The sequence below is a fragment of the Dongia mobilis genome (assembly GCF_004363235.1).
Classification (GTDB): Bacteria; Pseudomonadota; Alphaproteobacteria; order Dongiales; family Dongiaceae; genus Dongia; species Dongia mobilis.
The window spans coordinates 57,672-115,342 of the sequence record NZ_SNYW01000007.1 but is presented as its reverse complement, the minus strand read 5'-3'; the positions used below and the strand labels follow the sequence as shown (position 1 = coordinate 115,342).

At 63.4% G+C, this 57,671-nt stretch carries 50 protein-coding genes (2 of these 50 cut by a window edge); 17 read left to right on the top strand and 33 right to left on the bottom strand.

The window, feature by feature from the left end; translation table 11 throughout:
• The 5 genes from A8950_RS06260 to A8950_RS06240 form a co-directional block, all read right to left on the bottom strand.
• A protein-coding gene (locus tag A8950_RS06260; protein ID WP_133612785.1) for a hypothetical protein crosses the window boundary here: on the bottom strand, positions 1–103 show its 5' portion. 332 nt of this gene lie to the left of the window's left edge; 103 of the gene's 435 nt are visible here — the first part of the coding sequence; its start codon is at positions 101–103; its stop codon lies off the left edge, out of view.
• 15 nt (positions 104–118) lie between these two features.
• The gene (locus tag A8950_RS06255) at positions 119–553 is read right to left on the bottom strand and encodes a glycine zipper family protein (protein ID WP_243735550.1); all 435 of its coding nucleotides are present in this window, start codon (positions 551–553) and stop codon (positions 119–121) included.
• Between the two features lie 75 nt (positions 554–628).
• Entirely contained in the window at positions 629–1,144 is a 516-nt protein-coding gene (locus A8950_RS06250; protein ID WP_133612783.1) for a hypothetical protein, read from the bottom strand.
• Between the two features lie 60 nt (positions 1,145–1,204).
• Entirely contained in the window at positions 1,205–1,714 is a 510-nt protein-coding gene (locus tag A8950_RS06245; protein WP_133612782.1) for a hypothetical protein, read from the bottom strand.
• Positions 1,715–1,716: 2 nt separating this feature from the next.
• The gene (locus A8950_RS06240) at positions 1,717–2,001 is read right to left on the bottom strand and encodes a hypothetical protein (RefSeq protein ID WP_133612781.1); all 285 of its coding nucleotides are present in this window, start codon (positions 1,999–2,001) and stop codon (positions 1,717–1,719) included.
• 239 nt (positions 2,002–2,240) lie between these two features.
• Between A8950_RS06240 and A8950_RS06235 the strand changes: the two genes are divergently transcribed.
• Both A8950_RS06235 and A8950_RS06230 read left to right on the top strand, forming a co-directional pair.
• Positions 2,241–3,359, top strand: a complete 1,119-nt coding sequence (locus A8950_RS06235; RefSeq protein WP_166645027.1) for a porin — start codon at positions 2,241–2,243, stop codon at positions 3,357–3,359.
• Between the two features lie 244 nt (positions 3,360–3,603).
• On the top strand, positions 3,604–5,361 hold the full coding sequence (locus A8950_RS06230; RefSeq protein ID WP_133612779.1) for a hypothetical protein: 1,758 nt from the start codon (positions 3,604–3,606) through the stop codon (positions 5,359–5,361).
• A 42-nt stretch (positions 5,362–5,403) separates the two neighbouring features.
• Here A8950_RS06230 and A8950_RS06225 read toward each other — a convergent pair whose 3' ends face one another.
• The 7 genes from A8950_RS06225 to A8950_RS06195 all read right to left on the bottom strand — a co-directional run bounded on the left by A8950_RS06225 (position 5,404) and on the right by A8950_RS06195 (position 14,255).
• The gene (locus A8950_RS06225) at positions 5,404–6,885 is read right to left on the bottom strand and encodes a Na+/H+ antiporter NhaC family protein (protein ID WP_133612778.1); all 1,482 of its coding nucleotides are present in this window, start codon (positions 6,883–6,885) and stop codon (positions 5,404–5,406) included.
• A gap of 2 nt (positions 6,886–6,887) precedes the next feature.
• Entirely contained in the window at positions 6,888–7,826 is a 939-nt protein-coding gene (gene arcC, locus A8950_RS06220; protein WP_133612777.1) for a carbamate kinase, read from the bottom strand.
• A gap of 4 nt (positions 7,827–7,830) precedes the next feature.
• Positions 7,831–8,835: an ornithine carbamoyltransferase gene (locus A8950_RS06215; RefSeq protein WP_133612776.1), complete on the bottom strand. Its 1,005-nt coding sequence runs from the start codon at positions 8,833–8,835 to the stop codon at positions 7,831–7,833.
• A 31-nt stretch (positions 8,836–8,866) separates the two neighbouring features.
• Positions 8,867–10,096 carry an arginine deiminase gene (gene arcA, locus A8950_RS06210; protein WP_133612775.1) on the bottom strand — a complete coding sequence of 410 codons (1,230 nt, stop codon included), beginning with the start codon at positions 10,094–10,096 and terminating at the stop codon, positions 8,867–8,869.
• Between the two features lie 33 nt (positions 10,097–10,129).
• Positions 10,130–11,605, bottom strand: a complete 1,476-nt coding sequence (gene arcD / locus A8950_RS06205; RefSeq protein ID WP_133612774.1) for an arginine-ornithine antiporter — start codon at positions 11,603–11,605, stop codon at positions 10,130–10,132.
• Positions 11,606–11,810: 205 nt separating this feature from the next.
• Positions 11,811–12,674: a polyphosphate kinase 2 gene (ppk2, locus tag A8950_RS06200; RefSeq protein ID WP_133612773.1), complete on the bottom strand. Its 864-nt coding sequence runs from the start codon at positions 12,672–12,674 to the stop codon at positions 11,811–11,813.
• Between the two features lie 18 nt (positions 12,675–12,692).
• Complete coding sequence (locus A8950_RS06195; RefSeq protein WP_166645026.1) at positions 12,693–14,255, bottom strand: CYTH and CHAD domain-containing protein; 1,563 nt, start codon at positions 14,253–14,255, stop codon at positions 12,693–12,695.
• A 344-nt stretch (positions 14,256–14,599) separates the two neighbouring features.
• Here A8950_RS06195 and A8950_RS06190 point away from each other — a divergent pair, with 344 nt between their 5' ends.
• Together A8950_RS06190 and A8950_RS06185 are read left to right on the top strand one after the other, a co-directional pair.
• Positions 14,600–16,330 carry a SulP family inorganic anion transporter gene (locus A8950_RS06190; protein ID WP_133612771.1) on the top strand — a complete coding sequence of 577 codons (1,731 nt, stop codon included), beginning with the start codon at positions 14,600–14,602 and terminating at the stop codon, positions 16,328–16,330.
• 67 nt (positions 16,331–16,397) lie between these two features.
• Positions 16,398–17,789 (top strand): DUF2252 domain-containing protein, encoded by a 1,392-nt coding sequence (locus A8950_RS06185; protein ID WP_208109765.1) that lies wholly within the window; start codon positions 16,398–16,400, stop codon positions 17,787–17,789.
• A gap of 14 nt (positions 17,790–17,803) precedes the next feature.
• Here the strand turns inward: A8950_RS06185 and A8950_RS06180 are convergent, their stop codons facing one another.
• A complete protein-coding gene (locus A8950_RS06180) occupies positions 17,804–18,808 on the bottom strand; it encodes an Lnb N-terminal periplasmic domain-containing protein (protein ID WP_133612770.1) in 1,005 nt (334 codons plus the stop codon).
• Between the two features lie 118 nt (positions 18,809–18,926).
• Between A8950_RS06180 and A8950_RS06175 the strand changes: the two genes are divergently transcribed.
• The 5 genes from A8950_RS06175 to A8950_RS06155 all read left to right on the top strand — a co-directional run bounded on the left by A8950_RS06175 (position 18,927) and on the right by A8950_RS06155 (position 25,523).
• Complete coding sequence (locus A8950_RS06175; RefSeq protein ID WP_133612769.1) at positions 18,927–20,183, top strand: hypothetical protein; 1,257 nt, start codon at positions 18,927–18,929, stop codon at positions 20,181–20,183.
• A gap of 125 nt (positions 20,184–20,308) precedes the next feature.
• Entirely contained in the window at positions 20,309–22,498 is a 2,190-nt protein-coding gene (locus tag A8950_RS06170) for a DUF3141 domain-containing protein (protein WP_133612768.1), read from the top strand.
• Positions 22,499–22,538: 40 nt separating this feature from the next.
• Positions 22,539–23,495, top strand: coding sequence for a phosphate acetyltransferase (locus A8950_RS06165; protein ID WP_208109764.1), 957 nt, complete (start codon positions 22,539–22,541; stop codon positions 23,493–23,495).
• A gap of 34 nt (positions 23,496–23,529) precedes the next feature.
• Positions 23,530–24,309, top strand: a complete 780-nt coding sequence (fabI, locus tag A8950_RS06160; protein WP_133612767.1) for an enoyl-ACP reductase FabI — start codon at positions 23,530–23,532, stop codon at positions 24,307–24,309.
• Positions 24,310–24,317: 8 nt separating this feature from the next.
• Positions 24,318–25,523, top strand: coding sequence for an acetate/propionate family kinase (locus tag A8950_RS06155; protein ID WP_133612766.1), 1,206 nt, complete (start codon positions 24,318–24,320; stop codon positions 25,521–25,523).
• Here the strand turns inward: A8950_RS06155 and ydiK are convergent.
• Positions 25,520–26,584 carry an AI-2E family transporter YdiK gene (gene ydiK / locus A8950_RS06150; protein ID WP_133612765.1) on the bottom strand — a complete coding sequence of 355 codons (1,065 nt, stop codon included), beginning with the start codon at positions 26,582–26,584 and terminating at the stop codon, positions 25,520–25,522. The two genes, A8950_RS06155 and ydiK, sit on opposite strands and share 4 nt — an antisense overlap.
• Before the next feature lie 214 nt (positions 26,585–26,798).
• On the opposite strand from ydiK, the gene A8950_RS06145 reads away from it, so the two are divergent.
• Entirely contained in the window at positions 26,799–28,979 is a 2,181-nt protein-coding gene (locus A8950_RS06145; protein WP_133612764.1) for a mechanosensitive ion channel family protein, read from the top strand.
• 62 nt (positions 28,980–29,041) lie between these two features.
• Here A8950_RS06145 and A8950_RS06140 read toward each other — a convergent pair whose 3' ends face one another.
• From A8950_RS06140 to bchF, 16 genes are all read right to left on the bottom strand, one after another.
• Positions 29,042–31,213, bottom strand: coding sequence for a GAF domain-containing protein (locus tag A8950_RS06140; RefSeq protein ID WP_133612763.1), 2,172 nt, complete (start codon positions 31,211–31,213; stop codon positions 29,042–29,044).
• 18 nt (positions 31,214–31,231) lie between these two features.
• A complete protein-coding gene (ppsR, locus tag A8950_RS06135) occupies positions 31,232–32,593 on the bottom strand; it encodes a transcriptional regulator PpsR (protein ID WP_133612762.1) in 1,362 nt (453 codons plus the stop codon).
• A gap of 284 nt (positions 32,594–32,877) precedes the next feature.
• Positions 32,878–34,089 (bottom strand): 5-aminolevulinate synthase, encoded by a 1,212-nt coding sequence (gene hemA, locus A8950_RS06130; protein WP_133613224.1) that lies wholly within the window; start codon positions 34,087–34,089, stop codon positions 32,878–32,880.
• A complete protein-coding gene (gene puhE, locus A8950_RS06125; protein WP_133612761.1) occupies positions 34,089–35,030 on the bottom strand; it encodes a putative photosynthetic complex assembly protein PuhE in 942 nt (313 codons plus the stop codon). The genes hemA and puhE overlap by 1 nt, the downstream gene beginning before the upstream one ends.
• A gap of 6 nt (positions 35,031–35,036) precedes the next feature.
• Positions 35,037–36,110: a magnesium-protoporphyrin IX monomethyl ester (oxidative) cyclase gene (gene acsF / locus A8950_RS06120; protein WP_133612760.1), complete on the bottom strand. Its 1,074-nt coding sequence runs from the start codon at positions 36,108–36,110 to the stop codon at positions 35,037–35,039.
• A 2-nt stretch (positions 36,111–36,112) separates the two neighbouring features.
• Positions 36,113–36,397 carry a hypothetical protein gene (locus A8950_RS06115; protein ID WP_133612759.1) on the bottom strand — a complete coding sequence of 95 codons (285 nt, stop codon included), beginning with the start codon at positions 36,395–36,397 and terminating at the stop codon, positions 36,113–36,115.
• Positions 36,394–36,852: a photosynthetic complex assembly protein PuhC gene (gene puhC, locus A8950_RS06110; protein WP_133612758.1), complete on the bottom strand. Its 459-nt coding sequence runs from the start codon at positions 36,850–36,852 to the stop codon at positions 36,394–36,396. Before puhC ends, A8950_RS06115 begins: the two co-directional genes overlap by 4 nt.
• A gap of 10 nt (positions 36,853–36,862) precedes the next feature.
• Positions 36,863–37,522: a photosynthetic complex putative assembly protein PuhB gene (gene puhB, locus A8950_RS06105; protein ID WP_133612757.1), complete on the bottom strand. Its 660-nt coding sequence runs from the start codon at positions 37,520–37,522 to the stop codon at positions 36,863–36,865.
• The gene (gene puhA, locus A8950_RS06100; RefSeq protein ID WP_133612756.1) at positions 37,519–38,292 is read right to left on the bottom strand and encodes a photosynthetic reaction center subunit H; all 774 of its coding nucleotides are present in this window, start codon (positions 38,290–38,292) and stop codon (positions 37,519–37,521) included. Before puhA ends, puhB begins: the two co-directional genes overlap by 4 nt.
• 30 nt (positions 38,293–38,322) lie before the next feature.
• The gene (locus A8950_RS06095; protein WP_279513026.1) at positions 38,323–39,615 is read right to left on the bottom strand and encodes an MFS transporter; all 1,293 of its coding nucleotides are present in this window, start codon (positions 39,613–39,615) and stop codon (positions 38,323–38,325) included.
• A 134-nt stretch (positions 39,616–39,749) separates the two neighbouring features.
• Positions 39,750–40,448, bottom strand: coding sequence for a magnesium protoporphyrin IX methyltransferase (gene bchM, locus A8950_RS06090; RefSeq protein WP_133612754.1), 699 nt, complete (start codon positions 40,446–40,448; stop codon positions 39,750–39,752).
• Positions 40,448–41,359: a ferredoxin:protochlorophyllide reductase (ATP-dependent) iron-sulfur ATP-binding protein gene (gene bchL / locus A8950_RS06085; protein ID WP_133612753.1), complete on the bottom strand. Its 912-nt coding sequence runs from the start codon at positions 41,357–41,359 to the stop codon at positions 40,448–40,450. Before bchL ends, bchM begins: the two co-directional genes overlap by 1 nt.
• The gene (locus A8950_RS06080; RefSeq protein ID WP_133612752.1) at positions 41,356–45,048 is read right to left on the bottom strand and encodes a magnesium chelatase subunit H; all 3,693 of its coding nucleotides are present in this window, start codon (positions 45,046–45,048) and stop codon (positions 41,356–41,358) included. The genes bchL and A8950_RS06080 overlap by 4 nt, the downstream gene beginning before the upstream one ends.
• Positions 45,020–46,600, bottom strand: coding sequence for a ferredoxin:protochlorophyllide reductase (ATP-dependent) subunit B (gene bchB, locus A8950_RS06075; protein WP_133612751.1), 1,581 nt, complete (start codon positions 46,598–46,600; stop codon positions 45,020–45,022). Before bchB ends, A8950_RS06080 begins: the two co-directional genes overlap by 29 nt.
• 3 nt (positions 46,601–46,603) lie before the next feature.
• Entirely contained in the window at positions 46,604–47,890 is a 1,287-nt protein-coding gene (locus tag A8950_RS06070) for a ferredoxin:protochlorophyllide reductase (ATP-dependent) subunit N (protein ID WP_208109763.1), read from the bottom strand.
• Positions 47,887–48,516, bottom strand: a complete 630-nt coding sequence (gene bchF, locus A8950_RS06065; RefSeq protein ID WP_133612750.1) for a 2-vinyl bacteriochlorophyllide hydratase — start codon at positions 48,514–48,516, stop codon at positions 47,887–47,889. The genes A8950_RS06070 and bchF overlap by 4 nt, the downstream gene beginning before the upstream one ends.
• A gap of 357 nt (positions 48,517–48,873) precedes the next feature.
• Here bchF and A8950_RS06060 point away from each other — a divergent pair, with 357 nt between their 5' ends.
• The 7 genes from A8950_RS06060 to A8950_RS06030 all read left to right on the top strand — a co-directional run bounded on the left by A8950_RS06060 (position 48,874) and on the right by A8950_RS06030 (position 55,513).
• Positions 48,874–49,770: a cobalamin B12-binding domain-containing protein gene (locus A8950_RS06060; RefSeq protein WP_166645025.1), complete on the top strand. Its 897-nt coding sequence runs from the start codon at positions 48,874–48,876 to the stop codon at positions 49,768–49,770.
• A 68-nt stretch (positions 49,771–49,838) separates the two neighbouring features.
• The gene (gene ppsR / locus A8950_RS06055) at positions 49,839–51,272 is read left to right on the top strand and encodes a transcriptional regulator PpsR (RefSeq protein WP_133612748.1); all 1,434 of its coding nucleotides are present in this window, start codon (positions 49,839–49,841) and stop codon (positions 51,270–51,272) included.
• A 9-nt stretch (positions 51,273–51,281) separates the two neighbouring features.
• Complete coding sequence (chlG, locus tag A8950_RS06050) at positions 51,282–52,184, top strand: chlorophyll synthase ChlG (RefSeq protein ID WP_133612747.1); 903 nt, start codon at positions 51,282–51,284, stop codon at positions 52,182–52,184.
• Positions 52,181–53,527: a BCD family MFS transporter gene (locus tag A8950_RS06045; protein ID WP_243735549.1), complete on the top strand. Its 1,347-nt coding sequence runs from the start codon at positions 52,181–52,183 to the stop codon at positions 53,525–53,527. Before chlG ends, A8950_RS06045 begins: the two co-directional genes overlap by 4 nt.
• Before the next feature lie 2 nt (positions 53,528–53,529).
• A complete protein-coding gene (locus A8950_RS06040; RefSeq protein ID WP_133612746.1) occupies positions 53,530–54,726 on the top strand; it encodes a geranylgeranyl diphosphate reductase in 1,197 nt (398 codons plus the stop codon).
• Positions 54,723–55,217 (top strand): TspO/MBR family protein, encoded by a 495-nt coding sequence (locus A8950_RS06035; protein WP_208109762.1) that lies wholly within the window; start codon positions 54,723–54,725, stop codon positions 55,215–55,217. The genes A8950_RS06040 and A8950_RS06035 overlap by 4 nt, the downstream gene beginning before the upstream one ends.
• Before the next feature lie 29 nt (positions 55,218–55,246).
• Complete coding sequence (locus A8950_RS06030; RefSeq protein WP_133612745.1) at positions 55,247–55,513, top strand: hypothetical protein; 267 nt, start codon at positions 55,247–55,249, stop codon at positions 55,511–55,513.
• A 93-nt stretch (positions 55,514–55,606) separates the two neighbouring features.
• Here A8950_RS06030 and A8950_RS06025 read toward each other — a convergent pair whose 3' ends face one another.
• The 3 genes from A8950_RS06025 to pufC form a co-directional block, all read right to left on the bottom strand.
• Complete coding sequence (locus A8950_RS06025) at positions 55,607–55,999, bottom strand: c-type cytochrome (protein ID WP_243735548.1); 393 nt, start codon at positions 55,997–55,999, stop codon at positions 55,607–55,609.
• 150 nt (positions 56,000–56,149) lie between these two features.
• The gene (locus A8950_RS06020) at positions 56,150–56,854 is read right to left on the bottom strand and encodes a biliverdin-producing heme oxygenase (protein WP_166645024.1); all 705 of its coding nucleotides are present in this window, start codon (positions 56,852–56,854) and stop codon (positions 56,150–56,152) included.
• 108 nt (positions 56,855–56,962) lie between these two features.
• Positions 56,963–57,671, bottom strand: partial view of a photosynthetic reaction center cytochrome PufC gene (gene pufC / locus A8950_RS06015; protein ID WP_133612742.1) — the 3' portion only. It continues 311 nt past the right edge of the window; the window shows 709 of its 1,020 coding nt (coding positions 312–1,020); its start codon lies off the right edge, out of view; its stop codon occupies positions 56,963–56,965.

Sequence of the window (57,671 nt, the reverse complement as noted above, 5' to 3'; positions counted from 1 at the left end):
CGCGCTCCTTGGCCTGCATCTTTTCGAAGGCCTTCTTCGCCATTTCCGTGTCGATATCATCGGTGATCTTTTTCAGATCCTGCGGGCGCAGCAGTTCAACCATGCCAGTACTCCTCCTTCATCGCACCACATATCCCCTGCCCTGCATGCAGGCCGCGAAGGCCTGATTGTAGCGGCCCATATCCGACTGATACTGCATCATCGCCTGCTCGTTGGCATTGGCCTGCTGTCGGCGATCGCGGTTTTTCCGAATCAAACCGGCTGTGGCGCCGACACCGGCGCCGATGGCAGCGCCCTTGCCGGCGTCACCGGCGATGGCGCCGCCCACAGCGCCGAGTGCCGCCCCCCGCGCTGCGCCGCCGAGGATCGGGGCGCCACTGCTGGTGTCGCCATAATAAGTGGGCGCCGATTGGTAAGGATAGATGCCCGTCTGCTGGGTCGCCCAATTGCGACAGGCCCCCTCGTCCTGTGCCTGCTGGTCCATCGTTTGCCCGGCGCTGGGATAGACAATCGGCGCCGCCTGGGCCAAGGCGGGTTCGGCAGGAACGGCCATAAGTACTGCCAGGATCGCGGCACAGCCGGCGACTTGGAATCGGTGGCGCTTGCTCTGCAACATAACTGCCCCCGCCTATTGCTGCGCCGATTCGGCCAGCCTGTAGGTCAGTGCCGGCCAGACAATGATCCCGCCGGCTGACTCCTGCACCACATTCCCGGCGCCGGCCGGAATTTCATGCAGTGAGGACCGGATGGTTACCGGACCACCGCCGGTAATGCCTGCAAAACGTTCGGTGCCACCGGTGAAAGTGAATTCGCCGTCGCAGCCGACCAGATGCACGCCTGTGCAGTTGATGTCGGCATAGGCCCGGGACGCATCCTTTGCGACGATCGTGCAGCGTCCCTTGGCCTGCTGCGTGCCGTCGCGCAGGTCGATGTCGACGATGGCCGGGCAGATCATGAATCCGGCATCAAGCGGCCCCTTCTCGGACTCCACATAGACAACGCCGCTGAACGAGCCGACGAAAGTGGCCCGGTTTTCGGCCGTTTCGAAGACCTGCCCCCGCCCCTGCCACGCGGAAAATGCCTTGATCGTCTGTTCCGTCACATCTTCGGCAAGGACCGGGAACGCCGCGCAGATCGGCGCCATGAGGCTGAGAGCGATGACGAATCGTGTGGAGAAGCGCATTCTCCCCCTCCTTTATCCTGTTCAGTCGAGATTGATGTAGACCGCATCGCCACCGAGTGACAGGGCAAGACCGGTGCGCTCTGCCTTCAGTGCGAGGCCGACGCCGCTCGTGTTCTGCAGCCACAACTGACCGGTGCTTATATCGGCAACCGCCAGACCGTAACGTGCCTGGATATAGGCCCCGGCGAAATCCTCGACCCGATTGAGGTTGTAGACCGTCCCGGTTGCCTCGATCTTTGACACCCCGATACCGCCGACCCCCAGGCCGCCTATGGTAAAGCCATACGATTGGCCGCCAAATTGCAGTGTGCCGCCACCCAGATTGCCGCTGCCGATGAAGGCGATTTGCACCTGCTCGATCCGAACCGTACCGGATGCCGCCAGGTCAGCACGTGCCAAGCCGGCAGCACCGACCACACCCAGTGCTGCAAGGCCGGTACAGAATTGGCGCCGTGCCAGATGACCACCGCTGGGCGGGGCCAGATTGGTCAGAATTCTCGGTGGGTTTTCCATATCGCGATGGTTTTTCATGCCTACCTCGCCCGCCCTCCCGACGATTGCTGATCGGCTGACTTCGATGCCTGCAGTTGACGCAACAGGTCGACCTTCAGTTCTTCGATCAGAGCGCGATACTCTGCCACACGGATCAAGTCGGCCGCCATCCGGTTCTCTCGCCCTTCCAATTGATGCAATGCATCAACGGCAAGATCATATTCCTCGCACAGAGACCGGAATTCCTCGCTGCTCCGCGCAAGGCGCATGACGAGGTAGGTTTCATCCGGAAACAACTGGCAAACCTTCTCGATCCGCGGCGACATTCATGGCGCCTTCCAGGCTGGGGATGCGACAACTCGCGGGCATCCGGGAACTGCCGGCCAGCCAGCTGCTATTCCCAAGCTGATCGTTCCGGTGCGCAGAACGAAGCACGTTACGGTAAAGCCGGGTTCCGTAACCTGCATCCTGGCAGCTACGCAGTATGATTAAACAAATGGGCAACCGTGTCACGGAACAGAGCCGCCGAGAAGCGGTGACACGGCGAGGTGGAGGGGAAAAAACCATGATGCGCCAGTTATTGATCGGGAGTTCCGCACTGATCGGCGTCAACTTGCTGACCGGACAGGCATTGGCCAGCGATGGCGTCAAGCTTAGCCTCGGCGGGTTCATCTATAGCGCCTTTGGCGTCGCCTTTGACGACGACGGCGCCGGCGAAGCCGGCGACAATATCAACCTGTCCGGCGTCGGCACCGATGCCGAGCTTCATTTCAGCGGCAGCGTCACGCTCGATAACGGGATAACGGTCGGCGCCAAGATTGAATTGGAGGGCGGCGACGAGGATGGCGACCAGATCGATCAGGCTTATGCCCATTACAGCGGCGGATTCGGCGAGTTCAGGATCGGCGTTGTCGATGGCGCAGCGGGCAACATGTACATGCTGCCGCCTGGTTCCACCTCGAATTTCGGACCATACTCCCCGGAAACCACCGGAGCGGCCCTCTCGCCCGGTTTTTTTGATCCCGAAAACCTGCTGACTATCAAGGACAAGCCACAAAAGCTGGTCTATTTCTCGCCGCAATGGGGTGGCTTCAGCTTTGCCGCCTCCTACACGCCGAATGATGACGAAAAGACCTATAACGGTGGCGACAACATCGACGGCGCGTGGCGTCCGGACAAGCCAGCCGGCTCGGCCAGCAACAATTTCGCCCTCGCTGCGCATTTCACCCATGAGGGCGAGGACTGGGGCATCGACCTCGGCGCCGCGGCTTATTGGGAAGGTGATGTCAATCGGGCAGCGCCGGGAGACACCGAACAGGCCGGCTATAACGCAGGCGCCAATTTCATGCTGGGGCCCTGGACGATCGGTGCGGCAGGCACCTTCCTTGATGACGGCAACGGCGCCGGTAACGACATCTGGGTGACAGGTGTCGGTCTTACCTACGGCTTCGACAGGTGGACTGTGGGCGGCGGCTGGGCCCACGCAGAAATCGAGCAGAACGGCTCCAGCGACAATGACGTCATCGACCGTGCCGGCATTACCGCGAATTACGACCTTGGTCCCGGCATCAGTCTGGATGGCGGCATATTCTACACGTGGGGCGAGGCGGCCGATGATGGCGCCGATCCCAGCGACGAATACGACGCCATAGAGTTCTCCATCGGATCCGCGATCACGTTCTAGGACAGAACGGCCTGTTAGCGGAAATTATTCCTGGAACCAGAGATTCCCGGCTAGAAGCCCGACTCAAGTTGATTCATATCAATGACTTCTGATTGCACGGCCACGTAAAAGTATCAAAGAGTGAAACTCTTGGAAGATGCAACGACCGTCGAGCCGGGGTTACGGCAGGTGCGCTGCTCCATCCAGTGAAGGGTGCCGTCGCATGTCAGGGCAAGTCGCACCGGTTCATCTCGATCCTGCAGCAATGCGTGGCGCGACAGAATATCCCGACGCCGAAGCAGTGCGGGCGCAGATCGAGTTGATGATGTCGCGCCCCGAGTTCGATGCCTCGGCCCGAAACCGCCGCTTTCTCTCCTATGTCGTTGACGAGACGCTGGCCGGTCGTGCGGCGCGGATCAAGGCTTACACCATCGCGCTGGCCGTGTTCGATCGCGGCGAAGATTTCGACCCGCTGACCGACCCGATTGTGCGCATCGAGGCAAGCCGCCTGCGCCGGGCGATCGAGCATTACTACCTTACTGCCGGCAAGCACGACCGGATCCGGGTCGATATGCCGAAGGGCTCCTACATCCCGACTTTCTCCTCTGTAGCACCGGAAGAGGTCGATTCCAGTTCAGTCCGGCCACCCTTGCCGGCAGAAACCCCGAGACCTGTGCCGGCGGCGATGGATGCAGGTATTGCCGCGCCAGCCTGGAAATACCGACGGCTTGCCATCGGTCTGTTTGCCGCCTTGGTGCTGGCCTTGATTGCCGTCGCCTATGTCGGCGGCCGGTTCCAGGGATCGCTGCCGGATGCACGCGGAACCGCGCTCGAGCGCCCGTCGATCATGGTGCTGCCCTTCGAAAACGTCGATATCGACAATCGTTATGCCTATATCGCCACGGGAATGACCTACGAGATCATCTCCCAGCTGACACGCTTTGAGGATTTCTTCGTGTTCGGCCCGCGCAACGCGTTGCCCCACTCGGTCACCGATACGCCCGACTTGACCCGAACCCCGGATTTCGTCCTGGCCGGCACGGTGCAGGCAACCGACAGATCGATCCGAATCAACATCATGCTGACCGAGCAGGCAACGGGACGCAGCCTTTGGGCCTGGACCCGGGAGGAGACCCTGTCACCCTCCGGCATCATAGCGGCAACCCAATCGATCAGTCGGAACATCGTCAACGTTCTGGCCCAGCCCGATGGCGTCCTTCTTGATGAATTCCAGAAGGAGATCGCGCACAAGCCTTCGATCAACCTGTCGTCCTACCAATGCGTCATCTCGTTCCGCACCTATTGGCGCAGTTATGCCCGCAACAGTTTCGACGACACCTGGGAATGCCTGGAGCGGTCGATCGCCAGAGAGCCCGGATTCGCCCCGGCCTACAGCGCCCTCGCCCTGATGAATGTCGACCGATACCGATTCGGGTTTGGCGGGGGCGATGCGGCGGGCACCGCCCTGGCGCGTGCGGAAGAGCTTGCCCGCAAGGCAGAGCAACTCGAGCCGCGCAGCAGCCAGCCCTATCTGGCTCTTTCGCTGTCCCTCTGGTTCCAGCATCGGATCGATGAGAGCATAGCGACGGCGGAACGCGGCCTGTCGTTCAACCCCAACAACGCCGAGTTGATGGCGGATCTCGGCCTGCGCTACGCCCAGCTTGGCCAATGGGATAGGGCCCTGGCGCTGACCAACGAAGCGTATCAGCGCGACCCTTCGGCTCCCAGCGGCTACCGCGCTGTCCATTTCCTGCATGCCTATATGACCGGCAATTATCGCAATGCCCTGGCACAGGCCGAGCAGATGGGAGCTGCGACGACGATCTACAGCCATGTTGCCCGGGCCGCCGCTCTCGGTCAGTTGGGGGAACTGTCCCGTGCTGCCGAGGCCGTCGCCGACATCCTGCGCATCGATCCGCAATATGGCAGCAATGCGCGGACCGACCTCGCCAAGCGCAACATGATGCCGGACCTCATCGAGGCCATTGTTGACGGCCTGCGCAAGGCAGGGCTTGCGATCTGATTCCCGCGACTGGCAAGCGGCCTGCCGGTCATCAGATCCGGTTCACTTTCCCCCGGCATCGCCGGCTTGGCGGATCACGCGCCAACCCATCAGCGTGAACAGAATGGTGATCACCGGGTTGAGCAGGTTGAAGAAACAATAGCCGGCAAAGGCCGTGGTGGCGACGCCGAGTGCTGCCGCCATATAGGCGCCGCAGGAATTCCAGGGAATGAGCGGCGAGGTGACGGTGGCGGAATCACCTACGACACGCGACAGCATGACCGGAGCCAGGCCGCGTTCCCGGAACGGCAGGCGGAACAGCCGGCCTGGCAGGGCGATGGCAATGTACTGGTCCGACGTCACCCCGTTGGCGACGACACAGGTGCCGACCAGCGACGCCACCAATCCGGCCACGGAACGTACCCGTCTTATGATCGGGTCGATCAGCCGGCTGAGCAATCCGGCATGCTCGACGGTGGCACCAAAGGCCAGCGCCGTCAGGATCAGCCAGACCGTGCCCATCATGCTGGCCATCCCGCCCCGAGACAGCATGGCATCGATTGCCGCGTCGCCGCTCTCGACCGAATAGCCCCAGGCCATGGCCGACCACACGCCCTTGACCAGTGCAAGACCCGCCGGCAGATCCGCGGCATTGGCAAATGCAATGACGCTGCCGGAATTCTCGATCGCAGCCAAGATGCCGCCAGCAAGCGCGCCCATGAAAATGGTGACAAAAGGCGGGAAGCGCAGAATTGCCATCGCCAGCACCAGCAGCAAGGGCGTGAATCCCCAGAGCGAGACAGGAAATGCCTCGTCGATGCGCATCAGGATGACGGTCGCGTCGAAATCGCCCGGGGCGCCCAGCAGGCTGAAACCGACCACCGCGATCAGCAGGGCCGGCACCGACGTCCAGAGCGATTCGCGGATATGGTCGTAGATACTTGAGCCTGCGACAGCAGTCGCCAGATTGGCTGTATCCGAAAGCGGGGATGCCTTGTCCCCGAAGTAGGAGCCGGAAATGATGGCACCGGCCGTGATCTCCAGTGAAAGACCCATGCTGGCAGCGACCCCCATCAGGCCGACGCCGATGGTACCGGCGACCGTCCACGAACTGCCGATGCTGAAGCCGACGATTGCGCAGATGAGCGCGGTGGACGCAAAGAAGAAATTCGGATTGAGGATGTGCAGACCATAATAGACCATCGACATGATCGTACCGCACATTGCCCAGGTGCCAATCAGCGCACCCACCGCCAGCAGAATCATGATGGCGGTCAGGCCGGTCGCCATGCCGTCGACCACCGCCTGGCGGATGCCATCCCATTTCATGCCATTCTTGTAGGCGATGCTCGCTGCGATGATCCCGCAGAACAGGAGCGCGATCTGGTTGGGGCCGGCCGAGGCGCGGTCGCCGAACAGGACATAGGAAACACTAAGCAGGGCAACCAGCGCCGCCAGCGGGATCAATGCATCGATCAGGCTCGGCGGCCGCACCGGGCGGCGGCCGGATGGCGCTTCTTGGGAGCCGTTGGAACCCGCTGCCATGGTCAAGGGTGCCACGTCAATCCGTTGAAAGACCGGCTGATCACGGTGCCCTTCTCGCCACGGATGATGGCTGGTATATCGGCCAGCGCGCCGATCGCGGCGATGCGCCCCTCTTCGGCGGCAAACTGGCGTGCCGCCGCGACTTTCGGCCCCATCGAGCCCGCCGGAAAGGACTCCGCCGCAATGGCATCGGGATGCGCCTTGTGCAGCGCACGCGCGTCAGGCTTGCCCCAGTTCTCGTAGACGGCGTTGACGTCGGTCGCCATGATCAACATCTCGGCGCCGACCTCCCGCGCCAGCAGCTCCGAGCAGAGGTCCTTGTCGATCACCGCCTCGACGCCGATCAATTCCCGCACGGCACCTTTCTTGTACATGGTCGGAATGCCGCCGCCGCCGGCACAGATGACGATGGTGCCCTTCTCCAGCAGCCATTTGATCGGCCGCAACTCGAAGATTCGCTTGGGTGCCGGGGACGCCACGACGCGGCGCCATTTGTCGCCGTCCTGCTTGAATGTCCAACCCTTCTCGGCCTTGATTCGCTCGGCCGCAGTGGCATCGTAGATCGGCCCTACGAACTTGGTCGGGTTGCGGAAGCCTGGATCGTCGCCGTCCACCTCGACCATGGTGAGGATCGTCGCGAACGGCACCTCGAAAGGAAGCAGGTTGCCGAGTTCCTGCTCGATCATGTAGCCGATCATGCCCTCGGTCTCGGCCCCCAGGATGTCGAGCGGATAGGCCTCGTCCGGCTTGTAGGCAGCACCCTGCAGCGCCAGATGGCCGACCTGGGGGCCGTTCCCATGGCTGATGACCAGCTGGTGCTCCTGGGCCACGGGCGCGAGGGCGCGGGCCGCTACCCGCGTATTGGCACGCTGCACCTCGGCGGTCATCGGTTCGCCGCGTTTCAGCAGGGCATTGCCGCCCAGGGCTACCACGATACGCATGGCCTCAATCCCCGAGGGTGGCGACCAGCAGCGCCTTGATCGTGTGCATGCGGTTCTCCGCCTGCTCGAAGGCGACGTTGGCTTCCGATTCGAACACGTCGTTGGTGACCTCGAGGCCGTTCGACATGCCATAATCCTGGGCGATCTGTTTGCCGAGCGTCGTCTCGGTGTCGTGGAAGGCCGGCAGGCAGTGCATGAACTTGACCTGCGGATTGCCACTGGCTTTCATAAGGGCGGAATTGACCTGGTAGGGCGTCAGCAGCTTGATGCGCTCTTTCCAGACCTCCTTGGGTTCACCCATCGACACCCAGACATCCGTGTGGATGAAATCGACGCCTTTTACGGCAGCCGCGGTGTCATCGGTGATGAGCAGCCGGGCCCCCGATTTCGCCGCCAGATCCTCGGCGATCTTGCGGTATTCGTCCGACGGCCAGAGCGATTTCGGTCCGCAGATGCGGACATCCATGCCCATCAGGCAGCCGACGATCATCAGGGAATGCCCCATGTTGGATCGCGTGTCACCGACATAGGCATACTTGATCTCGGCGATCGGCTTGTCGCTGTGCTCGCGCATGGTCATGACGTCGGCCAGCATCTGGGTCGGATGGTATTCGTCCGTGAGACCGTTATAGACCGGGACGCCGGCATATTTGGCGAGTTGCTCGACCCCCTGCTGCGCCGAGCCGCGATACTCGATCGCGTCATACATGCGTCCGAGAACACGGGCCGTGTCCTTGAAGGATTCCTTGTGCCCTATCTGCGATCCCGCCGGGTCGAGATAGGTGACGTTGGCGCCCTGGTCGTAGCAGGCGACCTCGAAGGCACAGCGCGTGCGCGTCGATGTCTTCTCGAAGATCAGGCAGATTTCCTTGCCTTCCAGGTGCTTCTGCTCGGTGCGAGCATATTTTGCGCGCTTGAGGTCACGCGCCAGATCGAGCACGTAGCGGAACTCGCGCGGCGTGTAGTCCTGGACGGTGAGGAGGGAGCGGTTGCGCAGGTTGAAGCTCATGAAACTGCCCTTTCTTCCTGGAAAATGACGATCAGTAGGCCGGGTCGCGCCAGATCGGGCAGGTCATGCAATGCCCGCCGCCGCGCCCGCGGCCGAGCTCGGCACCGCGGATGGTGATCACCTCGATGCCCGCCTTGCGCAGCAGGGTGTTGGTGTAGATGTTGCGGTCATAGGCAACCACCACGCCCGGCTCCAGCGCCACGACGTTGTTGCCGTCATCCCATTGCTCGCGCTCGGCCTCATAGCTGTCGCCGCCGGTGCCGACGACGCGAAGTTCCTTGAGGCCCAGCGCCTCACGCACGACTTCGAGCAGTGGCTTGGGCTCGGCCACTACCTTGAAACGCCCGTCATCCCCCTCGGGATAAACGCTGTAGCAGCGGATCTGGTCGACCACCTCGCGGAACACGGTAACGAGGTCGCGATCACAGAAGCTGAACACGGTATCGAGATGCATGGCAGCCCGGCTCTTCGGCATCAGGCAGCCGATGACGCGTGTCGCCGCCTTGTTCTTGAACAGGCTCTGCGCCACCTGGCCGACCGCCTGGTGGGTCGTGCGCTCGCCCATGCCGATGAGCACGACGCCCTTGCCGACCGGCATCACGTCGCCGCCTTCCATCGAGGCGCCAGTGAACTGTTCGTCCGAATCGCCCCACCAGATCTTGAAGGCACCGCCCTTGAAGGTGGGGTGGAACTTGTAGACCGCGCGCTGCAGCAGCGTTTCCGGCTGGCGCGCGGGCCAGTACATCGGGTTGCAGGTGACGCCACCATAGATCCAGCAGGACGGGTCGCGCTGGAAGAGCGTGTTGGGAATTGGCGGCAGGATGAATTCGGTGCCACCGAAGGCCTCGGCCAGCATGCGCTGGGCGGCACTGTCCGGCAGATCGGAGATGGCGATCCCGCCGATCAGATGCGTGGCGAGCTTGTCCGCCGGCAAGTCGTCGAGCCAGGGACGGATGACGGCGGAATTGGCGATGCCGACCGAATGCCTGGTGACGCGCCGGTCGAGCACGAACTTCCGCGCCTCCTTGTCGGCCAGCGTTTCCGCCAGGAGGTCGTGAAGCTCCAGCACCTCGACGCCGCGCTCCCGCATCTTCAGGGTGAAGTCGTAATGGTCCTTCTGTGCTTCGTGCACCCAGATCACGTCGTCATAGAGCAGATCGTGGCAATTAGCCGGGGTCAGGCGCTGATGGGCAAGCGACGGGCGGCAGACCATAACGGTCCGAAGCTTCCCGACTTCCGAATGCACGCCGAATGTGCGCATTGTCTGTCTCCTGGGTGTGGATTGGCAGATTTGTCAGAGGGGGCTGATCCGGCCGGTCCACATCAGCCAGATCGCGACCAGGGCGAGGATCGCAATAACGACCGCGACCGCGACCTCGCCGCCGACGAAAGGTGCCTGGCCACGCTCGCGCCGGGCCATGACATAGATCGCGATGCCGGGTGCGAAGAGCACCGTGCACATCAGCAGGTAGTCGAGCCCTGCGGCATAGACCAGCCACAGGCCGTAAAGTGTCGCCAGAGCACCAACCACGACATCGCGGCCACGGCCGTTGCCGCCTGCGTAACCCTCGCCGCTCAGCGCCAGCTTCAGGGCGTAGGCGCCTGAGAAGACATAAGGCGGCAGGATCGCGACCGAGGCGATGAAATAGAAGAACTGGTAGGCGCTTTGGGAAAACAGGCTGAGAACCAGGAATGCCTGGATCAGCAGATTGGTCGCCCAGAGCGCGTTGGCCGGGGCACCGTTGCTGTTTTCGCGCGCGAACCATTTGGGAAAGGTTCCGTCCTGGCCGCAGCTATAGGGAATCTCGGCACATAGCAGCGTCCAGGACAGAAAGGCCCCACCTACGGAGAGAATGAGGCCGAAATTGATGAGGGCAGCACCCCAGGGTCCGACCAGGGTCTCGAACACGCCCGCCATCGAGGGCACCTTGAGCCCCGAGAGTTCCGGCTGGGTCATGACCCCGGCCGCAAGCAGCGAGACCAGCACATAGATGCCGAGGGCACCGAGGAATCCGATCACCGTGGCGCGGCCGACATCGGACCGCTTCGCGGCGCGGGCGGAATAGACGCTGGCCCCCTCGATGCCGATGAAGACCCAAAGGGTGACCAGCATGGTTCCTTTGACTTGGTCCAGGACCGAACCCAAGCCGGCGGAGCCGTCGGTGCCGCCTTGGCCCCAGAAGTCAAAGGAAATCTTGTCGAGGTTGAAGCCGACGATGGCCAGCAGGATGAAGAGGAACAGGGGAACCAGCTTCGCAATCGTCGTCACCGCGTTGATGAAGGCTGCCTGCTTGATCCCCTTCAGCACCAGCCCGTGGACCAGCCACAGGCAGATTGATGCCCCGGCTATGGAGGCAAGGTTGTTGCCGCCGCCGAAGATCGGGAAGAAATAGGAGAGCGCGGAGAAGATCGCCACCGCATAGGCAACGTTGCCGAGGAAGGCGCTGAGCCAATAGCCCCAGGCGCTGTTGAATCCGATATAGGTACCGAAACCGGCCCGGGCATAAGCATAGGGGCCGGCATTGAGCTGCGGCTTGCGGACGGCAAGGCTTTGATAGACGAAGGCCAACATCAACATGCCGAAACCAGTTATCAGCCAGCCGATGATGATGGCGCCGGGAGACGCGCGTCCCGACATGTCGGAGGGGAGGTTGAACACACCGCCACCGATCATCGAGCCGACGACCAGGGCGATCAGGGGCAACAGGGTCAGCTTGTCGCTGCCGGCAGGGCTGGCGGCTTTTTCCGTCGACGCCGTCGATTCGGCCATGGCACTGCCTCCCGATCCATTCTGGTCACGCTGGCTACGCTACGCGCCTGCCCAGATCAGGAGAGGGATCGTTACGGTAACGTACCAGCGCTACTTCATGGACAACGTCGACCGTCATTCGACTGCCACATAGCAGGATGCGCGGATTGCCGAAAATGGCGCCTTCGCCGCAGTGCAAAACAAGCGGCGCTTGCTGGCGTCATGGTCAGAACTTCTCCGGTACCCGCTTGAAGGCGTATTTCGGTTCGCGATAGCCCTTCACCTGCTGGCGTTTGGGCAGCTTCACCTTTGGCTTGTCTACGGGATGATAGGGGATCAATCCTAGAAGGTGGGTGATGATGTTGAGGCGCCCGCGCTTCTTGTCGTCCGTATGCGCGACATACCAGGGGGCCCAGGCCGTATCTGTCGCCTGGATCATGTCGTCGCGGGCGCGGGAATAGTCGTACCAGCGACCATAAGATTTGAGATCCATCGGCGACAGTTTCCAGGTCTTGCGGCCGTCGCCGATCCGCGACTTCAGCCGCCGCGTCTGTTCCGCTTCACTGACTTCCAGCCAATATTTGATGAGGATAATGCCGGATTCGACCATGGCCTTCTCCACGGCCGGCGCCATGCGCAGGAATTTCTGCACCTGTTCTTCCGTGCAGAAACCCATGACCCGCTCGACGCCGGCCCGATTGTACCAGGAGCGGTCGAAGATGACGATCTCGCCAGCCGCGGGCAGATGCGGCAGGTAGCGCTGCACATACATCTGGGATTTCTCGCGCTCGGTCGGCGCCGGCAACGCAATGACGCGAAAGACCCGGGGACTTACCCGTTCCGTGATCGCCTTGATCGTGCCGCCTTTTCCAGCCGTATCCCGCCCCTCGAACAGAATGCAGACCTTGGCGCCGGTTTCCTTTACCCAGTCCTGCAGATGGACCAGTTCGACATGCAGCTTCTTGAGCTCTGCGGCGTATGCCTTGTTGCCGAGTTTCTCGGCCGGGACTGCCTTGGTCGACGGACGTGTCGGGGAATCCTTGCCTGCCGACCTGCCTTTGGTTTTCTTTCCTGCGGACTCGCTTCTCATGTTCGCCTCCCCGCTGCGCTAGGTTTTCCAGAATCGACGCTGCGCGGCAAAGGCACGCCAAGCCGTGTCGAATTGTTGGTCGCAATCTGCGATGCCGCGCCTATGCCAACCGGCAAACAGAGCCCGCAGGCGCAAGGCGGCAGTTTCGGTCAGGCTGCCGCTGCCGATCGCAACTCCAGTCAGGTCCTGGACGTATTGGCGGCCAACCCAGGCGTCGTTCAGCGCACCAAGCACGTCCTGAAGCCGCTCCAACCCCTGCTGAAAATAGCGCGTGACCCGGGTCGGGAACAGGGATGCGAATGAATTCGTCATATAGCGCAGCTTCTTGACATGAATGCGCAGCCTGTGCCTTTCGGCGGCGGTAAGCCTGGACCATTTTTCCGACAGATTCCGGACTTTCTTGAACCGCCGCTGCAATCGCGCGACCGCAAACTCCCGAGCCGGCAATGCGGCAGTCGCCGCCGCCGACCGTCTTCCCCAGTCCGCGGCATCAAGGCGCTGCGCGATGTCGAGGAGGACCAGTGTATACCGCTTTTCCTCGATTGCGGAGCGTGCCTGCCGGTGTGCCTGTTCGCGTGTCTCGGCCACGAGTTGGGCAAAGGCCGCAATGTCGCGATCCTCAGGCAATTGGCGCTGCAGCGGCGCCAATGTTGCGCCCGCCAGCACATCGAGGTCCCGGGCACGCCCGAATGCCTGATGCGCCCAGCGCAGATCGGCCTGCCAATGCGCGTAGACATCCTCGTCCACGATATCACGGCAGGTGCTGATCACGGCACGGAGCCGGCGCAGGGCAACCCGGAACTGATGCACCGCCTCCGGATTGCCGCCCGCCCGGATGCCGCGCTCATTGGCCCGCATCTGGCCAATGCAATCGGCGACGCAGCGTCGAAAGGCATCGCTGATGGGGGTTTTTCCGGGCAGGTGCAGCGCGCTCGACCGCACCGCGACGGGATCCTGGTCATGGGCCAATGCATCGCCACGTTCCGCCTTGGTGGCATCTCCCAGCCGCACTGGCAGGTGCTCAACGAGGCTTGCGGCGAGATCGAGAAGGTCACTGCGGCTTCCGGATTTCAGTTCAAGTTCAAGCTCATTGACCGGTTCCACCCTGCCCTCCGCCTGGATATCGCCGCGGTCCCAGGCGAGTTCGATTTGGCTGACATTTTGCTGCACGAGCCAGATGGTGCGACGAATATCGGTCGTAAAAACGGGCTTAAGGGCCGGTTCGCATTGGCGCAGCCAGGCAATCACCTTGTTGCTTACTGCCAATTGGGACAAATCCGGGCGCTGTCCGTCTGCCGGGCTTTCGAACTCGTGGTAGGTTTGAAGTCCGATATTCTTGCCGGAAACAGCCTTCATCGGGATTTTCAGGGTTTGCGTCCGCGCATCGCCGACGCGCCGCAGGCGCAAGGTGCAGTTTCGGGCGGCGAGATCGCGAGTGCCGGTGTCGTAATATGTACTGACCAGGTGGCGCCTGAGGCAACGCGGTATGACCGGGCCGACAGCATTGCGGAGTGCGCTCCGGAACGCGCGGTCGCCGAGATCCTCCAGGAACTGCAATTTTATCTCAGTCTCGACTGGCACGAAGAAGTCATGTCCTGTGTCCGGGCCGGAGCACTCCATTGGCATCGCCCCTTCGCATCGCCGGCACGCCAAAGCAATGGCAGACCCTAGCAAAGGCGTCGACCAAGGTGAGGTCAATATTCGAACGCTACTGTAAACTACTCCACCTGCCCGGCACTGGACCGGCATGCTGCTGTCGGCGCCACGATGCGGCGCCGTGATCGGATTGACGGGTGACGGCCATGCGCCCCCTTTCCGGTCAAAGTGCCTGCCGTATGTTGTCCGCTCATGTCTGCCTGACCCATTTCCGCTGATCCAGGTCATTCCTTGCCATAGCCTCAGGGCCGAGCCGGGACTGGAGTCCGATGAACCTCATCACCGCCCTGGATCAGTTACCACTCTGGCGGCAAATCAAGGGATATCAGCCGGGCTGGTTGAGACTTGACCTGGCGGCCGGACTATCGATCGCCGCGGTCTCGCTGCCTTCGGCGATCGCCTACCCGGCAATCGCCCAGTTGCCTATCGAGACCGGACTCTTTGCCGCGGTTTTCGCGATGATCGGCTATGCGCTGACCGGCCCCTCGCGCCAGCTCATGGTCGGGCCTGATACCGCCACCTGTATCATGCTGGCCAGCGTGATCGGCGCCCTGGGTGCTACGGTAGCCGAGGACCGGGCGCTTTTCGCGCAGTCGCTCGCCATTCTGGTGGGCGTTGTCTGCCTTGGCGCCGGCCTGCTCCGTTTCGGCATGGTTGCCAATTTCCTGTCACGACCGATGCTGGTCGGGTTCCTGATCGGCATCTCGATCAGTCTGATCATCGGCCAGTTCACACGCCTGACCGGCGTGCCGATTGAAAGCCGCGGCCTGCTGCGGCCCATAATTGAACTCCTCGGCAAGTTCGAGCAGGTCCATATTCCCACGCTGATAATGGCTCTTTCCTCATTGCTCTTCATTCGTCTCGCACAGCGCCTGCTTCCCGGTTTGCCGGCCCCCCTTCTTGCAATTAGCCTTGCCATTGCTGCGTCGGCCGCCTTTGGACTGCAGGAGGCTGGAATTGCCGTCCTCGGCCAGTTGCCGGCAGTATCTTTCTCGATCAGCCTGCCGGCCTGGCACCACCTCGACCTGCTGCCCGATCTGGTCGGTGGTGCAATCGCGATCACGATCGTCGGCTTCGGGTCCGGAATCGTCACAGCCCGCAGCTTCGCCATGAAATCAAGGGTCGATGTCGACGCCAATCGCGAACTTATAGGATTCGGCGGCGCCAATATCAGCAGCGGCCTGTTTGGCGGCTTCCCCGTCACCGCGTCGGACTCGCGGACGGCAGTCAATTTCGCGATCGGCGGGAAAACACAGGTCGCGGCATTGGTCGCGGCGGGAGGCCTCGCCGCTGCCATCCTGTTCATCGGCGACCTTTTGGCCTTCCTGCCCACGGCTACCCTGGGTGCCATCCTGATCTCGGCTGCCATCGACCTCATCGACCTCAAGGAACTCAATGCAATTCGCCGCATCAACCAGACCGAGTTCGCATTCGCATTGGTCACGGTTTTCGGCGTCGTGATTGTCGGCGTCCTGCAGGGGGTGTTCCTGGCCATTGCCGTGACCCTGGCACAACTGCTGTGGACGGCGTCCTATCCCCGGACCGCCTTGCTCGGCCGCCTGCCGGGTCAAACCGGCCTCGTCAAGCTGCACAAGCATCCGGAGGCTGTACCGGTGCCGGGGATGGTTATCGTCATGGTGCAGTCGGCGATCCTCTTCTTCAACGCCGATTACCTCAAGCAGCGGCTGCAGAAGATTGCACTCGCACGCCGGGCAGAGACCTCGTGGTTTGTGATAGACGCTTCGGCCATCAACATGCTCGACAGCACCGCCGTCGCCAAGCTGGAGGAATTGCGCCTCATACTGGCTAACGCCGGCATCCGGCTCTGCTTCAGCGAACTGAACAGCCAGGCGCGTACCGCATTGCGGCGTGCCGGACTCGCCGATCGGTTGGGGCAGGATATGTTATTCGGCAGCACCGAAGCAGCCATCGATGCCTTCACGACCAAGACGCCGGCACGACGAGACCAAGCAGTGCCGGCCAGTGATTGGAAGGCTTAGGAAGGGGTCGCTGACGCCCTGGCTGCCGCCCGTTCTCCGACACGCTGAAAATATGGAGTAAGCAACTGTGCCAAACGAGTTTGATTTCGACACCCCAAAACCGAGCATTGCCGCGCGCATGGATGCCGGCAAAAACCTGCGCAAGAAGGTTTCGCGCAATGCCCAGGCGGAATTTGTCCTGCCGGTCAACCGGGTCGACCCCATCGACCTGCTGATTGCCCAAGGCAAGACCCGCATCGAGAACCTGGTGCCGGTGCGTCACGCCCGCATGCTGACGTCACCCTTCGCGTTTCTTCGCGGCGGCGCCGCGATCATGGCACAGGATCTCCGTACGTCGCTCAGTTCAGGAATCAGCGTTCAGATTTGTGGTGACATGCATGTCGCCAATTTTGGTGTTTTCGCATCGGCGGAACGTAACCTCGTTTTCGGAATCAACGATTTCGACGAAACCTTGCCAGGTCCCTGGGAGTGGGACCTGAAGCGCCTTGTCACGAGCATTGTCGTGGCAGGTCGCTTCCTTGGTGCCGACAAGGTAGTCTGCGAGGAAGCAACCCGTATTGCGGTCAAATCCTACCGCGAGCATATGCGCGATTTTGCCGAGATGGGCTATCTCCAGCTTTGGTACGAGAGAATTGACGATCGTCGCCTGCTTGATGCACTGCCGCCGCGCGTGCGCCGAATGGCTGAGGAGAACCTGATGGAACGGGCGCGCAAGCGGACGCATCTCCAGGTCCTCTCCAGCCAGACGGAACTGTTCGATGACAAGTGGCGCATTATCGAGGACCGGCCGCTGATCGTGCGCGAAACCAAAGACGGACGAGGCAATGACATCAAAGTTGCCCTTGGTCGCTTCTTCAAGGCGTACATGGAAACCCTGAGTGAAGATCGCCGCTGGCTGCTGTCGCGATATCGGATCGTGGACGTTGCCCGCAAGGTGGTGGGTGTCGGCAGCGTCGGAACCCGATGTTGGGTGGTGCTGATGGAAGGTGCGGATCGGGATGACCCGCTCTTCCTGCAAGCCAAGGAAGCCCAGCAATCGGTTCTGGCGCCGCACCTCCTGAAGTCAGCCTCGTATGACAATCAGGGCCATCGTGTGGTGATTGGTCAGCGCCTGATCCAGGGAGCGCCTGACATCCTGCTCGGCTGGGGTCGCACCAATGATGTCGATTTTTATGTTCGTCAGCTTCGCGACATGAAGGGCTCGGTCGAGTTTGATCCGGAGAACTGGGACCCGGAAAGGCTCAATTCCTATTGCATGGCTTGCGGCTGGGCGCTGGCGCTCGCCCACGCCAAGTCCGGCGACGCGGCGATGATCGCCGGCTATGTCGGGAAGAGCGAGGCACTTGACGAGGCACTGACCACATTTGCCGTCGCGGCAGCTGACCAGAACGAGAAGGATTTTGCCCTGATGCAGGCCGCCGCCCGCCAAAAACGCATCAAGGTGGCGAAGAGCTTCTGATGGCGGCAAGAGCCTCAGGGCGCGTCGAAACCTGGCCGGTCCCGCCTAATTTCCAGCGAGAAATTGGGCGATTGGTCGGCGGCGCGCGCGGCGGCATTGATATGAGCGCGCTGCTTGAGCTCGGCAAACGGCGGCTCGCCGGCAATGCGGCCGTTTGCAAAGGCATACTCGTCAGCCTTGCCGTTCAGCAGCAGGCGCCAGTCCCAGGGCAACGCGGCGTGCTCGGCCAAGGTGTGGATGCGAATGTTGGTCGTGCAATTGCTGGTCAGCGCATTGTAGAATTCGGCGCGCTCATGGAGCGCGTTGGCGCGCCGCAGATAGTCGAGGAAAATCCCCCGGGCGACATCAGGTGTCGCCGTGGTGCGATAAAGAAAAACTTCCTCGCCGGTCCGGTAATTGGTACGAAGCCGGATCACGTCACGCTCGTCAGCGATGACGTAGATCAGTTCGTACTGGCGAAAGAACCCGGCGACCGAAGAATAGGCCTCGCCCACTTCCTTGCGCGCTTCGGCCGAGATTGCGACCGGCGGCGCGCCCTGGAAGCGGAAACTCAGGATCGGATGGGCGATCCACTCCGAACCCCAATAGGTGATGAAGATGTCGATACCTTCGATCGCGGCAAGGTCGTAGGTGCGTTCTTCCCAGCGCGGCGTGAAGTCGGTCTCGGTCCGGTAATCGACATTGCGCAGATTATGAATCGTGACCCGGTCGCCGGCAATCTCCGCCCAGGCCGTTCGATCAAGATCGGGCTGCCACGCACGGTCGTTACTTGGCTTGAGACTGAGCCACCAGCCGAGCACGGCCACGAAGACAACCAGGCAACCAATCGATTTCCCGCGCCAACCACGCAGCAGGATGAGCAAGCCAACGTTGACGGCGACATAGGCCAGGGCTGCCGGAATCCGGAGATCGGGGATCGGGATGTCGAAGTGAAGGGCCGCGGTGGCCCAGGCCATGGCACCGGCAAGGGTCAGCCAACCGAGCGAGATAAATGCCCAGCGAATGACGCGACGGGCCATCAGGAAATTCCTCTGCAAGGACGGATCGAGTCTTCCGCGTGTCGAACCGCGGGTATCATGTCGCGCTTCGCGCCCGCAATCAAATGTTGCCATTTCAGGAAAGCCGAGGAGTAGGGAAATGATCAATCCGCGACAACTTGCTGGCTTCGTGGTGGCGCCGGTCCTGGCCGCCTTCGCGCTTACAGTTCCATCCGCACTGGGTAACGAATTCGAACTCGGCGGCAACACAACGGCGAGCCAGGTGCTGCCGGCCAACGTGATTGCCGGACGGCACTATCGCATTGCCGACAAGGTGGTCAGTGACGGCTTGCTCTATACCTACACGGTCGAATCAGAGTTCGGCACATTCCGGCCGACGGGAAACTATGCGCTACAGAAGATCCTGACCGAGATCCAGGTTATCGCCGCCCTCCAGGAAATCAGCCGCACCGAGGCTTTCGCCGATTCCGTACTCCATGCGGCAAAGTCGCCGCTGCGCTTTGGTGCCAGCATGATTACCGATCCGGTCGACACGGTGACCGGGATACCACGCGGCTTGTTCTCGATCTTCGAGAACGTGGCCGAAAGCGCGACCAGCGATGCCAATCCCAGCGAGGATGCCCGTATCAAGCAGGCCCTCATGGTATCGTCCTGGAAGCGCGAGTATTGCGCCGAAATGGGTTGCGACGTCTATTCCAGCAACAAGGTCCTGCAGGAAGAACTCAATCGCATCGGCTGGGCGGCTGCAATCGGCGGCCTAGCGGTCTCGGGCGCCACAACTGCTGCGTCGGGTGGCGCCGTGATGGCTTTCAGCCTGGTCCGCACCTCCGACCAGTTGAACGAAGCCCTGCGATCCGAACCGCCGTCGCGCCTGCGCATCATCAACGAGGGGAAATTGCATGGCCTTGGCGTGCCAGACGAACTGGCACAGAAGTTCCTGGACCATCCAGCCTACACGCCCCGGCACGCGACCCTCATCGTCTCGGCCCTGGAAGCGCTGCAAGGCGTCAAGGGAATCGAGCGGTACCTGGAACTCTGCCTGCGCGCCCAGGACGAGGTCGGGGCGAATTTCTATCAGAACAGCGCCGAGATCCTGCGCGGCTATCACCTCAGCGCTGCGCGCTTGGTCGAGTTGATGCCATTGCTGGGCATCGCGGCGGCCAGCGCCGAGAACGGCCGTATCGTAATCTCGCTGGCCTGGGACAATGGCGTCTATGATCCCGCCATTGCCCAGCGCATCGATTATGGCCGGCAGGAATTCGAGAAGGCCGGCTTCCGGCAGGGTTTCGACATCTGGACGACCGGGACCGCGAGCCCAAGGCTGAAGGCAGAGCTGGCCAAGCGCGGATTCGCCCTCACCGATTTCGTCGGCCGAAAGGTGCCCATCACGCAGTAAAATTGGGAAATGAAGCCTGACATTCCGTGAAGCTTGCGTGAAATCTCCGGCGACTGATCCAGATCAATATCGCACTGCACAAAAGTGACTTAGGATAAGCAATTCTCGAAACCCGGAGGTGGCCAATGTCTGCACCGGAATCAGGCGGCTCGTTCTTTCCGCTCAACACGATCCAGGCCTTCAATGATTACTGTCTGGATGCTTGGGAACGCTCGATCCTCACCCTCGACGTGCTGCATGAGCGCGGTATCAATTTCGAAGCGCGCCGCCGCGAGGAAGCGCCATCCGTTCTGACCTTTGCCGCCGAGACGGTCGTGGATGGGCGCAATCTGGCGCGTCCCGTCAACTACGCACTGATGCGCATCGTGCCGCCGCCCGGCACCGAAATCGAACCCCGCAAGCGGCCCTTCGTCGTGTTCGACCCGCGCGCCGGGCATGGTCCCGGCATCGGGGGCATGAAGCACGACAGCGAGATCGGCGTCGCGCTCAAGGCGAGACATCCCTGCTATTTCGTGGGGTTCCTGCCAGAACCGGTACCCGGTCAAACCATCGCCGATGTCTGCGCCGCCGAGGCACATTTCCTGGAACAGGTGATCGCGCGCCACCCGGAGGCGGACGGCAAGCCGGCCCTGATCGGCAATTGCCAGGCCGGCTGGCAGATCATGATGACGGCGGCGATAAGACCGGACCTGCCCGGCCCTATCCTCCTCGCCGGCTCGCCGCTATCCTATTGGGCGGGGCATCGCGGCAAGGCGCCCATGCGCTATCTCGGCGGGCTGCTCGGCGGGACCTGGCTGACCGCCCTGACCGGCGATCTCGGCAACGGCATTTTCGATGGCGCCAATCTGGTCGCCAATTTCGAATCGCTGCATCCGGCCAATACCCTGTGGAAAAAGCCCTACGATCTCTATTCCAAGGTCGATACCGAGGCCGAACGCTTCCTGGAGTTCGAGAAGTGGTGGGGCAGCCCGGTTCTTCTCAATGCCGGCGAGATGCAGTCGATCGCCGATGAGCTTTTCGTCGGCAACAGGCTGACGGCTGGGGAGATCGAGACGCCCGATGGGGTGCGCGTCGACCTGCGCCAAATCCAGTCGCCCATCGTCGTGTTCTGTTCCTGGGGGGACGACATCACGCCGCCGCCGCAGGCCCTGCAGTGGGTTCTGGACCTCTATGGCAGCGAGCAGGAGATTGTCGCCGGCGGTCAGACCATCATCTATTGCCTGCATCAGAGCATCGGACATCTCGGCATCTTTGTTTCCGGCAAGGTCGCCACCCGCGAGCATGGCGAGTTCGCCCAATCAATGGATCTGATCGACGTGACACCGCCGGGCCTCTACGAGGCGGTGATCTCCGGCATCGACGAGAACGCGGCTAATCCGGACCTCATCGCCGGGGACTATCTGTTCCAACTGGAGCGCCGCAGCTTCGACGACCTGCGGCAGATCTGCCAGCCGAACCCGGTGGACGAGCGCTGCTTTGAGGCAGCGGCCCATGTCTCGCGCGCCAATTTGGCTCTCTACAGGACCATGATGGCGCCCGTCGTCCGTCCGTTCGCCAACGAGCATGTCGCCAGAGTGGCGCGCGAGCTGCATCCCAACAGGCAGCGCTTCAGCGCCTTCTCCGACCGCAATCCGCTGATGGCGCCGGTCGCCGCCATGGCGGAAGCAGTGCGTCGGGACCGTCACCAGGCGACGGTCGACAATCCATTCAGCGCATTGGAAAGGCATGTCTCCGCCTCGATCGTGCAGGGCATGGAGGCCTGGACGATTTGGCGCGACGCCGCACAGGAAGCCGGCTTCTTTGCCATCTATGGGTCGCCGGTGGTGCAGGCCCTCGCCGGCGTCGATGCCGCTTCGGACGGTGCCGGTCGCCGACGCTACAACCGCGATCTCGCCAGCGAGCTGCGCCAACAGCACATGGCCCGGGACCTCGCCACGCGGATCGGAACTGGCGGACTGATCGAAGCCGGGCTGCGCGCCATGATCTATGTCCGCATGGCGGAAGGCTGCATCGACGAACGGGCCTTTGCCGCCCTCAAGAAGATTGCGGCCGAGCGCGGCGGGCCGGTGATGTCGCTCTCCCGCTTCAAGGATGTGCTGCGCGAGCAGTACCTGATCCTGCTCTATCACGAACGCGAGGCAATTGCCGCCATGCCGCAGTTGCTGCCGGCGGAAAGCGGCCAACGGGCGGCGCTGCTGGATCTGGTGCGCCGGGTGGTAACGGCGCGCGGTGCGCTGCCGGATGAGAGCAGCCGGCGGCTGGCGGAAATCGAGCAGATTTTCGGTTTTCCGCCGAAAAAGCGTGACGCCGCCTGACGCGCCTGACCGATAGACCTGAAATAACCGGATTTGAGGCATGATTCCCCAGCGCATCGAACGACCGCACGACAAATACGAAAAGCTTCTTGCCGCCGCGCGCGGGATGGGCGTCATGCCGACGGCTGTGGTCCACCCCTGCGACCCGGTATCATTGGAATCGGCTTTGGCAGCGGCTGAAAGCAACCTGATCGCGCCGGTTCTGGTCGGACCCGAGGCGAAAATCCGTGCCACTGCCGACAAGGCCGGTTGCGATATCGCCGGATTGCCGCTGGTCGATGCGGCGCACAGCCATGACGCGGCTGCAAGGGCCGTGGCATTGGTACGCGAGGGCAGCGTGCAGGCCCTGATGAAGGGCAGCCTGCACACCGACGAACTGATGGGCGCGGTGGTCGCGCGCGACACCGGTATCCGCACGGCGAGGCGCATCAGCCATTGCTTCGTCATGGATATCCCGGGTTACGACCAGGCGTTGATCATCACCGATGCGGCAGTGAACATCGCGCCCAGCCTCGAGGAGAAGGTCGACATTGTCCAGAATGCGATCGATCTCGCCCGTGCCCTGCAATTCGATGAAGTGCGGGTTGCCATCCTGAGCGCCATGGAGACGGTAAACCCCAAGGTCGGCTCCACCATCGAAGCTGCTGCGCTTTGCAAGATGGCAGATCGCGGCCAGATCACCGGAGCGGTTCTGGATGGACCACTCGCCCTCGACAACGCAATCAACGAGGAAGCGGCGCGGATCAAGGGAATCCATTCGCCGGTCGCCGGTCGCGCCAATGTCCTGGTCGTGCCCGATCTCGAGGCCGGCAATATGCTGGCCAAGAGCCTATCCTTCCTGGCGGGCGCCGATGCCGCCGGCATCGTGCTGGGCGCCAGGGTCCCGATCATCCTGACCAGCCGCGCCGATTCGCTGCTGACCCGGCTTGCCTCCTGCGCCGTTGCCGTCCTGCTGGCAGAAGCCCGGCGCAAGGATGCGGCAAAGGCCATTATCTGACCATGCCGGCTTTGTCCGTCGTCGAGGAGTTTGCATGACTGATCAGATTCGTCCCGTTCTTTCCGGCATGAAGGCCCTTGTGGTCGGCATCGCCAACGAGCATTCGATCGCCTATGGCTGCGCCAGCGCCTTTCGCCGCGCCGGTGCCGACCTCGCGATCACCTGGCTCAACGACAAGGCGCGCCCGCATGTCGAACCCCTGACAACGGAACTGGGCGCCGAGCTCACGGCACCGCTCGATGTCTCGGTACACGGCCAGCTTGAGGCCGTTTTCGATCGCATTGGCGAATCCTGGGGACGGCTGGATATCCTGGTCCATTCGATCGCCTTCGCTCCGAAAGTGGATCTTGCCGGCGGTCTCCTCAACTGCTCGGCCGAAGGGTTTGCCAAGGCGATGGATATCTCCTGTCACTCCTTCGTGCGCATGGCGCGGCTGGCGGCACCCCTGATGAAGGAGGGCGGGTCGATGTTCGCGATGAGCTATTACGGCGCCAACCGGGTGGTGTCAAACTACAACGTCATGGGTCCGGTGAAGGCCGCGCTCGAAGCCGCCTGCCGGTACCTAGCCTATGAGCTGGGGCCGCAGGGAATTCGCGTGCACGCGATTTCGCCTGGGCCGCTCAAGACGCGCGCCGCATCTGGCCTCAAGGACTTCGATCTGCTGCTCAGCAAAGCCGCCGAGTCCGCGCCACTCGGTGAACTCGTCGACATCATGGATGTCGGCTATACCTGTGCCTATCTGGCAACGCCTTTCGCGAAACGCGTGACCGGCAGCACCGTCTATGTCGACGGTGGCGCCAACATCGTGGCGTGAGCGCCGGCATGCAGCAAAGCGGGCCGGATTGCCTTGCCGTCATCAACGCCGGGTCGTCCAGCATCAAGTTCGCGCTCTACGATGCAGCCGGCAGGGACCGTCGGTTGCACGGCCAGGTGGAAGGCATCGGCACCAACCCGCATCTCGCCTGGGTCATGGGTGACAGCGGTGAGCGGTTCGAGCGGCGCTGGGCCGCCGATGAACTCGACCATGACAGTGCGACGCGCGAGGTCTTCGCCGCCGCCGCCACGATGCCCGGCGTCCGCCTCTCCGCGGTCGGCCATCGCGTGGTCCATGGCGGCATCTTCCATTGCGGACCGGTGCGGGTCGATGATCGCGTCCTGGCCGACCTTGCCGGCCTGATACCGCTGGCGCCGCTGCATCAGCCGCACAACCTTGCCCCGATCAAGGCCATCGCCGCACGCTATCCAGACCTGCCGCAGGTCGCCTGCTTCGATACCGCCTTTCATCAGACCCAGCCGGCAATCGCGCAAACCTTCGCGCTGCCGCGGGCATATTTCGCCAAGGGTATCCGGCGCTATGGCTTCCATGGGCATTCCTATGCCTACATTGCCCAGCGCCTGCATCAGGTTGCGCCCGGTCTGGCACGTGGCCGGGTGATCGTCGCCCACCTCGGCAACGGCGCCAGCCTCTGCGCCATGCGGGATGGTCACTCGGTTGCCAGCACCATGGGCTTCACCGCGGTCGACGGCCTGATGATGGGAACACGCTGCGGCGCCATTGACCCCGGTGTCATCCTGTACCTGATGGATGAGGAGGGCCTCGACAGCCGCACTGTCGCCGACCTCCTCTATCGTCGGTCGGGCCTGCTTGGCATTTCCGGCATATCATCGGACATGCGTACGCTGCGCGCATCATCCGCGCCGGAGGCGGCCGAGGCAGTCGCGCTGTTCGAATACCGGGTCGTCCGAGAAATCGGTTCTTTGGCCGCAACCCTGGGCGGCGTCGACGCGATCGTTTTCACTGCCGGCATCGGCGAAAACGATTCGGCGACCCGAGCCGCCGTCATGGCGGGTTGCGCATGGCTTGGGGTTGTCGCCGACGCCGGGCGCAACTCGAACGCCGGCAAGGAAACCGGCGGTCGCATTACAGCCGACGGCTCGGCGGTCGCTGGCCTCGTGATCCCGACTGACGAGGAAGGCATGATCGCCCGCCACACGGCGGACGTGCTCGGCACCGCTGCCAAGGCTTAGTCGAGGCGTCTGCCGGCCGAGGTTCGGCCCTCGGCGACCCAGGCGCCGAGCAGTGTATAGGCGACCGCCAGCACGGTCGGTCCGAGAAAGATGCCGATAAGGCCGAATGCCACCAAGCCGCCAACCACACCCACCAGAATCAGCAGAATCGGCAAATCGACACCGCGGCGAATAAGGACCGGGCGCAGGATATTGTCCGAGCCGATCGCCGCCAGGCTGATAACCAGGGCAACGGTACCCATGGCGGCCTCGCCCTGGCTGAACAACCAGATGACGACCGGAACCAGCACCAGCCCCGGGCCCAGCTGTGCGATACACAGCATGAACATGATGGCAATGAGGATGGCGGCATAGGGAACGGAAGCCAGCAGCAATGCCAATGCGCCGATGGCAGACTGGATGAACGCGGTCACCACGACGCCCAGCGCCACGCCGCGAATGGCCTGCGCCGCCAGGATCGCGGATTGGCGGCCACGCTCGTCGGCCAGCCGCACGGCGAAGGCGATCACGGCAGCTGCAGCTTTTTCGCCGTTGAGGTAGAAGATCGCCGAAATGGCGATGGTCAGCAGGAATTGCAGAACGACCGCGCCAAAGCCGCCCACGGCACCGATGAACCATTCCGTCAACATGCCGGCATAGGGCCGCAGCTTCTGCAGCAATTCGCGGCTCCCCGCCTGAGTGACGCTGTCCCAGGCCCGGGACAGGGAATCGCCCACCAACGGAATGCCGGAGAGCCAATCCGGCGGGGCCGGCAGCGTGGCCGAAGAAGCGGATTCCGCCCAGTCCAGCACCTGCCCCGCATTGGCAGCAATTGTTCCTATGGCGAGGGAAAAGGGCAGGACAAAGACCAGCAGCAGGGCGAGCGTCATGGCCAGAGTGGCAAGGGCACGGCTTCCCCACAACCGGTCCTCAGTACGCCGCAGAATTGGCCAGGTGGCAATCACCAGGGTCGTCGCCCAGACGATGGCGGGCAAAAAAGGCCTCAGGATCCAGACCGACACACCAATCAATGCGCCGATGAAAAGGACTGACAGGATGAGGCGGGTAAGGTCGTTACGCAAGCTGGCTGACCTCCAAGGCGGCAGGCGCTCAATCTAGGGCGATCAATCTAGAATGCGCTGCGCAATCCCGACAGCAGCCGGGCGCAAGTTACTGTAGAATACATGGGATCGGCGCGGGTAGTAAGAGACAGATGGAAAAAGTCGCCCTAGAGTTGCCCTCGTGCTGCAACTGGCGGCTGCCACCGAAGCCTGCAGTGGGATGGGGTGATCGGCGATGAAAATCGGGGTCTTTAATTTGCGCACCTTGCGCGGGCTTGCCCGTTGCCGCAGGCAATTGATTGCCGGTTTCGGCATCCTGTTCCTGGTCCTTGCCACGCCATCCATTGCCCAGGAGGCAATGCCGGAAAAGGTGCAGGAATTGCTGCGCCTCATGGATGATCCCGCCGTGCGTGAATGGGTCGCGCAGCAGACCGGCGAGACTGGAGTCCAGCCGGCCTCACCGACGTCTGCCGGCATGATGCAGAATCCTGCCCATTTTATGGACCAGCGCCTGCGCGAAATTCGCCAGCATATCGACGGGATCATCGCGGCCGTACCGAACGTCTCGGGTGAAATGATGCGGCTCCGCGACCGCCTGATCCTGGAGATGGCGGATCACGGTGTTCTTGAGACAATCGCGCTGATCTTCGCCTTTCTCGGCCTTGGCCTGGTGGTCGAACTCGTCTATTGGCGCGCCACGCGCGGGGCGCAGACCTGGATTGTTGGAGTTGATCTCGAAAGCTCGACCGAACGGCTGCGGGCGGCGGGGGTTCGGCTGGCGTTTTCGGTAGGTGTTGTCCTCTCCTTCGCCATCGGCAGCGTCGGCGCCTTTCTGGCCTTCGATTGGCCGGCCCTCCTGCGCGAAATCGTGCTTGCCTACCTCGTGGCGTTCCTGGTGACACGGTTGGCCCTGGCCATCGCCCGCTTCGCCCTGGCTCCGGGCGGTGAACGCTTTCGCCTGGTACCTATGCCGACACCGGCAGCGTGGTTCTGGTATCGCCGGATCGGCGTTGCCGTGGCATGGCTCTGCATTGCCTGGGTTACCGTGGCACTGCTGCAGGCGATGGACGTCATGCCGCCGGTACGCAAGCTGATCGCCTATGCCTTGGGCCTCGTCCTGCTGGCAATTGGCCTGGAGGCCGTCTGGCGGCGGCCGGGTCCCGCTTCCAGCGCCGACGGCGACCGTGGCGGTGAACGTCGCAGGCTGAAAAACGCGCTGGTGTCGGTCTATTTCGCAGTGCTTTGGCTGCTCTGGGTCGCCAGCGCAATGCCGCTCTTCTCCCTCGCGGTGGTTGTCGTTGCGTTGCCGTCGGCAATTCGGCTCGTGCGGCGCTCAGTCAATCACATCTTGCGGCCGGGCGATGGCTCACTCCCGGCCCAGATGCGCGGCCTGGCCGAAGTCAGCCTGGATCGCGGCCTGCGCGCCGTGCTGATCATTGCGGCGGCACTTCTTCTGGCGCGGGCCTGGGATATCGATTTGGTCGCCATGACCATGCAGGATACGCTCGCAACCCGGATTCTTCGGGGCATTCTCTCCGCAATCGTCATCATCCTGATAGCCGAATTCCTTTGGCACGCCCTGCGCGCCATGATCGATTCCCAGCTGCAGTCTGGCGCCAACCACGAGGCCGCTCAGGCGGGCGATGAGACCTCGCGTCGCCGCGCGCGCCTCCGCACCCTGTTGCCGATCCTGCGCAACGTCCTTTTCATCGTCATTCTGGTGATCGCCGTTCTGATGGTGCTCTCCAGCCTCGGCATCGAGATCGGGCCGCTGATCGCCGGCGCCGGCGTTGTCGGTGTCGCGGTGGGCTTCGGCGCACAGACCCTGGTCAAGGACGTAATCAGCGGCATGTTCTACCTGCTCGACGACGCCTTCCGGGTTGGCGAGTACATCCAGAGCGGCTCCTACAAGGGTACGGTGGAATCCTTCAGCCTGCGTTCGGTCAAGCTGCGCCATCATCGCGGTCCGCTCTACACGGTGCCCTTCGGGGAACTTGGTGCCGTGCAGAACATGAGCCGCGACTGGGTAATCGACAAGCTGACCATCGGCATCACCTATGACAGCGATCTCGACAAGGCCCGCAAGCTGATCAAGGAAGTAGGCAAGGAACTGGCGGCGGATCCGGAGTTTGCACCGCATATCCTCGAGCCGATGAAGATGCAGGGGGTCGAGCAATTCGGCGACTTCGCCATCCAGATTCGCGTCAAGATGATGACCAAGCCGGGCGAACAGTTCACCATCCGCAGAAAGGCTCTGGCCATGATCCGCAAGGCCTTCAATGAGAACGGCATCCACTTCGCCTTCCCGACGGTGCAGGTTGCCGGCGGCGGCGGCAGCGGCGATGCAGCAGTGGTGGCCGCGGCAAAACAGGCGGTTGACCACGCCACCCCCGGGTTGTCAGTTGACGGTCACTGAAGAAACGCCATGAGCCTATCGGCAAGCAAGGAAGTCAGCGGATCAAGGTCGGCGAGTCGGCGCTAATCGCCGCTGCCGCCCCGGCTTGTATACCACAACAGGTGCTCCAGCAATTCGGCCGACCGCGCCACCGATGATTGGACGCTGTCCAGCATTTCCGGAACACGGTCCAGATCAAGCCCGTCGGTGATCTCCAGGGCGGCTATCTGGGCGTTGCCAACCAGAGATGACATCAGGTTCCTATAGATCAGGTCGACGCGCGTATCGAGCGGCTGCGACATGTTTCGATGCCGCTCGATGGTCTCCTGCTGGAACCGCCGCCGCGCGGCCTCGGCCGCCTTGCGCTCGGTCAGGTCGGCAAAGAGGAACACAAAACCGAGCACCCGGTCTGCTGCCGCAAAGACCGGATCGGCGCGGACCATGAGCGCACGCGGCTGCCCGCCACGCGCATTGAGCAGCAGCTCGGTACGCCAGCTGCGCCGCTGCGTCAGCAGTTCTCGCAGATCCTGTCGCACCTTCGAGGGTTCGGCAAAGTACGGCGCCAGATCCTCGATCGTATCGAAATGCGGATGGGCCGACTGTAGCAGCCGGTCGAAGGCCTCGTTGGCGACCAGGATGCGGCCGGCACCGTCGGCGACGATCACCGGATGCTCCGACTGGCGCACCTGCTGGCTGACCTGGGCCAGTTGCTCCTGCACGATCAGCGTTCGCACCGAGCGGAACTGCAGCACGACATCAGAGAGAATCTCGCCAACCTGGCGGCCAACCGAATAGTCCGACTGGCTCCACGGTTCCGATGTTCCTTCGACCAGCTGATGCCACTGCGCGAACGAGCGACGCGGCGACAGATCCGCCGGATCGTCACCGACCACCATCGGCTTGAAGGGATTGCCGCCCCAGGTAACCGTCCGCACCTGTTCGGGTCGAAACCAGAGCAGATACTCGCCTGGCGAGTTGGAAAGCGGCACCGCCAGCAGGCCGCTTGCCACCGCCTGGATTTCCTCGAACTCTGGATTCTCGGCACCGAGCGAGGCAGTCGCAAACACGCCGGCGCGCGGCTGCTGGTCCAGCCACCGCCCCATCTCGCGCAGGTGAGACGTGCCGGGCACGTCGCCGGCCGCCCGCACCTGGCCTTCGAAAAGCAGCGCCGCTCCGCTGGCCCCGAGGGGTTCGAGCAGGGATTGCGGCTGGTCGAACAATGCACCCTGCCAGTCGCCATCGTCGGCAATGGCCTTGACCAGCCGCTGCTCGATCCGGCGGACGGAAAGCGTGGCCTGCGCCTGGACGAAGCCCTCGAGTGCGGCGATGCGGGTACTGATGGCCTCCGCGAGCACCTCGCACACGCCGCGCGCCTCGTAGTGGATCAGCCGCGGTGAGTAGTGATGACAGGAGATCAAGCCCCAAAGCCGGCCACCAACCACGAGCGAAGCAACCAGCGTCGCCGCAACGCCCATGTTCTTGAGATACTGCACATGGATCGGCGACATGCTGCGCAGGAAGCAGTAGGACATGTCCAGGTCCTGGCCGGTCATCGGCGAATGCCGGGGTGTCAGCGGCACCGGCGCATAGTTGATGTCGCCAATCAAGCGCACGCGATTGCGCTCGTAGAGCCGGCGCGCGATCTGTGGAATGTCCGATGCCGGATAGCGGTTGCCCAGAAAGGCCTCGAGATCGGGCCGGCGGCGCTCGGAAAACACCTCGCCATGGCCTACCTCGTCGAAACGGTAGACCATGACGCGATCATAGCCCGTATAGGCGCGAAAGATCTCCGCCGCCTCCTCGGCCAGTGACTGCAGCGTCGCCGCGCTTAGAATCGCCCGCAACGCACCTTCGATCTGGTGCGTCACGTCCACTTTCGGCCCGGCGCGCTCCAACTCGATGATTACCCCACCCCCAACAGGCCGGTGCAGCAGGGCGTCGAACTCGACCGCCGGCTCGCCGATGCGGCAGCGCACCGCCGTTGCAATGGTCTGCAGGGTCACACCGAGATGCGTTCGGATACGACTGGCAAGATCGCCCTTGATCTGGCTGAGCTGCAGGCCCAGCAGGGATTCGGCGAGGCCGAGGAATTCGGCAGCATTGGCGCTGACCTGCACGATCTCCAGGTCCGGCTCGCGCACCAGAAGAAGCGCACCATGCGGCTGGATCGACCCGGCAAGGTGGATCTGCTCCCGTTCGCAGTTGGAGAGGTTCGCTTGCCCGAAGGCGGGATTGAGGAGGGTTGAGGCGACCAAATCCGCAATCCCGTTTCTCTATGCGTCGCGATCGCTGGCGTCGGCGCGATCCGTCAGTCCGTAACGGTCGAGCTTGGCATAGAGATTCTGCCGGCTGAGGCCCAGCAGTTCCGCGGCAGCGGTGCGATTGTCCCCCGTCATGCGCAGCGCCGCCTCGACATAGTGACGTTCGACCATCTGCACGGTCTGTTTCACCAGCTTGCGCAGGGTGCTGCGACCGATTTCCTCTGCCGCCGGCAGATGGATGACGTCCGGCCCCCGCTCGACCGGGGTCTGGCTGAGGCGCCGGCTGACGTCGCGGATCAGCACGCCGATGAATTTGGGCGACGGATCGTAGGCGCCGACGGCGGATATCTCGATCTCGGTGTCCAGGCCGAGTTCGCCGTGCAGCGTGGTCGAGAACATGCGCACGACACCATGCTGGCGCACGGTCGAGAGGAGCACGGTGAGATCCGCACCCGGCCGGCCAAGCCAGCGGCTGAGCCGCTCGCCGGCAACGGTGCCACGACCGCCGACCTGCACCAGATCGAGGAAGGCGCGATTGGCGCGCACCACAATGCCGTCTTCATCAATGACGACGAAGCCGTCCGGGACGCGCTCGATCAGGTCCTCGGTCGATACCGCCTCGCCAAGATCGCCACCGTTGACGGCTACACCCGTTGGTGCGAATTGCAGCATATAAAGTGGGCCGGCTTCCGCGGTCAGCAGGGATACGCGCACGATCCAGGGCTGTGCCTCGCGCCCGAGATGCAGCAGGATCCCCGGTGCCCTGCCCTGTTCTCGGGCCTGCGCCAGCGCCGCCTGGAACGATTCGCGATCCTCGGCGGCGAGTTCCGGCAGCAACTCCCGTCCGGCAATTGCCTTGCCCTTCTGCGCGGCAAGACCGAGTGCGCGGAGGGCAGCGGGATTGGCCTCGACGATGCGCAGGTCGATGGCCCGGATCAGGACAACCGCCTCTGCCGAGGCATCGAAGAGAATGCGGTAGCGGGATTCGACCTGGCGCAGCTTCCAGTAGTCGCGCTCCATGGCCTGCTGTGCGGCGATGAGCTTAGACTGCAGATCGGCAACGGCCTGGAGGCTGCGCCCCACGGCGATGAAGCCGGCCGAGCCTTCGAGCCGTACCGTGGTGAATTCCAGCAGGATTTCGCGGCCGCCAGGCAGGCGCTGCGTCACTTGGCGGAAGGCAGAAACGCGGCTGGCACGCGCGTCCTCGACCATAGACCGCACCTTGTCGCCGCCCAGATCGGCGACCGTGTCCACCCACGGCTGCCCGATCAGGTCGAGCGCCCGATCTTTCGGTTCTGCATCGGACAAGGTGACATCGCGAATGATGCCATCCTTGTCGAGAAGCAGCGTGACGTCTGGTCGGCCGATGCTCATTCAGCTCTGCTTTGTAAAATCAGTCAGGCCATAGCGACCATCGCTCGGGCGGAACCGGTCCGACCGAGCCCTGGCAATTGCGCAGCACACTACCCGAAACCTTGACAGTGGAAAACTTCGTTAATGCCGCAGGGCGACTCTTTGCCGGAATCTTGACGCGGATGGACGTCACTTCAACCGAACAATCGTGGGGAAAATTGTCACGTTTTCAAGGAATTGATAATTTTCCTAGGTTCATGAACCTAACTCCGCAGCATTTGCCCACAAAGACCCTGCCGGGCAGATCAAGCCGCCCGTCGCAGGCCGAACTCAGCCCACACGGCGCTGAGCGACTCGATGAAACGATCGATCTGCGCATCCCCGTGGAGCGGGGACGGTGTCACCCGCAGCCGCTCGGTGCCGCGCGGCACGGTCGGATAATTGATCGGCTGAACGTAGATGCCGTGCCGCTCGAGCAGCGCATCGCAGATGGCCTTGCACCGGACCGGGTCGCCGACGATGACCGGAACGATGTGGCTGGCATTCTCCAGGACCGGCAGCCCGGCCTGCTTCAGCCGCGCACGCACCTTGGCCACGATCGCCTGGTGCTGCCGGCGTTCGGCACCGCTCGCCTTGAGATGGCGGACGCTGGCGAGAGCACCCGCGGCGACAGCCGGCGGCAGCGCCGTGGTGAAGATGAAACCGGAAGCGTTGCTGCGCACGAAGTCGCACAAGGCCGCCGAGCCGGCGATGTAGCCGCCCAGCACGCCAAACGCCTTGGCCAGCGTTCCTTCGATGACTGTGAGGCGATGACTGACACCCTCACGTTCGGCGATGCCGCCGCCGCGTGGACCATAGAGGCCGACGGCATGGACCTCGTCAAGATAGGTCATCGCATTGTGCGCGTCCGCCACGTCGCAGAGTTCGGCTATCGGCGCAATGTCGCCATCCATCGAATATACCGATTCGAAGGCAACCAGTTTGGGCCGCGCCGGATCCAGGCGCGCCAGCTTGCGCGCCAGGTCTTCCGGATCGTTATGTGCGAAGATGAGCTTCTCGGCACGGCTGTGGCGGATACCCTCGATCATGGAAGCATGATTGGCCTCGTCCGAAAGTACCACGCAGCCGGGCAGGCGTGCGGCCAGCGTTGCCAGTGTCGCCCAGTTCGAGACATAGCCCGAGGTAAAGAGCAGCGCAGATTCCTTGGCGTGCAGGTCCGCCAGTTCGCGTTCCAGCAGGACATGGTAGTGGTTGGTGCCCGAGATGTTGCGGGTTCCCCCTGCCCCGGCCCCGCAGCGGTCGATCGCCTCATGCATGGCTGCCAACACGTCGGGATGCTGGCCCATGCCGAGATAGTCGTTCGAGCACCAGACGGCGACCTCGTGCCGGCCGTCAGCGTGGTGATTGGTGGCACATGGGAAGTTCCCGGCCTGCCGTTCCAGATCGGCGAAGACCCGATAGCGCCCCTCGCGCTGCAATTCTTCCAAATGACGACGGAAAAAGGCTTCGTAGTTCATCATGGCCTCCAAGGGGCGCGGAAGGGTCGGCGGGTTCGCCCGGCAAAGATCGGTGCGTCGGAGCGCGTGCGACGGCGAGCTGCCTGCCAGGCGGGCGGAGTGGAACAGACATGGACACGCGCCGATTCCGACACCGACAGCATGTCACTGACTGCGCCACTTGACGCAGGCTCGATGTTGCTGCCGCGTCCGCGCAGGCTCCAGCGCCACAGGTCGTTGACCGGAAGCGGCAGGATCATCATCCAATGTTCGAACACGCCAAGCGCCAGCATCGTCGCGAGCAGGGTGAGGCCGACCGCTTCGAACGAATCGCTGGCGGGCCCTACGGCCCGCGCCGCGACCAGGGCGCAGATTGCTGTACCGATCGCAATGGAAACGGGAAACAGCGGGTTCATCGTCCGCCGCCGCAGATAGATCCGCAGATGCTGGAGATGCGGCGGCAACAATTCGTCGTTCAGGTTCCGCACGCCGAAATGGAGGTTGAGCTTGGCGCTCTGGCGCATCCCCCACAGTGCCAGGAAGGTCCACGCCGCGACCTGATTGGGCTGGCCCCAACTCAGGCCAATCACAACGACCGCACCGGCGATAAGCGACAATTCGTGATCGATGATCGCGGCGATGGCATCGACAAAATGACGCCAACTGCCCGCAGGTTCCGACCGCACTGGCGGTCGCCGGCCGGTCACGAAGCCCATCAGAAAGGCCATTTCCAACCAGCCCCAAGCCAGGATGGCGGCGGTGAAGCCGAGATAGGCGCCACGTTCATCCGTCATTGCGCCGGAAATCGTCACGCCGCCCAGCGCGACCATGAGCAGGACAGTGGCCCCCGCCATGCTCCAGCCATAGGTCCAACGCGGACGACCGACCAGCAGCAGGATCACCCCGGTGGCAAACCACCACACGAAGGCCGCATAGAGCACGGGGAGGGCGATGTCCCACATGGCGAGCTACCAGGCCGGAGCCATGCGGACCTGTGCCGGCAGCGGATTTGCCTTGTCGCGCATCAGGAACAATCGGGTGAACGTTACGGCACTTGCCGCCATGCAGCCGACCCGCTGGCACGCGCCGACGATGCCGCCGCGGGCGCGCGCCCGGTCGTTCACCTCGGAAATGCGGCGCAATTGCTCGAGCAAGGAGAGAAAACGCGGATTTTCGATGTCTATGGTCAGCGGAAACACCTGCCGCGAGATATCGGTGGTGATGCGGAACACCGTCATGTCGAAGCGCGTCGGATCGAGTCCAAGCGCTTTGTGGAAAGCAGGCCGCGAGTGGTCGCGAACATACATGGTCGCGAACACCGCCAGCAGGAAGAAGCGGATCCACCACTTGTTGACGCCACGGAGCAGTTGTGGGTTGGCTCGCATGATCAGTGCGAAGGCCTCGCCATGGCGGAACTCGTCATTGCACCAACGCTCGAACCACTTGAAGATCGGGTGAAAGCGAAGCTCGGGGTGCTGCTCGAGTTGCCGGAAAATGGTTATGTAACGCGCATAGCCGATCTTCTCCGAGAGGTACGTCGCGTAGAAGATGAATTTCGGCTGGAAATAGGTATAGGCCTTGGCCCTGGTGAGGAAGCTGAGGTCGACACCGACACCGAAACCCTGCAATGCCTCGTTGATGAAGCCCGCGTGCCGCGATTCATCGCGCGCCATGAGTCCGAAAAGTTCCTTCATATCCGGATTCTTGATGCGCTTGCGGATCTCGGTATAGAGCACGCAACCAGAAAACTCGGCGGTGATGGAACTGACCAGGAAGTCGAGAAACTCCTCGCGCAGGCCATCCTTGATGTGGCTGAGATCGAGCTCGAATTCCGGCGGTCGGGTGAAATGGTCGTGGTTCGAGTCGCGGCGGAATTCGGCCATCATCTCGTCCCACTCCGCGCGCACCGGGGCGATGTCGATATGGTCCATCGCCTCGTAATCGGTGGTGTAGAAACGCGGGCTGAGCACTGTCTCGGTGAGCGCCATCTGGGTTGTGTCATTGGGTGCGGCGGCCGGTCCCGGCCTTGTCATCGCGGTCATGTTTATCTCCTTTTGTCGAATCCCACCTCGCACAGATGCCCAAGCGCTAGGAACGCCGACCAGCGCGTCCACAGGCGCCGCAGCCGACCTGCGCGGAAGACGCGCGCAGTCCGCCGGGCCTTCACGGCGCCACCGAAACCGACGAAACAGGGCGCATCCTTGATCTCCACCACGTCGCCCGGGCCGACGTCGACACCGTCGAGTGTCACATGCGCATAGAGTGCTTCGGCGGAATGGGCGATCTCCACGGTACAGGGAACTGTCATGCCCTGACGGCGCGGGTTCATGGCATCCCCTTCCCGGCCTGCAGCAGATCGGCAAAGGCCTGAACATTGGTGGAACCGAAGGCACGCAGGTCGATCGTCCGCCGCGTGGCCGTATCTTCCAGGGTATAGCGTCCGTCGGCCCAGCGGGTGAGGCGGAACGGCGGCGCCATGCCGATATCCTGGCGCTTGCGTTCCCGCGCGAGACCTCGCAAGGCACCGCGAATGAAATTGTTGGAACCGGCCGGCAGCAGCGCCACCGCGCTGCCATCCTTCAGGTCGTAGACAGCCACCGCGCCATCTGCCTGATCCAGGAAACGCAGATCGCGGCTCTCAAGGCTGGGAACGGATGGCACGGCAGTCGCTTCGGTCCCGCCAAGACGCGCCGCAGCGACCGCCACCAGGGTAAAGGCGACCAAGGCGCCGGCGCCCAGCAAGGTGGCGCGTGGCAGTGGCCGATCAGCGAAGGGATCGCTCATTCCCGCCTCCTCAGGCTGCGGCGCTGGCTTGCGGCGGGATCGGCGCCGAAATAGCCTCGCCCACGTTCGCTGTGACAGCATGCGATTGGCCGCCGGTCGCCGCCGCCAGGCTGCGCGACAACAGATCGGCGACCCGGGCTGCCTGCGGTATGCAGCGCAATGTCGGCTGCGGCGCCCGGAAATTCCATGGTCGGGCATGCGGCCAGAGATTGAGATAGGCGATGCGGGTCCCTTTCGGCAGCGTCAGCGCGATGTCGCCGGTACCGTCCCCGTTCAGGCTGAGCTGCGCCGCTCCGATCCTGCCAAAGGGAATGTTGAGATCCATCGACAGCGCGATGCCGCAGCGAAGCACCAGCCGCTGCGAGGTGATGCTGTAGACCGTCGTCCGCGCAGAGAGCCACGCCAGCATCAAGAGTATTCCGATCGCCGCGACGGCAAGAGTGGCGAGGCCTGCGCAGCCAGCGACAATCTCGGCCAGACCGGCACCGTCGGCAAGGCCGCTCGCAACGCGCCAGAGGATAAGCAGGGCGAAATAGGCTGCCACCTTGCGTATGTGAAAGGCACGCACAGAGAGCGCCCGCCAGCTCGGCGCACCCTGCCACAGCAGCCGCTCTCCCGCCGGAAGATCGTCAGGCAGTCCGCGGATCTTCCTGGCCCTCAGCCTGCTCATAGCAGCGGCCCCAGGCGGGAGGGCTCGGCATAGAGTGTCCCGCCGCCGTAATAGGCAGTGATCCGGTCCTCCTCCAGCAGCGTGACCTGGTCCGGATTGGCCAAGCGCGGTACGCGGGCAAACTGGTCAGCCAGGATCGCACTGACGCGGACCAATTCCTGCCGGCGGTCAATCTTGCAGAAATTGATCGGCAGCAGGACATGGCCGCCGCCCGTGGCACCCGCGAGTTCGACTTCCAGATAGCGAATGAGATACTCCGAGCGATCGACCCAGACCTCGACGACGATGCCACCCGTCTTGCCGTCTGCGCCGATCACATCCATGCCGCGCGGGTCGGAATCCTCGGAATCGACCCAGAAATCGCTGGCGATGCGGAGCGGCACGATCTTCGGCTTGCCGTCATAGGCAAGTTCCGGCTTGTCCGAGCGCATGGCGAAGGAACCTGGTCCGACACCGTCGATCATCGGATCGCCAGTCGGCTCCAACGGTGCGCCGGGCCAGGGCCCCACCGGCGCGGCGCGAATGTCGCGCGTATCGCCTATGCGATTGGGCGCCTGCACGCTGCCGCCATGGGTGAGTTCGAAGGTCTTCGGCTCCGGGATCGCCGGAAAACCCTGCGCGATTACCCGGTCCGGCAGCCCTGCCTCGAGCGGATATCCCTCGCGCTTGTCTTCACGCCGGAGATAGAGAATAAGCCCGGCAAAGAAAATCCAGAATGCGTAGAGCACGACCTGCGCGACGTCGATATAGGCAGTGATGGCACCTTGCATGACGCTACCTCCAGATGACAGCGGCGGGCCCTAACCGGGAAACTCCGCCAAGCCGAATTTCGCGGTCGACCGCAGCCGGCCTCCCGCTGTGCGTACCAACGGTCCGATGGCGACGAGGGCCGCGAACAGCAAAACGATCTCGACCTGATAGACAAATCCGTAGCCGACCGAGCGCCCCGTCAGTGCCGGGCCAAGCAGGCCCCGATCGGCGAGAACATTCGCCACATCCCGCAATATGCCGCCTGCGGCTACCGCAAGACCGGCGGCGCTGGCCTGCACGGCCCCCCAGGCACCCAGCGCCAGACCGCTTCCGTCGCCATTGTCGAGCGCCATGGCGGCCGTCAATGTGCTGACCGAGAACAGCCCGCCGCCGAGCCCGATGAGACCGGTACCGGTCAGGAACAGGAGCAGGGAACTGGCCGGCGCGGCAATCATCACTGCGGGAAAGGCAGCAAGTCCGACGAGCGCGCCGAATGCCGCGATGCGAAACGGATCACCGCCCAGGGACAGATGGCGTGCGGCGATTGCAAAACCGATCAGTGTGCCTCCGGCGAGTATTGCGGTCAGCATCGTGGTGCTGCCCACCGCCATATGCAGGATCTCGCCGCCATACGGCTCCAGCAAGATGTCCTGCATGCTGAAGGCGGCGGTGCCAAGTCCGACCGTGACCAGGAAACGGGCCGCCCGCGGCTGCGCGATGAACCGCCGCCACGCCATGGCGAAATCCTGGCGCGGCCGTGCCGGGTCGGTCAGCACAGGATTACGCGCCTCCTGCTTCCACAACGCCGCGATGTTCAGCAGCATGGTGGCGAGGGCGGCACCCTGAATCACCTGGATCAGGCGCATCTGGCTGAACTGCTCGAGCAGCGCACCGAACACCAGCGACGCCAGCACCATGCCGGCGAGCAGCATCACGTAGAGCAGCGCGACCACGCGTGGGCGCGACCCGGGGGGAGCCAGGTCGGTCGCCAACGCGAGGCCGGCTGTTTGCGTCGTATGCAGACCAACGCCAACAAGGAGGAAGGCCAACGCCGCGCCGGCGTGACCGACAAAAGCCGGGCCATGCGTGTCACCGGACAGCACGATCAACGCGAAGGGCATGATCGCCAGGCCGCCGAATTGCAGCAACGTACCCATCCAGATATAGGGTACCCGCCGCCAGCCAAGCAGCGACCGGTGCATGTCGGAGCGATGGCCGATCAGCGCGCGGAAGGGCGCGAAAAGAAGCGGCAGGGCCACCATCACGCTCACCAGCCAGGCCGGAACCGCCATCTCCAGGATCATGACGCGGTTCAGGGTGCCATTGAGCAGCACTACGGCCATGCCGACCGAAACCTGGAACAGGGACAGGCGCAGCAGGCGGCCAAGCGGCAGTTCGCGGCTCGCCGCATCGGCGAAGGGGAGGAATTGCGGCGCCAAGTGGAGCCAGCCCCGTGCGGCAATGTGGTCCAGCCGCTTCATGACCGCACCAGCTCCACGCCTTGCGACATGTAGAACCCAGTGGTGACGCGCTGGATACGATTGACGCGCCAACCGGCAAGCGCCGGATCGGCAGCCAACAGCTGTTGCAATGCAACCGGACCGACTGGCTCGATTGCCGGGGCCCGGTTGCCGCGTGGAAACAGTCGACCCACAGCATGCATGACCGAGAGCGCCGGTGTACGTGGCGCAAAAGTGAAGGCGATCGAGTGCTCGACGCGCTGCGCCAGGGAGGCCAGTGCCCGCACCATGTCGGGCGCGCGGTAGTGGATGAGCGAATCCATTGCCACCGCATGGTCGAAGATACCGTGTGCCGGGTCGAGCATATCGCCGACGCGGAACTCGATGCGGCCATCGAGTTCCGCCGGCAGCCGCTCGCGTGCAAGTTTGGTAAGGGTGGGCGAAAGGTCGATAGCGGTCACCTGCGCCCCACGATGCCCCGCCTCGACGGCGAGGGCGCCTGTGCCGCAGCCGGCATCGAGCAGCCGGCGGCCCGTCAGGTCTTGCGGCAGCCAGGCCAGCAGGTTGGTCCGCATGGCCTCGCGGCCCGCCCGCACCGTGGCGCGGATCCGGCTGACCGGCGCGTCGGAGGTAAGGCGCGACCAGGCATCGACCGCAGTCCGGTCGAAATAGGTCTGCAGCTCGCCCCGCCGCGCGATGTAGGTGGCGCTGGTCATCAGTCGAATCCCAACAGGTCGAAAATATCGCGGTCCTTCATCGACCGGCCTTCCAGCGGCTCGGCCCCGGCCCACAGGTTTGCGGCGAGGCGGAGGTATTCGTTCTGGACCTTCTCTAGCTCCGGCGACGCCTCCATCTCGAAAAGGGTGGATTTTTTCAGGCGCGAGCGGCGGATGACGTCGAGATCGGGAAAATGCGCCAGCGTCTTCAGACCGACCACCTCGTTGAAGCGGTCGATCTGATCGGTCGCCGCGCTGCGGTTGACGATCACGCCACCCAGGCGGACGTCGTAGTTTTTCGACTTGGCCTGGATCGCGGCGACAATGCGGTTCATGGCGAAGATGGAATCAAAGTCGTTCGCAGCGACGATCAGGGCCCGGTTGGCGTGCTGCAGCGGCGAGGCGAAGCCACCACATACCACGTCGCCCAGCACATCGAAGATCACAACGTCGGTGTCCTCGAGAAGGTGATGTTCCTTCAACAGCTTCACCGTCTGGCCAACGACATAGCCGCCGCAGCCGGTACCGGCCGGCGGGCCGCCTGCCTCGACGCACATGACGCCTGCATAGCCCTCGTGCACGAAGTCCTCCAGCCGCAGCTCCTCGGCGTGGAAGTTGACCGATTCGAGGACGTCGATCACGGTGGGTGCGAGGCGCTTGGTCAGCGTGAAGGTCGAATCGTGCTTAGGGTCGCAGCCGATCTGGAGCACACGCTTGCCAAGCTTGGCAAAGGCGACCGAGAGGTTGGAGGATGTCGTGCTCTTGCCGATGCCGCCCTTGCCATATACGGCAAATACCTTGGCCGAGCCGAGGCTGACGGAGGGATCAAGTTGCACTTGCACGCTGCCCTCGCCATCCGGCCGTGATGGCAGGCCGCTGCGCAGGGCAGTTCGATTGATCGCGACGTTCATGCGGCCACCATGTCATTGATTCCTTCGATGCGGTCTTCCAGTTCCTCTCCGGCGCGCGTGAGCGCCTCGAGGGTGGCAGGGTCCGGGGTCCAGTATTGCCGACGATGCGCCTCTATCAGGCGGCTGGCGACCTTGGCGGATGCGGTCGGGTTGAGATCGGCCAGTCGCTTGCGCATCTCCGGGTCGAGCATGAATGTTTGGGAGATCTGCTGATAGACCCAGGGCGCCACCTGACCCGTTGTTGCCGACCAGCCGACCGTATTGGTCACGTGAGCCTCGATCTGTCGCACACCCTCATAGCCATGCTTCAGCATGCCTTCGTACCATTTCGGATTGAGAACGCGCGTCCGTGTCTCAATGGCGACCTGTTCGGCGAGACTGCGCACCTTACCCTCGCCGGTGGTCTGATCGCCGACATAGACCGGTACCGATTGGCCGCGCGCGCGCTTTGCGGCACCGCTGATACCGCCCAGCGTGTCGAAATAGTGGTCGATAGTGGTGATGCCAAGCTCAACCGAGTCAAGGTTCTGGTAGGCAAGATCGACGTTGGCGAGGACGCTCTGCAGCAGTGCCGCCTGCGGCATCGGTCGGCCCTGGCGGCCATAGGCGAAGCTCTTGCGCCGCGTATAGGTCTCTGCCAGTTCCGATTCCTCGCCCCAGCGGCCGCTCTCGATGAGATTGTTCACGTTGGAGCCGTAGGCACCGTCGGCATTGCTGAATACGCGTAAGGCCGCGGTCTCCAGGTCGCAACCATGCGCCGCCTGATAGGCTAGCGTGTGCTTGCGGACGAAATTCCGTTCAACCGGCTCGTCGGCGGCGGCGGCAAGATAGGCGGCCTCCGCCAGCAGCTTGGTCTGCAACGGCAGCAGGTCGCGGAAGATGCCCGAGAGCGTCACCAGCACATCGATGCGCGGCCGGCCGAGTTCGGCCAGATCGATGAGGTCGGCACCGGCCAGCCGGCCGAACCCGTCGAAGCGTGGCTTGGCTCCGAGCAGCGCCAGTGCCTGGCCAACCGGGCTGCCTTCGGTCTTCAGATTGTCCGTGCCCCAGAGTACGATGGCGACCGTCTCCGGCAGCGCCCTGCCGTCCGCGACGTGGCGATCGAGAAGGCGCCGCGCTTGGCTGGCGCCGTCCGCAAGAGCGAAGGCGGTCGGAATGCGGAAGGGGTCAAAGCCGTGCAGGTTGCGCCCGGTCGGCAGCACTTCCGCATTGCGCAACAGGTCGCCACCTGGTGCAGGCCGGATGAAGCGACCGTCGAGCGCGCGCAGGAGTGCCGGCAATTCGTGGTCCTCGGACAGCAGGCGATTGATACGCGCCAGTTCCTGGAGTGCAGAGTGCTCCTTGTCGGCGCGATCTCCTCTCGCCGGTTCCCGGCCGGCGACCAGATCCGTAAGCTTGTTCGCGTCGATCTGGAGCGACGGGTTGGCCTCGAGAACGGAGTCGAGCAGGGCCAGGCGCCCTTCGGCCGACATCGGCTGGCCAACGACATGCAGCCCATCCGGGATCAGCGTCGTCTCGATCTCACGCACGGATTTCGACAGGGCTGTCACCTGCTCTTCGGCGGCGTTTCCCCAGGCTGGCTCGGGCGCAGCGAGATCAAGGAACGCCGCCTGGGCCTGCAGCAGTTCCGCGAGTTGCCGGCGCTCACCTAGCGCCTGCGGCAAGGCGGCACGCCAGCGCTCCAGCGAGTCCTTGAGTTCGCGCAGGCCGCCATGCAGGCCAGCCTTGGCGATGGGTGGTGTCAGATAGCTGACCAGCGTGGCAGCTGCGCGGCGCTTGGCAATCAATCCCTCGGAGGGATTGTTGGAGGCATAGAGGTAGATATTTGGCAGGTCGCCGATCAAGCGATCAGGCCAGCAATCGGCAGCCAGTCCGGTTTGCTTACCCGGCATGAATTCGAGGGCGCCGTGAGTACCAAAATGCAGCACCACGTCAACCGCAGCATCCTCCCGCAGATAGCGGTAGAAGGCGCTGAAGGCATGGGTCGGCGCCAGACCGGTCTCGAACATCAACCGCATCGGATCGCCTTCATAGCCAAACGATGGCTGAATGCCGACAAAGACATTGCCGAACTCCGCGCCTAGAACGAAGATCGATCCGCCATCGCTCTGTTGCTTGCCGGGTGCTGGACCCCATTGCGCCTCGATCTCGCGGAGCCAGCGCTCGCGCCGCACATGCTGGTCGGCAGGAATGCGGGTATGGACATTGGCCGGCGTGCCGTGGCGCGCCGAATTGCCCTCCAAAATGCGCCGTCGCAATTCATCGACGTCGGACGGAAGGTCCACGACATAGCCGGCCTTCTGCATAGCGGCGAGCGTGGCATGGAGCGACGCGAAGACCGAAAGATAGGCTGCGGTGCCGACATTGCCGGCGTCCGGCGGGAAATTGAAAAGGATGATACCGACCTTGCGCTCGGTGGCCGGCTTGCGCCGCAGCGCGATGAGCCGGTCGACGCGGGCGCAAAGTGCAGCGGTTCGTTCCGCATCCGGCTCCATGTCGCGCGTGCTGCCGCCTGCCGCCGATCGACCACCGAAGACGATCGGACCGGTAGCACCATCCAGTTCGGGAATCGAAACCATCATGGTGGCCTCGATCGGCGTCAATCCGCGGGGAGATTCGCGCCATTGCTCCAGGGTTTGGAACTCGACCGGGTGGGCGGCGATATAGGGCACATCAAGGGCCGCGAGCATTTCCTCAGCCGCCCTGGCATCGTTGTAGGCCGGCCCGCCGACCAGCGAGAACCCGGTCAGCGATACAACGGCGTCGACCCGGGCGACGCCGTTCTTCATAAAGAACCGCTCGACCGCGCCGCGTGCATCGAGTCCGGTGGCAAAAGCCGGGATGACGGTAAATCCCCGCGCCTCCAATGCGGCAATCACCGCATCGTAATGTCGTGTATTTCCGGCAAGGACATAGGAGCGCATCACCAGGAGCCCGACCATACCGCGCGCCTTACGCGATGGCTTGGGCAGATCCTCGCGGCGAGAGCTGACACGCGCAGCAAGGGAAGGATGGTAAACACCGGTATCGGGATAGGCGATGGGAGCCTCTGCCGGGAGGGTGCCGCGCAGGCTGCGGCGCGGCCCGTCCGCATAACGGTCGACCAGGAAGCGCACCATGGCCGCGACGTTGCGGTCGGAACCGGCCAGCCAGTACTGCAGCACCAGGAAAAACGCGCGCAGATCCTGCGCCGTACCGGGAACGAACCGCAGGATGCGCGGCAGATTCCGAACCAGGGCGAGTTGTCGGGCACCGGCACTGGCACCATGCTTGTTGGCGCCGCGGAGTCGTTTCAGGAGAGATATGGTACCGCTCTGCGGACCATCCATGTTGAACCGGCCGATCCGTGTCAGACGCACGATCTCGGCCGCCGACATGCAGGCAACCATGACATCGCAGCAATCACGCCGCGCCTGCAGCCACGGTAGAACCGCATTTACATGCTCTTCCATGAACAGCATGGTTGCGATGACGATGTCTGCGACAGCAATATCCTGACGGCAGCGTTCCGGCGCGTCCGGATCCGCACCCCACTCCGCCACCGCATGGAGACTGAGCGTCAATCCCGGCAGGTCGCGGCGCAGCAATGCGTTCGCCCGCTCCACCGCACTCGCCAGATGCGAGTCCAGTGTGACGATGACCACCCGTATTGGGGTGGCATCAGCGGCCGAAATGCGCTTTTGCTTCATACAGGGTCTCAATTGTGATCGTGGCAACGCCGCTGTCGCGGGCGAACCGCTCGGTGTTGCGGCGCGCCTTGCCGCGAACGAAGAAGGGGATCTTTTTGAGTTCCGATTCGGCGTCGACCGTCCAGGCGACGTCGGCGGCGATTTCCGGCGCCGTCTCACGCTGCGGAAGTTGGATGACCTCGGCACCGCGCGAGGCACCCGGGTTCACGGCAGGTCGATGCGCGGGAAGATGAGATGGCCGAGCCTGATCATGAAACTCGAAGTCGTCGCGGAACATCGTCAGCAGATGCTCCTCCAGCCCCATCATCAGCGGATGGACCCAAGTGTCGAATAGGACGTTGGCGCCCTCGACGCCCATCTGGGGTGCGTAACGTGCGGGGAAGTCCTGCACATGCACAGGCGCGGAGATCACGGCGCAAGGGATGCCATGGCGCTTGGCGACATGCCGTTCCATTTGGGTGCCGAGCACGAGTTCCGGCTGTACTGCCTCGATCTGTGCTTCGACGGCGAGGTAGTCGTCGGAAATCAGCGCGTCGACGCCGTATTTTGTGGCGGCAGCCCGGGTTTCGCGCGCGAATTCACGACTATAGGTGCCGAGCCCGACAAGTGTGAAGCCAAGTTCCTCCACCGCGACCCGCGCCGCGGCGATGGCATGGGTCGCGTCACCGAAGATGTACACCCGCTTGCCGGTCAGATAGGTGGAATCGACCGACTTGGCATACCAAGTGGCGCGCGGCTCGAACTGCGCTGGATCAACCGCCTCGATGCCCGCCACCTTGACGACCTCGGCGATAAAGTCCCGGGTCGCCCCGGCGCCGATCGGCACGGTCTGCAGCATCGGCTGGCCAAAATTGCGCTGCAGCCATTGCGCCGCGGTCAGCGCGATCTCGGGATAGAGCACGACATTGAAATCGGCCTCGCCCAATCGCGCGATATCGGCGGCGCTGGCGTCCAGCGGCGCCACCACCGCGACGTCCACGCCGAGCTGGTTCAGCAGACCGGATACTTCCTTCACGTCGTCGCGGTGGCGAAAACCGAGTGCTGTCGGCCCGAGCAGGTTGCAGCGCGGGCGACGGGATTTGTCGCGCGGGGCGCGTTCAGCACTCGCTTGTGGACCGGCCAGAGTGCGCACAAGCTGGTAGAAGGTCTCGGACGCGCCCCAGTTCTCCTTGCGCTGGTAGGACGGCAATTCGAGTGCCACGATGGGGATTGGCAAACTGAGCGCTCTGGCGAGTCCTCCGGGATCATCCTGGATCAGTTCGCCGGTGCAGGACGCCCCAACCAGCATCGCCTTGGGCGCGAAACGCTCGAAGGCTTCCCTGGCCGCTGTCTTGAACAATTCGGCGGTGTCCCCGCCCAGATCGCGGGCCTGAAACGTTGTGTAGGTAACCGGCGGGCGGTGGTGGCGCCGTTCGATCATGGTGAAGAGCAGATCGGCATAGGTGTCACCCTGCGGCGCGTGCAAAACATAGTGCACGTCAGTCAACGCGGTAGCGACTCGCATGGCGCCGACGTGAGGTGGGCCTTCATATGTCCAAAGGGCGAGCTGCATGACTCAGGCCACCAGGAGATTGCGGCGGAGCAACGGCCGCGCGAAAAGTTCGGCGAGATCTGCTGCCTGCTCGAAGCCGTGGATTGGCGTGAATAACAATTCGATCGACCACTTTGTCGTCAGCCCCAACGCTTCCAGGGGATTGGCAATGCCGAGGCCGCACACGGTCAGGTCGGGCCTGGCGGCACGGCAACGGTCCAGTTGCCTGTCGATATGCTGACCCTCAGTGATGACCATGTCGGGTGGGAGCAGGGCAAGTTCTTCGGCCAGGTGCTGGCGGTGCAGATAGGGCGTACCGATCTCGAGCGGCTGCATCTCCAATTCACGCGACAGGAAGCGCGCCAGCGGAATCTCGAGCTGCGAGTCGGGGAAGAAGAAGATGCTCTTGCCCTGCAATTGCGCCCGGTAGCGCGCCAGCCCGCGCGCCGCGCGTTCCTGCGCCGGCGCGATCACCTGCTGAAACAGAGTCGGATCGACGTTCCAGGCCTTGGCCGCGGCACCAAAGAAGGCCGCGGTACCCTCTGCACCCAGCGGGAACGGTGCCGCCAGCCGCTGCGCGCCGCGCTCGTCCAGGGCACGAGCGGTGTCGGCGAGGAACGGCTGCGCCAGCAGATAGCGCGTGGTCGGGCCGACAGGCGGCATTTCGGCATCGCGATGCGCCGGAAGGAAGTAGACGTTGTCGATTCCAAGAGCAGAGAACATCCGGCGGAACTGGTCCTCGACGACGTCCGCCAGCGTTCCCACCACCAACAGCGACGGCTGCGTTTCCGCGACGGGCAAAGTCGGCACCAGCGCCGCCAGGCAGGCATCTTCGCCCTGCGTGAACGTCGTCTCGATGCCGCTGCCGGAATAGCTGAGGATGCGCACCTTCGGCGCGTGTTTCCCCGACAGGCGCTGGGCAGCCCGGGTGAGATCCAGCTTGATGACTTCCGATGGGCAGGAGCCGACCAGGAACAGGAGCCGGATGTCCGGGCGCCTGACAAGAAGCTGGTCGACCGCCTTGTCAAGTTCGGCATTCGCATCGGCGAGGCCGGCCAAATCCCGCTCCTCGATGATGGCGGTCGCGAAGCGGGGCTCCGCAAAGATCATGACGCCAGCGGCCGATTGGAGAAGATGCGCGCAGGTGCGCGAGCCGACGACCAGGAAGAAGGCATCCTGGATCTTGCGATGGAGCCAAACGATGCCGGTGAGACCGCAAAAGACCTCGCGCTGGCCGCGTTCGCGCAAAGGAGCTTCACCTGCCATCACAGCAGCACTCGACCCGTCACGCGAGGCGGCGGCGGCGATCATGTGGCGCGGCCCTGCGGCCGGCGCGGCAGCGACGTCATCCGCTCAGCCTCGCGCCGCGCACTGCGCAGCTTGACCAGGAATTGACCGGCGTTGACCACATAGCTGGCATAGGCCAACAAGGCCAGCAGCATCTGCTCCCGGATGCCAAGCGCACTGGTCACCACCGCATAGAGATAGGCCGTGTGGAGCCCGATGACCAACATGCTCACGACATCCTCCCAGAAGAAGGCTGGCGCGAAGAGGTATTTCCCGAACACCTCGCGCTCCCAGATCGAACCCGTGATCATGATGGTGTAGAGAACGAGGGTCTTCGCGATGATCGAGGCAGTGGCAAGTTCGGCGCCCTCGCCTGTGGCTAGGTACCAGACGATCAGCCACAGGCTGACGGCGAAGACCAGGAATTGAAACGGGGCCAGGACACCCTGCACCAGGGTCCATGGACTGGCGTCGCGGCGGCGGCGCTCTTCCGAACTGTAGATTGGCGGGCGCACATTCGACGATATTGGCGTCGCAGCTGGCGTGGTCGCCGGAAAGCTGGCGTAGTGGCCGCTGGTACCGGCGAAAGTCGACCACGGGCATTGGTCGAACGAAGCCAGCGCTCTGTCGATGAAGCCGAGATTTGCCATGCGATGAGAGCCCCCTGTCTGTGCTTCTCGGTACCGCCTGGAGCCCGTGCGAATGGCGCGGTTCAGGGATTAACCAATTGAAACTTAAGGACGACTATCGCGGACCTCTATGCTGAGTGCTTGTCTCGGGCCCTTGTGTGTCACGCTAGAATTGACAGTTCAATGTGTCAAGTTTTTTTTACGTAACATGAAATTGACAGTCACTTTGTCAGCGCATAAGGTTGTGGGGTCAATAAGAGCCCGAATTCGGATCAGTCTGGAGTATCGCCGTCCGTCAAGTCGCAGAGTTCCAGCCGCCTTAACGCTCCGGTTTCCAGGACAATGGGCCCAAGGTCATCTCGTTCAGGGGAGGAACCTATGGCTGACACGACCCAGCAGGTCGCGGATGGTTTCTGCAGCGAACAGGCGCGTCTTCCACGCTCGCTCGGCTGGGAGCCCGGCAAGCGCCAGGCAGTCGACCAGGGCCCCCTGCAGGGCGTCGCCCGCCTCGTCCGGGCGATCGAAACCGAGATCATTCCGCGCCTCGTCCTCGCGCGACGAGATAACGAACAATACGCGCAAGGCATCTCAATCGTCGCTCCGCACAATATCTCGGATGCGCATGTCAACGAGATGACGACACTGATCCTGGGCGACGAATCCGAGGACGCCGCAGCCTATATCGCCGCAATGTTGAAGGCGGGCGTCAATGTAGAAGAGGTCTACCTTGGCCTGCTGACTCCCGTTGCCCGGCGGCTGGGTGAGATGTGGGTTGCGGATTTCATCGACTTCACCCAGGTAACGATCGGCGTCGGAAGGCTGCAAATGTTGCTGCGCCGCTTCAGTCCTGAATTCATGGGAGAACTCGACGAATCCGGTTGCAGGCAACGCATTCTTCTCCTACCGGCGCCGGGTGAGCAGCATTTCTTCGGCGTCACCATGGTGGCGGAGTTCTTCCGCCGGGCCGGCTGGGAAGTGTGGTGCGACTCATCACATGCAGTGCAGGACGTCGTGGCGCTGGTAAGCCACCAGTCATTTTCGATTGCCGGGTTCTCGCTGAGTTCGCTCACACGCAAGGAAGCTTTGGCCGCGCAAATTCACGCCGTGCGGCGAAACTCGCTCAACAAATCCATTGGCATCCTCGTCGGGGGAAGCGCCTTCGTCGACGATCATGACCTTGCCGGCCTGATCGGCGCCGATGCCATGGCGACTGACGGACGGCAAGCCGTCGACCGTGCCGAAGACATTTTGGGACTGCTGGGATTAAAGTGCTGAGCTCAACCGAACCACAAACCAATAAAGATGCTGGGGGGAGATTCGACGCATGGAGGATCTCATCTGCCGTGACACAAACCCTCTCCCCCGGCGAGACGCTCGGAGCACTTGATTCGGACTCGGCCCTGGCGCTGGCGTCCGCCGCCTCCGACATTCTCCTCATCCTCGACGATCAAGGTATCGTGCGCGATATCGCCTGTTCGGACGCAACGCTGCTGGCCGGCAGCACCGATTCCTGGATCGGTCGTCCCTGGCTCGACATGGTTACGACCGAGAGCCGGCCAAAGGTCTCCCAGTTGCTCGCGGATGCCGGCTCCGGCCAGCCATCGCGTTGGCGCCAAGTCAATCACGCCATCGGTGGAACATCTGGCCTACCATTGTTATATGCGACAATCCGGCTTGGTGCGCCGGAGCGCATCATCGCCTTCGGTCGCGACCAGCGCGCCATGGCGGCCCTGCAGCAGAATTTGTTGCAGGCCCAGCAATCGATGGAGCGCGACTATGTGCGCCTTCGCCAGATGGAGGCACGCTATCGCATCCTGTTCCGCACCGCGCCGGACGCCATCCTGATGCTCGATCCAGCTACCCGCGCCGTGATTGAGGCAAATCCAAGCGCCGCCCACCTGCTCGGCGACGGGGCGACTCAGTTGTCCGGGAAACCGCTCACCGCGCATCTTGACGAAAACAGCGCACAGGCGCTCGAAAGCCTGCTTACGCGGGTAGAGGCGACAGGACGTACGGAGGAACTGACACTGCATCCTCTGCATGCGAAGCGGGACATCGTGGCTTCCTGCGCTCTGCTTCGACAGGACAACAACGCCATCCTGCTGCTGCGGCTGGCACCTAAGTCAGGCGAAGCCGGACCGGCACCTGACCCGCAGCGGAAACTAGCCGAAGTTGTGGAGGCACTGCCCGACGGCTTTGTCCTTACTGACGAGGCGGGATGCATCCTGGTCACCAACGCTGCATTCCTCGAAATCGCCCAACTGGCGACCGAGGAGCAGGCGCGCGGGGAACACTTGGAACGCTGGCTCGGGCGCTCGGGCGTTGATGTCAGCGTATTGCTCAGCAATCTCGCTAAACATGGTACGGTCCGGCTGTTCTTCACGACCGCGCGCGGGGAGTACGGCTCCAATCCTGAGGTAGAGATCTCTGCGGTATCAATCCGTGACGGCAATCGCACGACCTTCGGTTTCTCCATTCGGGACGTCTCCCGTAGGCTGAGTTCGCCCGGCAAGGCGGCAGGAGACATAAGTGTCGCCATCATGCCTCGATCCATGGAACAGCTTACCGAACTGGTCGGTCGTGTGCCGCTTAAGGAACTGGTCCGCGAATCGACCGACGTCATCGAACGGATGTGCATTGAGGCGGCGCTCATGCTGACTGGCGACAACCGAGCCTCTGCCGCCGAACTTCTCGGGCTCAGCCGGCAGAGCCTCTATCTGAAGCTCCGCCGCTATGGCCTGACCGAAATAGGCGAAATCGCCGACAAGGCGGAATAGCAGGGCAGGATGGCGAGCCGCAGCATCTCCCACGCGCGCTTCGCTTTCCCGGCCCCGATGGCTGTGCTGCAACTGCTGAAACCCATTACCTGGTTCGCGCCAATGTGGGCCTATGGCTGCGGCATCGTCTCGTCGGGGCAGTCGATCGAGGGACGCTGGGTCGAGTTCATTGCGGGAGTTCTGCTCTGCGGTCCGTTTGTCTGCGGCACCAGCCAGGCCGTGAACGACTGGTTCGATCGCCATGTCGATGCGATCAACGAGCCACAGCGCCCGATTCCCTCCGGACGCATTCCTGGACGATGGGGCTTGTTCATTGCGATTGCCTGGACGGCCGCATCCATGATGTTGGCGATGCTGCTCGGTCCCTGGGGATTCGGCGCGACGCTGGTCGGGCTCGCATTGGCTTGGGCCTATAGCGCGCCGCCCTTCCGCCTGAAGCGAAATGGCTGGTGGGGCAATAGCGCCGTCGGCGTCTGCTACGAGGGCCTGCCCTGGATCACCGGCGCTGCGGTCATAGCGACGGCCATGCCCGCACCGCACATCCTGCTGGTCGCCGCCCTCTACAGCCTGGGGGCGCACGGAATCATGACCCTGAACGACTTCAAGTCAGTCGACGGCGATCGCGCGATGGGAATCGACTCGCTGCCCGTGCTTCTCGGCGTGGAACGAGCGGCGCGGGTGGCCTGCGCGGTGATGGCGCTGCCCCAATGCATCGTCATCGGGCTGCTTGTCGCCTGGGGCGCTCCCTGGCATGCGGGCGCGGTCGTCGCCCTGCTCATCGTGCAACTCGGCCTGATGATCCGGCTGCTGGACAGCCCCCGCGTGCGCGCACCCTGGTACAATGCGACCGGCACCACGCTTTATGTTCTGGGTATGCTGGCCACGGCCCATGCCTTGGCCGGTGCGGCGTGAGCGGCGAACCCGCCACCTTCGGCTGGCTGACCATTCTGCGTCTGGGCCTGGTGCAGACAGCGCTCGGTGCTGTCGTCGTCCTCACCACATCGACCCTCAATCGCGTGATGGTGGTCGAACTGGCCTTGCCGGCCATGGTTCCTGGCGCGCTGGTCGGTCTGCACTATGCCATCCAGCTCTCGCGGCCGGGCTTCGGCCATGGCTCGGATCGCAGCCGGCGACGCACGCCCTGGATTATCAGCGGCATGGCGACCCTTACGCTCGGCGGCCTCGGCGCGGCCATCGCAACCGCCTGGATGAGCAGCAATACAAGCGCGGGTTTGGCACTTGCCTTGACAAGTTTTGTCCTGATTGGTCTCGGCGTCGGTGCCGCCGGCGTCTCGCTGCTGGCCCTGCTCGCCGCACGTGTGGCACCTCGTCGCCGGCCCGCGGCCGCGACGATTGTCTGGCTGATGATGATTGCGGGCTTCGTCGCCACCGCCGGCGGCGCCGGGCACTTTCTTGACCCCTTCTCTCCCCTGCGCCTGGTCGCTGTCGTCGGCATCGTCTGCGGATTGGCTTTCCTGCTGGCACTCGCTGGCGTCATCGGCATTGAACGGGGGCCGGTATCGGCAGGCACCACAACGGATGATGCGACCGCCACCGCAAGCAGTTTCCGTGCTGCCCTTGCCCAGGTCTGGGACGAACCGAAGACGCGCCGCTTCACCCTCTTCATCTTCGTCTCCATGCTGGCCTTCAGCGGTCAAGACCTGATCCTTGAGCCCTTCGCAGGCATGCTTTTCGGTCTGACGCCCGGCGAGACCACGCAGCTTGCCGGAGTGCAGAATGCCGGCGTTTTCCTCGGCATGGTCCTGATCGCGCTCGGCGGCAGCGCCTGCGGCGTAGCGCGCTTTGGTTCCATGACTCGCTGGACCCTGATCGGGTGTATCGCTTCCGCCTTCACCCTCGCCGGACTCGGGGCCGCTGCCTCCGCTCCGTCAGGCTGGCCGCTGCGCGAAACGGTTTTCCTGCTCGGTGTCGCGAATGGCGTCTTTGCCGCCGCAGCCATCGCCTGCATGATGGACCTTGCCAGCGCCGGCGGCCCGTCACGGGCCGGCGTGCGCATGGGATTGTGGGGGGCGGGGCAGGCAATTGCCTTCGGCCTCGGCGGCTTTCTCGGGACAGTCATCGTCGATCTCGCGCGCGCGACACTGGGTGACGCGCAGCACGCCTATGCGATCGTTTTCGTTGGCGAGGCGGCCCTCTTCCTGATAGCGGCCGTGCTGGCCTATGGCCTGGCCCGCGACGGCACCGAGGCAGCCAGCGGTGCGACCCGCGGATACCTGGCCTATGACGGGAGATGAGCATGACCGATACTACCGAGACGTATGACGTGGTCGTGGTCGGCGGCGGGCCAGCCGGTAGCACAGCTGCGCTGGATCTGGCGCGTGCCGGTCGCTCCGTTCTGTTGCTGGAACGAGGTGGGCGTATCAAGCCGTGCGGCGGTGCCATTCCGCCGGCCCTGATTGCCGAGTTCGCGATTCCGGATGCTTTGCTGGTCGCCCGCGCCCGTGCCGCCCGCATGATCTCTCCAGGCAATCGTGCCGTGGATATGCCGATCGAGGGCGGGTTCGTCGGCATGGTTGATCGTGAGCATTTTGACGAGTGGCTGCGGCGGCGGGCCGAGACAGCCGGCGCCCGGCGGCGAACGGGAACCTTCCAAGCGCTGGACCGCGATGGCGGCGGCATCAGTCTGGTCCGCTACGCCATCCGCGATGATGAAGGTACAAGGGCGTGCCTGGTCCGCGCCCGCGCTGTCATTGGTGCCGACGGCGCCAATTCGGCAGTGGCGAAACAGGCGATCCCGGGTGCGGAGAAGGTCCGCCACGTTTTCGCCTATCACGAGATCGTCCGATCGCCGGATCCGGGCGATGGCTTCGACCCCACACGCTGCGACGTCATCTATCGCGGAACCGTCTCGCCCGACTTCTACGGCTGGGTTTTTCCGCATGGAGCGACCACCAGCATCGGCACCGGTTCTGCTCACAAGGGATTTGCCATCCGCCCGGCGACAGCCCTACTGCGACAATCCCTCGGCCTGGATCAGGCCGAGACTGTCCGGCGCGAGGGAGCGCCTATTCCGATGCGGCCCCTGCCCCGGTGGGAGAACGGCCGCGATGTCCTGCTGGCCGGAGACGCCGCTGGAGTGGTCGCACCGGCTTCCGGAGAAGGCATCTACTATGCGATGACCGGGGGTCGGCTCGCCGCTCAGGCCGTCGATGTCTATCTGGCGACCGGCAATTCAGCGGCATTGAAAGAGGCTCGCCGGAATTTCATGCGGGCGCACGGCCGTGTCTTCTGGGTGCTCGGGATGATGCAGCGATTCTGGTATGCGAGCGACCGGCGGCGCGAGCGCTTTGTCAGTATTTGTCGCGACCCGGACGTGCAGCGGCTAACCTGGCAGTCCTACATGCACAAGAAGCTGGTGCGCAGCAACCCGATCGCGCATGTCCGCATCTTCTTCAAGGACCTAGCCCATCTGCTTGGACTCGTCGCACCATGACCGTTGTCGACACCCCACTCTGGCGCATGATCCTGGTGGCGGCGGTTGCGGCGCTCGCCGTTGCGTTTCTCGGCGGATTGATGACCGATATCGGGCCCTGGTACCAGTCGCTTGCCAAGGCAAGCTGGCAACCGCCCGGCTGGCTGTTCGGTCCCGTCTGGACCCTGATCTTCGCCCTCGTCTCGCTCGCCGGCGTCAGCGCATGGCGCCGGACGCGCCGGGAGCGTGACCGCCAGACGGTTCTGCTGCTCTTCCTGGTCAACGGCTTCCTCAATGTTCTGTGGAGCCTGTTGTTCTTCCGATTGCAGCGGCCGGACTGGGCATTGGTCGAAGTGATGGCCCTGTGGCTGTCGATCCTGGCACTAATAATTCTGCTGCGGCGGTATTCCCGCGTTGCAGGCTGGCTGCTCCTGCCCTACCTGCTGTGGGTATCGTTCGCCGCCTATCTCAACTGGACTATTGTGCAGCTCAATGCGCCCTTCGGTGGCTGAGTCGGCGGGTGGAGGACGAAGTCAGGATAATGGACGAGCTTTTCGCAGATGGATCCATCGTCATCTGGATTCTGGCACTGGTAGCCGTGGAAGCGATCTTTCTCGGCCTCTACTGCTGGCGGATGCGCCGGGGTCCTTGGCCAGGCGAAATCCTGTTCAATCTCGCCGCCGGGGCGGCATTGCTGCTGGCCCTGCATGGTGCCCTTGTCGATGCCGCCTGGGAGTCGATCGGCCTATGGCTCGTCATCGGCCTGATGGCCCATATCGCCGACCTTGCGGTACGCTGGCGGCGATAGGCATGACCACGAAAGTCAGGCAGACGGGGCGCCGGGCGCGCGGCGATCGCCATACAGGCGATGGTCGCGCGCCCCGACTGCGGCACCGAGCTGTTATTTCATCATGCTTTTGATATAGGCGATGACGTCGGCGCGCTCCTCCGGTTTCTTCAAACCGGGGAACGGCATCTTGTTGCCGGGTACGAAACCCTTGGTATTCTCGAGATATTTGTCGAGCGTCTCATCATTCCAGACCAGCCCGCCAGTGCCGGCAGCCTTCATCGCCTCGGAATACTTGAACCCCTCGACGGTGCCCGCGGTTCGGCCAATGATGCCCTGCAGGCTCGGCCCGATCTTGTTCTTGCCGGCTTCCAGTGTATGGCAGGCCTTGCACTTGTTGAAGACCTTCTCTCCGCTCGCCGGATCAGCGGCGGCGGCTCCTTGCGCAAGAGCCAGGGTCAAGGCGCAGACTGCCGTTAGTACCGGCAGCAGCTTCGCTGTACGCATGGTCATTCTCTCCCAGTTCGGTTGTCTATCGGCCCGAAACCGGCCGATTTCGTAATATGGTCTTCGCCATGGAAGCGGTGCGCCCGGCGGGGAGCCTCGCGCCAAACGAAGTGGCTGCAGTACCGGATACGCCCCGCGGCCAGATTCGGATCACTCACCCGCCCGTGCAGCTAACTGTATTGCAGCGGCTTTGACCGCCTCGGACACACCAATACTAAGGCGAAAGGCGACGGCTGCTTCGTCGATCACGGAGGTTTGATCGGGAAGCCGGGAGCCGGCCTGGTCGAGGATCGCACGGAGATCAGCAGCCGCAGCGATCGAATTCCCAAGCTGCGGAAACGCGAAGTAGCTTAGCGCCGAATCGTCCAGTTCCAGGGCCTTAGCCATCAGGTCGCGGAGGATCCGGCCGCCATTGAGGTCACCGAGGTAACGGACATAGGCATGGGCGAGGAGGCGGGCCGGGTCGGCTTCCGTCGCCGCATCGATCCGCTTTGCATACGCGACTGCTTCGTCCAGCAGTGGCAGGCGATCCTCCCAGTCTGGACCGAACAGCTGGACCAGGTCGCTGAGGATCGCCGCCCCGCGATATAGGGCCGGTTGACGGACTTCCCCCAACACGGGATGCCCGCTGTGCCGCTCCAGGTTCGCCTCAAGCGCCTTATATGCCGGCAGCAGGTTGCGAAGATGCAGGCCATGCCCGAGACGGTCCGCTCGGCGTTGCAGCAGCTCGCGAATGATGCCGCTGCGCTCAGCCTGCATATGCAGTTCGCGGGTATGTTGGCGCATCAGGTCGCATAGCCCGGCTGCGGCCGTTGCGCCGTCGGCCACCCGCCCGGGAGAGGTTTCGATCACCATGATGCGGCAATTCTGCGTCAATGGTGGTCTGGGGACAAGAGCCGGAAACGAAGCCTGTATTGCGGCCGGCCGCAGACCCATCCGGCTGGCCCTCCCTCGCCGGGTCGCCTATTGAGGTGCGGCCAGCACCGGATAGTCGCCCAGCATGCTTTGACCGAAGAACGGCTTGTTCACGCCCTGGTGACAGGTGCTGCAGTTGATCTTGGCCACGTCGCCCTGCTTGCCCAGGCGATTGGCCGGGAACGTGGATGTCAAAGGTTCCAGAAAGTTGGCGTTGAGATCGCGAACCATCTGGATGCCGTGCCAGGCCGTCACGCGCTGCGGCGTACTGGTCTCCCAGGTCGAAAAGGCCTGGGCATTGTGGCAGAACGTGCAATTGACGCCGAGACCGTCGGACATATGCATCATAAGGCTGTAGGTCTCCTCCGCCTTCTTGATGCTGGCTCCGGGTCCCGTCGGCAGCGCCGTCGTCGAGACCACGCGGATTGCCATGTCTGATTTGAGCAATGGCAACAGCGGATCCGCCGGCAGCGAGGTGAGCCCTGCGATCGGCGCCGGGCGATTCTGTCCCTGCAGGTCCGCTGCGAAGCCGCCGGCATATTTGAAGCCGCTATCCAGGAACCAGACATTCTCCGGCACCGGATTGCCGCGATGGCAGGTGAGGCATGTCACGCCCGTCTGGCCGACATGGTCGGACCAGGCGCTGTTGATGTGCTGGGTCATCTCCAGCATGCGCCGGGCAACAATCTTGGTGTAGACAGAATCGAGGGCGAGATTTTCTTCGCTGTGGCAATAATTACAGCCCTGTTCCGGCGAT

Coding starts and splice junctions, on each gene's coding strand:
- A8950_RS06230 (WP_133612779.1), top strand. CDS start 3,604: ATGCGTGGCGCGACAGAATATCCCGACGCCGAAGCAGTGCGGGCGCAG.
- A8950_RS06225 (WP_133612778.1), bottom strand. CDS start 6,885: ATGGCAGCGGGTTCCAACGGCTCCCAAGAAGCGCCATCCGGCCGCCGC.
- A8950_RS06145 (WP_133612764.1), top strand. CDS start 26,799: ATGAAAATCGGGGTCTTTAATTTGCGCACCTTGCGCGGGCTTGCCCGT.
- A8950_RS06025 (WP_243735548.1), bottom strand. CDS start 55,999: ATGCGTACAGCGAAGCTGCTGCCGGTACTAACGGCAGTCTGCGCCTTG.
- bchL (WP_133612753.1), bottom strand. CDS start 41,359: ATGAACGTCGCGATCAATCGAACTGCCCTGCGCAGCGGCCTGCCATCA.
- bchF (WP_133612750.1), bottom strand. CDS start 48,516: ATGGCAAATCTCGGCTTCATCGACAGAGCGCTGGCTTCGTTCGACCAA.
- chlG (WP_133612747.1), top strand. CDS start 51,282: ATGGCGAGCCGCAGCATCTCCCACGCGCGCTTCGCTTTCCCGGCCCCG.
- A8950_RS06255 (WP_243735550.1), bottom strand. CDS start 553: ATGGCCGTTCCTGCCGAACCCGCCTTGGCCCAGGCGGCGCCGATTGTC.
- A8950_RS06165 (WP_208109764.1), top strand. CDS start 22,539: ATGATTCCCCAGCGCATCGAACGACCGCACGACAAATACGAAAAGCTT.
- A8950_RS06155 (WP_133612766.1), top strand. CDS start 24,318: ATGCAGCAAAGCGGGCCGGATTGCCTTGCCGTCATCAACGCCGGGTCG.
- ppk2 (WP_133612773.1), bottom strand. CDS start 12,674: ATGAGAAGCGAGTCCGCAGGAAAGAAAACCAAAGGCAGGTCGGCAGGC.
- puhA (WP_133612756.1), bottom strand. CDS start 38,292: ATGCAAGGTGCCATCACTGCCTATATCGACGTCGCGCAGGTCGTGCTC.
- A8950_RS06060 (WP_166645025.1), top strand. CDS start 48,874: ATGGCTGACACGACCCAGCAGGTCGCGGATGGTTTCTGCAGCGAACAG.
- A8950_RS06190 (WP_133612771.1), top strand. CDS start 14,600: ATGAACCTCATCACCGCCCTGGATCAGTTACCACTCTGGCGGCAAATC.
- A8950_RS06030 (WP_133612745.1), top strand. CDS start 55,247: ATGGACGAGCTTTTCGCAGATGGATCCATCGTCATCTGGATTCTGGCA.
- puhE (WP_133612761.1), bottom strand. CDS start 35,030: ATGTGGGACATCGCCCTCCCCGTGCTCTATGCGGCCTTCGTGTGGTGG.
- acsF (WP_133612760.1), bottom strand. CDS start 36,110: ATGACCGCGATGACAAGGCCGGGACCGGCCGCCGCACCCAATGACACA.
- A8950_RS06175 (WP_133612769.1), top strand. CDS start 18,927: ATGATCAATCCGCGACAACTTGCTGGCTTCGTGGTGGCGCCGGTCCTG.
- ppsR (WP_133612762.1), bottom strand. CDS start 32,593: ATGAGCATCGGCCGACCAGACGTCACGCTGCTTCTCGACAAGGATGGC.
- A8950_RS06040 (WP_133612746.1), top strand. CDS start 53,530: ATGACCGATACTACCGAGACGTATGACGTGGTCGTGGTCGGCGGCGGG.
- puhB (WP_133612757.1), bottom strand. CDS start 37,522: ATGAGCAGGCTGAGGGCCAGGAAGATCCGCGGACTGCCTGACGATCTT.
- A8950_RS06115 (WP_133612759.1), bottom strand. CDS start 36,397: ATGAACCCGCGCCGTCAGGGCATGACAGTTCCCTGTACCGTGGAGATC.
- A8950_RS06240 (WP_133612781.1), bottom strand. CDS start 2,001: ATGTCGCCGCGGATCGAGAAGGTTTGCCAGTTGTTTCCGGATGAAACC.
- A8950_RS06215 (WP_133612776.1), bottom strand. CDS start 8,835: ATGAGCTTCAACCTGCGCAACCGCTCCCTCCTCACCGTCCAGGACTAC.
- hemA (WP_133613224.1), bottom strand. CDS start 34,089: ATGAACTACGAAGCCTTTTTCCGTCGTCATTTGGAAGAATTGCAGCGC.
- A8950_RS06250 (WP_133612783.1), bottom strand. CDS start 1,144: ATGGCGCCGATCTGCGCGGCGTTCCCGGTCCTTGCCGAAGATGTGACG.
- bchM (WP_133612754.1), bottom strand. CDS start 40,448: ATGACCAGCGCCACCTACATCGCGCGGCGGGGCGAGCTGCAGACCTAT.
- A8950_RS06080 (WP_133612752.1), bottom strand. CDS start 45,048: ATGAAGCAAAAGCGCATTTCGGCCGCTGATGCCACCCCAATACGGGTG.
- arcD (WP_133612774.1), bottom strand. CDS start 11,605: ATGGCCGAATCGACGGCGTCGACGGAAAAAGCCGCCAGCCCTGCCGGC.
- A8950_RS06235 (WP_166645027.1), top strand. CDS start 2,241: ATGATGCGCCAGTTATTGATCGGGAGTTCCGCACTGATCGGCGTCAAC.
- arcA (WP_133612775.1), bottom strand. CDS start 10,096: ATGCGCACATTCGGCGTGCATTCGGAAGTCGGGAAGCTTCGGACCGTT.
- A8950_RS06035 (WP_208109762.1), top strand. CDS start 54,723: ATGACCGTTGTCGACACCCCACTCTGGCGCATGATCCTGGTGGCGGCG.
- A8950_RS06245 (WP_133612782.1), bottom strand. CDS start 1,714: ATGAAAAACCATCGCGATATGGAAAACCCACCGAGAATTCTGACCAAT.
- A8950_RS06180 (WP_133612770.1), bottom strand. CDS start 18,808: ATGGCCCGTCGCGTCATTCGCTGGGCATTTATCTCGCTCGGTTGGCTG.
- A8950_RS06095 (WP_279513026.1), bottom strand. CDS start 39,615: ATGGCCGTAGTGCTGCTCAATGGCACCCTGAACCGCGTCATGATCCTG.
- A8950_RS06170 (WP_133612768.1), top strand. CDS start 20,309: ATGTCTGCACCGGAATCAGGCGGCTCGTTCTTTCCGCTCAACACGATC.
- arcC (WP_133612777.1), bottom strand. CDS start 7,826: ATGCGTATCGTGGTAGCCCTGGGCGGCAATGCCCTGCTGAAACGCGGC.
- bchB (WP_133612751.1), bottom strand. CDS start 46,600: ATGCAGCTCGCCCTTTGGACATATGAAGGCCCACCTCACGTCGGCGCC.
- A8950_RS06070 (WP_208109763.1), bottom strand. CDS start 47,890: ATGATCGCCGCCGCCGCCTCGCGTGACGGGTCGAGTGCTGCTGTGATG.
- puhC (WP_133612758.1), bottom strand. CDS start 36,852: ATGAGCGATCCCTTCGCTGATCGGCCACTGCCACGCGCCACCTTGCTG.
- A8950_RS06020 (WP_166645024.1), bottom strand. CDS start 56,854: ATGGTGATCGAAACCTCTCCCGGGCGGGTGGCCGACGGCGCAACGGCC.
- fabI (WP_133612767.1), top strand. CDS start 23,530: ATGACTGATCAGATTCGTCCCGTTCTTTCCGGCATGAAGGCCCTTGTG.